57 protein-coding genes and 1 pseudogene (2 of these 58 running past the window's edge) are annotated in these 55,511 nt (G+C 71.4%); 29 read left to right on the forward strand and 29 right to left on the reverse strand.

Annotated elements, in window-relative coordinates; all coding sequences use genetic code 11:
* Nucleotides 1-706, reverse strand: partial view of a glutamate-cysteine ligase family protein gene (locus CLV43_RS03510; protein ID WP_106185453.1) — the start only. 791 nt of this gene lie to the left of the window's left edge; only the first 706 of its 1,497 coding nucleotides appear in the window; it begins with the start codon at nt 704-706; its stop codon lies beyond the left edge, outside the window.
* Nucleotides 707-911: 205 nt separating this feature from the next.
* Between CLV43_RS03510 and CLV43_RS03515 the strand changes: the two genes are divergently transcribed.
* Nucleotides 912-1,697 carry a TrmH family RNA methyltransferase gene (locus tag CLV43_RS03515; protein WP_106185454.1) on the forward strand — a complete coding sequence of 262 codons (786 nt, stop codon included), beginning with the start codon at nt 912-914 and terminating at the stop codon, nt 1,695-1,697.
* 59 nt (nt 1,698-1,756) lie between these two features.
* Nucleotides 1,757-2,389 (forward strand): DUF2537 domain-containing protein, encoded by a 633-nt coding sequence (locus CLV43_RS03520; protein ID WP_106185455.1) that lies wholly within the window; start codon nt 1,757-1,759, stop codon nt 2,387-2,389.
* 96 nt (nt 2,390-2,485) lie between these two features.
* Here the strand turns inward: CLV43_RS03520 and CLV43_RS03525 are convergent, their stop codons facing one another.
* From CLV43_RS03525 to CLV43_RS03535, 3 genes are all read right to left on the reverse strand, one after another.
* Nucleotides 2,486-2,743 (reverse strand): hypothetical protein, encoded by a 258-nt coding sequence (locus tag CLV43_RS03525; RefSeq protein WP_245886098.1) that lies wholly within the window; start codon nt 2,741-2,743, stop codon nt 2,486-2,488.
* Nucleotides 2,744-3,294: 551 nt separating this feature from the next.
* A complete protein-coding gene (locus CLV43_RS03530; RefSeq protein ID WP_106185457.1) occupies nt 3,295-5,139 on the reverse strand; it encodes an ABC transporter ATP-binding protein in 1,845 nt (614 codons plus the stop codon).
* The gene (locus CLV43_RS03535) at nt 5,136-6,905 is read right to left on the reverse strand and encodes an ABC transporter ATP-binding protein (RefSeq protein WP_245886099.1); all 1,770 of its coding nucleotides are present in this window, start codon (nt 6,903-6,905) and stop codon (nt 5,136-5,138) included. The genes CLV43_RS03530 and CLV43_RS03535 overlap by 4 nt, the downstream gene beginning before the upstream one ends.
* A 115-nt stretch (nt 6,906-7,020) precedes the next feature.
* Between CLV43_RS03535 and CLV43_RS03540 the strand changes: the two genes are divergently transcribed.
* Nucleotides 7,021-7,251, forward strand: coding sequence for a hypothetical protein (locus tag CLV43_RS03540; protein WP_146174628.1), 231 nt, complete (start codon nt 7,021-7,023; stop codon nt 7,249-7,251).
* Between the two features lie 442 nt (nt 7,252-7,693).
* Here CLV43_RS03540 and CLV43_RS03545 read toward each other — a convergent pair whose 3' ends face one another.
* From CLV43_RS03545 to CLV43_RS03565, 5 genes are all read right to left on the reverse strand, one after another.
* Nucleotides 7,694-8,137, reverse strand: a complete 444-nt coding sequence (locus CLV43_RS03545; RefSeq protein ID WP_146174629.1) for a hypothetical protein — start codon at nt 8,135-8,137, stop codon at nt 7,694-7,696.
* Nucleotides 8,130-8,507: a hypothetical protein gene (locus CLV43_RS03550; protein ID WP_106185460.1), complete on the reverse strand. Its 378-nt coding sequence runs from the start codon at nt 8,505-8,507 to the stop codon at nt 8,130-8,132. The genes CLV43_RS03545 and CLV43_RS03550 overlap by 8 nt, the downstream gene beginning before the upstream one ends.
* A 115-nt stretch (nt 8,508-8,622) precedes the next feature.
* On the reverse strand, nt 8,623-9,510 hold the full coding sequence (gene sepH / locus CLV43_RS03555; RefSeq protein ID WP_106185461.1) for a septation protein SepH: 888 nt from the start codon (nt 9,508-9,510) through the stop codon (nt 8,623-8,625).
* A gap of 96 nt (nt 9,511-9,606) precedes the next feature.
* On the reverse strand, nt 9,607-10,782 hold the full coding sequence (locus CLV43_RS03560; protein ID WP_106185462.1) for a sensor histidine kinase: 1,176 nt from the start codon (nt 10,780-10,782) through the stop codon (nt 9,607-9,609).
* On the reverse strand, nt 10,779-11,438 hold the full coding sequence (locus CLV43_RS03565; RefSeq protein WP_106185463.1) for a response regulator transcription factor: 660 nt from the start codon (nt 11,436-11,438) through the stop codon (nt 10,779-10,781). The genes CLV43_RS03560 and CLV43_RS03565 overlap by 4 nt, the downstream gene beginning before the upstream one ends.
* Nucleotides 11,439-11,583: 145 nt before the next feature.
* Between CLV43_RS03565 and CLV43_RS03570 the strand changes: the two genes are divergently transcribed.
* The 4 genes from CLV43_RS03570 to CLV43_RS03585 all read left to right on the forward strand — a co-directional run bounded on the left by CLV43_RS03570 (nt 11,584) and on the right by CLV43_RS03585 (nt 15,077).
* The gene (locus CLV43_RS03570; RefSeq protein WP_106185464.1) at nt 11,584-12,147 is read left to right on the forward strand and encodes a hypothetical protein; all 564 of its coding nucleotides are present in this window, start codon (nt 11,584-11,586) and stop codon (nt 12,145-12,147) included.
* Entirely contained in the window at nt 12,140-13,219 is a 1,080-nt protein-coding gene (locus CLV43_RS03575; RefSeq protein WP_106185465.1) for a peptidoglycan-binding domain-containing protein, read from the forward strand. Before CLV43_RS03570 ends, CLV43_RS03575 begins: the two co-directional genes overlap by 8 nt.
* Nucleotides 13,216-13,896 carry an ABC transporter ATP-binding protein gene (locus tag CLV43_RS03580; protein WP_106185466.1) on the forward strand — a complete coding sequence of 227 codons (681 nt, stop codon included), beginning with the start codon at nt 13,216-13,218 and terminating at the stop codon, nt 13,894-13,896. The genes CLV43_RS03575 and CLV43_RS03580 overlap by 4 nt, the downstream gene beginning before the upstream one ends.
* A 65-nt stretch (nt 13,897-13,961) precedes the next feature.
* Nucleotides 13,962-15,077, forward strand: a complete 1,116-nt coding sequence (locus tag CLV43_RS03585) for an ABC transporter permease (protein ID WP_245886177.1) — start codon at nt 13,962-13,964, stop codon at nt 15,075-15,077.
* A gap of 412 nt (nt 15,078-15,489) precedes the next feature.
* On the opposite strand, the gene serC is transcribed toward CLV43_RS03585, so the two are convergent.
* From serC to CLV43_RS03620, 7 genes are all read right to left on the reverse strand, one after another.
* Entirely contained in the window at nt 15,490-16,626 is a 1,137-nt protein-coding gene (gene serC, locus CLV43_RS03590; protein ID WP_106185467.1) for a phosphoserine transaminase, read from the reverse strand.
* Between the two features lie 114 nt (nt 16,627-16,740).
* Nucleotides 16,741-17,358, reverse strand: a complete 618-nt coding sequence (locus CLV43_RS03595) for a response regulator (protein ID WP_106185468.1) — start codon at nt 17,356-17,358, stop codon at nt 16,741-16,743.
* Nucleotides 17,355-18,467 (reverse strand): sensor histidine kinase, encoded by a 1,113-nt coding sequence (locus CLV43_RS03600; protein WP_106185469.1) that lies wholly within the window; start codon nt 18,465-18,467, stop codon nt 17,355-17,357. The genes CLV43_RS03595 and CLV43_RS03600 overlap by 4 nt, the downstream gene beginning before the upstream one ends.
* Nucleotides 18,464-19,252, reverse strand: a complete 789-nt coding sequence (locus CLV43_RS03605) for an ABC transporter permease (protein WP_106185470.1) — start codon at nt 19,250-19,252, stop codon at nt 18,464-18,466. Before CLV43_RS03605 ends, CLV43_RS03600 begins: the two co-directional genes overlap by 4 nt.
* A gap of 47 nt (nt 19,253-19,299) precedes the next feature.
* Nucleotides 19,300-20,133, reverse strand: a complete 834-nt coding sequence (locus tag CLV43_RS03610) for an ABC transporter ATP-binding protein (protein ID WP_106185471.1) — start codon at nt 20,131-20,133, stop codon at nt 19,300-19,302.
* A 94-nt stretch (nt 20,134-20,227) separates the two neighbouring features.
* Nucleotides 20,228-21,199, reverse strand: a complete 972-nt coding sequence (locus CLV43_RS03615; protein ID WP_106185472.1) for an LLM class F420-dependent oxidoreductase — start codon at nt 21,197-21,199, stop codon at nt 20,228-20,230.
* Nucleotides 21,196-21,825, reverse strand: a complete 630-nt coding sequence (locus tag CLV43_RS03620; RefSeq protein ID WP_106185473.1) for an NADPH-dependent F420 reductase — start codon at nt 21,823-21,825, stop codon at nt 21,196-21,198. Before CLV43_RS03620 ends, CLV43_RS03615 begins: the two co-directional genes overlap by 4 nt.
* A 373-nt stretch (nt 21,826-22,198) precedes the next feature.
* Here CLV43_RS03620 and CLV43_RS03625 point away from each other — a divergent pair, with 373 nt between their 5' ends.
* A complete protein-coding gene (locus CLV43_RS03625; RefSeq protein ID WP_106185474.1) occupies nt 22,199-22,957 on the forward strand; it encodes a hypothetical protein in 759 nt (252 codons plus the stop codon).
* Nucleotides 22,958-23,012: 55 nt separating this feature from the next.
* On the opposite strand, the gene CLV43_RS03630 is transcribed toward CLV43_RS03625, so the two are convergent.
* Nucleotides 23,013-24,125 carry a citrate synthase 2 gene (locus CLV43_RS03630; protein ID WP_211304242.1) on the reverse strand — a complete coding sequence of 371 codons (1,113 nt, stop codon included), beginning with the start codon at nt 24,123-24,125 and terminating at the stop codon, nt 23,013-23,015.
* Nucleotides 24,126-24,338: 213 nt separating this feature from the next.
* On the opposite strand from CLV43_RS03630, the gene CLV43_RS03635 reads away from it, so the two are divergent.
* The 8 genes from CLV43_RS03635 to CLV43_RS03670 all read left to right on the forward strand — a co-directional run bounded on the left by CLV43_RS03635 (nt 24,339) and on the right by CLV43_RS03670 (nt 30,991).
* Nucleotides 24,339-24,641, forward strand: coding sequence for an urease subunit gamma (locus tag CLV43_RS03635; RefSeq protein WP_106185476.1), 303 nt, complete (start codon nt 24,339-24,341; stop codon nt 24,639-24,641).
* Between the two features lie 10 nt (nt 24,642-24,651).
* Nucleotides 24,652-24,957, forward strand: coding sequence for an urease subunit beta (locus CLV43_RS03640; protein WP_106185477.1), 306 nt, complete (start codon nt 24,652-24,654; stop codon nt 24,955-24,957).
* A complete protein-coding gene (locus CLV43_RS03645; protein ID WP_106185478.1) occupies nt 24,954-26,657 on the forward strand; it encodes an urease subunit alpha in 1,704 nt (567 codons plus the stop codon). Before CLV43_RS03640 ends, CLV43_RS03645 begins: the two co-directional genes overlap by 4 nt.
* Nucleotides 26,657-27,337 (forward strand): urease accessory protein UreF, encoded by a 681-nt coding sequence (locus CLV43_RS03650; RefSeq protein WP_106185479.1) that lies wholly within the window; start codon nt 26,657-26,659, stop codon nt 27,335-27,337. The genes CLV43_RS03645 and CLV43_RS03650 overlap by 1 nt, the downstream gene beginning before the upstream one ends.
* The gene (gene ureG, locus CLV43_RS03655; protein ID WP_106185480.1) at nt 27,327-28,028 is read left to right on the forward strand and encodes an urease accessory protein UreG; all 702 of its coding nucleotides are present in this window, start codon (nt 27,327-27,329) and stop codon (nt 28,026-28,028) included. The genes CLV43_RS03650 and ureG overlap by 11 nt, the downstream gene beginning before the upstream one ends.
* 25 nt (nt 28,029-28,053) lie before the next feature.
* Complete coding sequence (locus CLV43_RS03660; protein ID WP_106185481.1) at nt 28,054-28,812, forward strand: urease accessory protein UreD; 759 nt, start codon at nt 28,054-28,056, stop codon at nt 28,810-28,812.
* 167 nt (nt 28,813-28,979) lie between these two features.
* On the forward strand, nt 28,980-29,633 hold the full coding sequence (pdxH, locus tag CLV43_RS03665; RefSeq protein WP_106185482.1) for a pyridoxamine 5'-phosphate oxidase: 654 nt from the start codon (nt 28,980-28,982) through the stop codon (nt 29,631-29,633).
* Between the two features lie 53 nt (nt 29,634-29,686).
* Complete coding sequence (locus CLV43_RS03670) at nt 29,687-30,991, forward strand: MFS transporter (RefSeq protein WP_106185483.1); 1,305 nt, start codon at nt 29,687-29,689, stop codon at nt 30,989-30,991.
* Here CLV43_RS03670 and CLV43_RS03675 read toward each other — a convergent pair.
* From CLV43_RS03675 to CLV43_RS03695, 5 genes are all read right to left on the reverse strand, one after another.
* Nucleotides 30,921-31,418 (reverse strand): hypothetical protein, encoded by a 498-nt coding sequence (locus tag CLV43_RS03675; protein ID WP_146174630.1) that lies wholly within the window; start codon nt 31,416-31,418, stop codon nt 30,921-30,923. The genes CLV43_RS03670 and CLV43_RS03675 overlap by 71 nt on opposite strands.
* 8 nt (nt 31,419-31,426) lie before the next feature.
* Nucleotides 31,427-32,191: a WXG100-like domain-containing protein gene (locus CLV43_RS03680; protein ID WP_106185485.1), complete on the reverse strand. Its 765-nt coding sequence runs from the start codon at nt 32,189-32,191 to the stop codon at nt 31,427-31,429.
* The gene (locus tag CLV43_RS03685; RefSeq protein WP_106185486.1) at nt 32,188-32,499 is read right to left on the reverse strand and encodes a hypothetical protein; all 312 of its coding nucleotides are present in this window, start codon (nt 32,497-32,499) and stop codon (nt 32,188-32,190) included. The genes CLV43_RS03680 and CLV43_RS03685 overlap by 4 nt, the downstream gene beginning before the upstream one ends.
* Nucleotides 32,496-33,122 carry a hypothetical protein gene (locus CLV43_RS03690; protein ID WP_106185487.1) on the reverse strand — a complete coding sequence of 209 codons (627 nt, stop codon included), beginning with the start codon at nt 33,120-33,122 and terminating at the stop codon, nt 32,496-32,498. Before CLV43_RS03690 ends, CLV43_RS03685 begins: the two co-directional genes overlap by 4 nt.
* Nucleotides 33,123-33,720: 598 nt before the next feature.
* Nucleotides 33,721-33,909 (reverse strand): hypothetical protein, encoded by a 189-nt coding sequence (locus tag CLV43_RS03695; protein ID WP_106185488.1) that lies wholly within the window; start codon nt 33,907-33,909, stop codon nt 33,721-33,723.
* A gap of 180 nt (nt 33,910-34,089) precedes the next feature.
* Between CLV43_RS03695 and CLV43_RS03700 the strand changes: the two genes are divergently transcribed.
* On the forward strand, nt 34,090-35,475 hold the full coding sequence (locus CLV43_RS03700) for an APC family permease (protein WP_106185489.1): 1,386 nt from the start codon (nt 34,090-34,092) through the stop codon (nt 35,473-35,475).
* A gap of 57 nt (nt 35,476-35,532) precedes the next feature.
* Here the strand turns inward: CLV43_RS03700 and CLV43_RS03705 are convergent, their stop codons facing one another.
* Complete coding sequence (locus CLV43_RS03705) at nt 35,533-35,982, reverse strand: GNAT family N-acetyltransferase (RefSeq protein WP_106185490.1); 450 nt, start codon at nt 35,980-35,982, stop codon at nt 35,533-35,535.
* A 33-nt stretch (nt 35,983-36,015) separates the two neighbouring features.
* On the opposite strand from CLV43_RS03705, the gene CLV43_RS03710 reads away from it, so the two are divergent.
* Together CLV43_RS03710 and CLV43_RS03715 are read left to right on the forward strand one after the other, a co-directional pair.
* The gene (locus CLV43_RS03710; protein WP_106185491.1) at nt 36,016-36,897 is read left to right on the forward strand and encodes an aldose 1-epimerase family protein; all 882 of its coding nucleotides are present in this window, start codon (nt 36,016-36,018) and stop codon (nt 36,895-36,897) included.
* Nucleotides 36,898-36,926: 29 nt separating this feature from the next.
* Nucleotides 36,927-38,138: an amidohydrolase gene (locus CLV43_RS03715; RefSeq protein ID WP_106185492.1), complete on the forward strand. Its 1,212-nt coding sequence runs from the start codon at nt 36,927-36,929 to the stop codon at nt 38,136-38,138.
* Here the strand turns inward: CLV43_RS03715 and CLV43_RS03720 are convergent.
* Nucleotides 38,135-39,268: an acyl-CoA dehydrogenase family protein gene (locus CLV43_RS03720; RefSeq protein WP_106185493.1), complete on the reverse strand. Its 1,134-nt coding sequence runs from the start codon at nt 39,266-39,268 to the stop codon at nt 38,135-38,137. The genes CLV43_RS03715 and CLV43_RS03720 overlap by 4 nt on opposite strands.
* An 82-nt stretch (nt 39,269-39,350) precedes the next feature.
* Between CLV43_RS03720 and CLV43_RS03725 the strand changes: the two genes are divergently transcribed.
* From CLV43_RS03725 to CLV43_RS03740, 4 genes are all read left to right on the forward strand, one after another.
* Nucleotides 39,351-39,947 (forward strand): TetR/AcrR family transcriptional regulator, encoded by a 597-nt coding sequence (locus tag CLV43_RS03725; RefSeq protein WP_106185494.1) that lies wholly within the window; start codon nt 39,351-39,353, stop codon nt 39,945-39,947.
* A complete protein-coding gene (locus CLV43_RS03730) occupies nt 39,944-40,906 on the forward strand; it encodes a carbohydrate kinase family protein (protein WP_106185495.1) in 963 nt (320 codons plus the stop codon). Before CLV43_RS03725 ends, CLV43_RS03730 begins: the two co-directional genes overlap by 4 nt.
* Before the next feature lie 557 nt (nt 40,907-41,463).
* Nucleotides 41,464-42,777: a citrate synthase gene (locus CLV43_RS03735; RefSeq protein ID WP_106185496.1), complete on the forward strand. Its 1,314-nt coding sequence runs from the start codon at nt 41,464-41,466 to the stop codon at nt 42,775-42,777.
* 194 nt (nt 42,778-42,971) lie between these two features.
* A complete protein-coding gene (locus CLV43_RS03740; protein WP_106185497.1) occupies nt 42,972-44,255 on the forward strand; it encodes a cryptochrome/photolyase family protein in 1,284 nt (427 codons plus the stop codon).
* Here the strand turns inward: CLV43_RS03740 and CLV43_RS03745 are convergent.
* The gene (locus CLV43_RS03745) at nt 44,252-45,439 is read right to left on the reverse strand and encodes an ABC transporter permease (RefSeq protein ID WP_106185498.1); all 1,188 of its coding nucleotides are present in this window, start codon (nt 45,437-45,439) and stop codon (nt 44,252-44,254) included. The two genes, CLV43_RS03740 and CLV43_RS03745, sit on opposite strands and share 4 nt — an antisense overlap.
* Entirely contained in the window at nt 45,436-46,347 is a 912-nt protein-coding gene (locus CLV43_RS03750) for an ABC transporter ATP-binding protein (protein WP_170155704.1), read from the reverse strand. Before CLV43_RS03750 ends, CLV43_RS03745 begins: the two co-directional genes overlap by 4 nt.
* 201 nt (nt 46,348-46,548) lie before the next feature.
* Here CLV43_RS03750 and CLV43_RS03755 point away from each other — a divergent pair, with 201 nt between their 5' ends.
* Genes CLV43_RS03755 through CLV43_RS49965 form a run of 3 tightly spaced genes read left to right on the forward strand, consistent with a single transcriptional unit; the run spans nt 46,549 to nt 49,003 of the window.
* A complete protein-coding gene (locus CLV43_RS03755; RefSeq protein ID WP_106185977.1) occupies nt 46,549-46,992 on the forward strand; it encodes a YbaB/EbfC family nucleoid-associated protein in 444 nt (147 codons plus the stop codon).
* A 17-nt stretch (nt 46,993-47,009) separates the two neighbouring features.
* Entirely contained in the window at nt 47,010-47,318 is a 309-nt protein-coding gene (locus CLV43_RS03760) for a type VII secretion target (protein WP_106185499.1), read from the forward strand.
* A complete protein-coding gene (locus tag CLV43_RS49965) occupies nt 47,315-49,003 on the forward strand; it encodes a WXG100 family type VII secretion target (RefSeq protein ID WP_106185500.1) in 1,689 nt (562 codons plus the stop codon). Before CLV43_RS03760 ends, CLV43_RS49965 begins: the two co-directional genes overlap by 4 nt.
* Before the next feature lie 48 nt (nt 49,004-49,051).
* Here CLV43_RS49965 and CLV43_RS03770 read toward each other — a convergent pair whose 3' ends face one another.
* Complete coding sequence (locus CLV43_RS03770; RefSeq protein WP_106185501.1) at nt 49,052-50,530, reverse strand: glycerol-3-phosphate dehydrogenase/oxidase; 1,479 nt, start codon at nt 50,528-50,530, stop codon at nt 49,052-49,054.
* Entirely contained in the window at nt 50,527-51,102 is a 576-nt protein-coding gene (locus CLV43_RS03775; RefSeq protein WP_106185502.1) for a TetR/AcrR family transcriptional regulator, read from the reverse strand. Before CLV43_RS03775 ends, CLV43_RS03770 begins: the two co-directional genes overlap by 4 nt.
* 16 nt (nt 51,103-51,118) lie before the next feature.
* Between CLV43_RS03775 and CLV43_RS03780 the strand changes: the two genes are divergently transcribed.
* The 3 genes and pseudogenes from CLV43_RS03780 to CLV43_RS03790 all read left to right on the forward strand — a co-directional run bounded on the left by CLV43_RS03780 (nt 51,119) and on the right by CLV43_RS03790 (nt 54,916).
* Complete coding sequence (locus CLV43_RS03780; RefSeq protein WP_106185503.1) at nt 51,119-52,744, forward strand: FAD-binding oxidoreductase; 1,626 nt, start codon at nt 51,119-51,121, stop codon at nt 52,742-52,744.
* Between the two features lie 9 nt (nt 52,745-52,753).
* A complete protein-coding gene (locus CLV43_RS03785) occupies nt 52,754-53,956 on the forward strand; it encodes an amidohydrolase (protein ID WP_106185504.1) in 1,203 nt (400 codons plus the stop codon).
* Nucleotides 53,957-54,034: 78 nt separating this feature from the next.
* Nucleotides 54,035-54,916, forward strand: a pseudogene (locus tag CLV43_RS03790) (IS5 family transposase).
* Between the two features lie 9 nt (nt 54,917-54,925).
* Here CLV43_RS03790 and CLV43_RS03795 read toward each other — a convergent pair.
* Nucleotides 54,926-55,511, reverse strand: the 3' portion of a protein-coding gene (locus CLV43_RS03795; RefSeq protein WP_106185505.1) for an NADP-dependent oxidoreductase. It continues 434 nt past the right edge of the window; 586 of the gene's 1,020 nt are visible here — the last part of the coding sequence; its start codon lies beyond the right edge, outside the window — the gene reads right to left on this strand; it ends in the stop codon at nt 54,926-54,928.

Consider the following 55,511-nt stretch of genomic DNA (forward strand, 5'->3'; position numbering starts at 1 on the left):
CCCTGCCCAGCAGGAACGGGGAGTTCGCGCCGATCGCCACCTGCACGCCCGCGATGCACTGGGCCGCGTTCCAGTGCGCGGCGAAGTCGGCGGGCGCCACCTGCAGGTGCAGCTGCACCGACGTGCAGGCGGCCTCCGGCAGGATCGACTCCTGGTAGCTCAGCAGCCGCTCGGGGCCGTGGCCCGACAGCGGGGAGCCCTCCATGTGCAGCACGGTCTCCTCGCCGCGCGCCGCGAAGATCCGGTCGTTCAGCACCTTGTACCGCGAGCTGTTCGACAGCCACCGCAGGTCGAAGTGCTCGTGCCGCAACGTCGGCAGCACCCCGATCATGACCAGGTTCGCGCCCGCGTCCTGCGCCTTGTCGTCGGCCGCGCTCAACGACTTGCGCAGATCCTGTTCCAGGCCAAGGGTCTCGTCCCCGGCCAGCTCGCGCGGCGGGACGTTGATCTCTAAGTTCTGCTGGCCGAGCTCGAGGGTGAACGAGGGGTCGTCGATCTTCTCCAGCACTTCGGAGTTCGCCATGGCCGGTCTCAAGGCGTCGTCGACGAGGGCCAGTTCGATCTCCAGGCCCATCTGCCTGCGGGGGAACGAGAAGCTGTCCTCCGCCAACATCGTCGCCAATGCCTCGAGGCACCGCTGGAGCTTCTCCCGGTACCGCTGGCGGTCCTCCCTGGTGTACGCGCGGCCGGTCACATCCCTGCCCATGCCGCCTCCCCTCGGTCGTGCTGCTCCGGCGGCGGAGCGGAGCGCCAACCGTGACACAGCGTTGCGGGGCCCGCCAGCGTCCAAATCGGTGCTCTCTGTCACTTGGCTGTAACAAGGAGCGAGGAACTGCTGGTTGGGGGCTTGCCCGTTGAGCCCTCTGGACTACGAGCGGTGCTCACATGGCGGGAGGTGCGAGACTTCCGGGGTGGCTGAGGTGATCGAGATCGCAGACTCGGACGACCCGCGCGTGGACGACTTCCGGGACCTGTCCACCGCCGATCGCCGACCGGACCGGCCGGGTGGCCGGGGGCTGGTGATCGCGGAGGGCGTGGTGGTGGTCGAACGGCTGCTCGCGTCGCCGTTCCCGGTGCGCGGGTTCCTCGGCGTGCGCAGGCGCGTCGAGGCGTTGGGAGACCTTCCTGCCCCCGCCTACGTGGCGTCGGCCGAGGTGATGGCGGAGGTCGTCGGATTCCACCTCAACCGCGGTGTGCTCGCCGCCGCCGACCGGGCCGTGCAGCCGTCGGCCGCCGACATCGCCGACGGCGCGAAGCGGCTCGCGGTGCTGGAAGGCGTGGGGGACCACGAGAACCTCGGGTCGATCTTCCGCAACGCCGCCGCGCTGGGCGTCGACGGCGTGCTCCTCGGGCCGGGGTGCAGCGACCCGCTGTACCGGCGCAGCGTCCGGGTGTCGATGGGGCACGTCCTGCGGGTGCCGTTCGCCTCCCTCGACTCGTGGCCGGGTGGGCTGGACATGCTGCGCGCCAAGGGTTTCCGGGTCGTCGCCCTCACCCCGCGGGCGGGTTCGGTCTGCTTGGCGGACGCCGGTCTGCGGGGTTCGCGGGTGGCCGTGCTGCTCGGTTCGGAGGGGCCGGGGCTGACCGAGGAGGCCATCTCGTCGGCCGACGTCGCCGTCCGCATCCCCATGGCGGACGGCGTCGACTCGCTCAACGTGGCGACCGCCGCGGCCGTGGTGTTCTACGCGATCGCCTGAAACACCATTCGGCACGCTACGTTCATCCCCGGAAACGGTGACCGTGGGAGGGAACGTTCGTGGAGTTGCGTGTCCAGGCCGGCCGCGCCGTGCTGGCGGGTGAGAGCGAGGCGGGCGAGCTGGAGGTGGATCCGCACACCCTTCCTCTCGGTGCGGGTCTCGCCGACGCGTTGCACGAGTGGGCCAAGGTCGCCGAGGCCGTGCTGCGCACCAACGCCCCCGCCGACGGCGCCGCGGGCGCCCTCGTGACCAGGCGCGGCCGCCAGCTCGCGGGCAGGCTGGCCGCCGACATGGGTGTCCAGGTCGCCTTCGCCGACCCCGTCACCGGCGAACGCCACCTCGTCGACGCCTCCCAGTCCGGCGTCCGCCCCCGCATCCCCATCAAGCCCACCCAACCCGACCTTGTCCCGGAACCGGACGAGCCCGCCGAACCCACCCCGTGGGGCACCGGCCTGACCGTCAGCGTGTTCAGCGGCTCCGTCGTCGCCTTCATGGTCGTCACGCTCTCCCTCGGCCTCGGCGAGACCAACCGCTGGCTGGCCCTCATCGCCAACGTCCTGGTCGTCGGCGGCATCGCCCCTTCCGTCTGGCTGGCCCGCAAGGTCCTCGTCTGGCGCTGGGTCGCCTACGGCGTCACCACCGGCGTCGTCCTCGCCTGGATCGCCCTCATCCTCACCCTGCTGGAACCCTGACCTCCTCCGACCAGTCGTCGTCCAGCCACCCTCCACCCAGCGCTCAACAGCACCGGAATCCCCCCCCCCGTGCGTGCAGCGGCAGCGGAGGAAGGCTTACTCGTCCGGGATCAACTCACCGACCGTGACGCGGAAGTGGAAGGTGGAAGCGCGACCTTCGACGATGACGAGGTAGGAGTTCTCATTGGTGCGCAAGACCTTCCTGGCCTTCTCGGACCAGGGGTAAGCCGGCGCGTAGTGCCGGGCCAACCGCATGGCCTCCGCCTGGGCCGCCGACAGATCGCCCGCAGGGTTGGCTTGGGACATCGTCCACTCACGACCATCCCCCATGCCACGGTTCTCCTCGATGGCCACCCACCAGTTCCCGTTCTCCATGGCCGTAGGACGCCCACCACCCAGAAGAGGTTCCGACACAAGCCGAGCCAAGCCACCCCACGCCTCCACGTTGGGCGAAGCCCGCCAGCGCGCATCCGGCGCGGAGCGCCTGGGGCCTCGTCGGCGTCAGCCGATGCCCTGTCGGGCGAAGCCCGATGCCTTGTCCAACGGCGCAGCCGAGGATGCCTTGTCGGGCGCAGCCCGATGCCTTGTCCAACGGCGCAGCCGAGGATGCCCATGTCGGGCGCAGCCCGATGCCTTGTCCGACGCGCAGCGAGGATGCCCTGTCGGGCGCAGCCCGATGCTGGCGAAGCCAGACCTACCCCTGCCCCCGATACACAGCGCCCTCCTGCCCTACCCCCGTTTGTCAAGACAGCTTTATCGTCTTGACAAACGGGGGTAGGGCATTGAGACAATCGCGCGCCGGGGGCCGGGCTTCGCGCGGTCGAGCACAACACCACCGAGAGCCGGGCTCCGCTCTTTCCCTCAACCCAAGATCAACCCAAGATCAACCCAAGATCAACCCAAGATCAAGCCAACGACTCCGTCCAAGCATTGTGCAAAGCCGCGAACCGCCCATCATCCCCGATCAAAGCCTCAGGCGTCCCGTCCTCCACAACCCTCCCCCCGTCGATCACCAGCACCCGGTCCGCGATCATCACCGTCGACAGCCGGTGCGCGATGATGAACGCCGTCCGATCCGCCAGCACCGTCTCCAGCGCCGCCTGCACAGCCCTTTCCGTGGGCACGTCCAGGCTGGATGTCGCCTCGTCCAGCACCAGCACCGCCGGGTCCGCCAGGAACGCGCGGGCGAACGCGATCATCTGCCGCTGCCCGGCCGACAACCGTCCTCCGCGCTTGCGGACGTCCGTGTCGTACCCCTGGGGCAACGCCGCGATGAACTCGTGCGCCCCCACCCCCGCGGCCGCGGCTTCCACCTCGGCACGGGAAGCGCCGGGCTTGGCCAGTGCGATGTTGTCCGCCACGGATCCCGCGAACAGGAAGTTCTCCTGCGTCACCATCACCACGGCCCGGCGCAGGTCCGCGTCGGAGACCTCGCGCAGGTCCACGTCGTCCAGCAGGACCGCCCCGCCGCTCGGGTCGTAGAACCGCGCCACCAGCTTCGCCAACGTCGTCTTCCCGGCCCCGGTGGCCCCCACCAGCGCGACCGTCTGCCCCGCGGGCACGTGCAGGTCGAACGAGGGCAGCACCAGGGAGGTCTCCGCCGAGTACCGGAACTCCACCCCGTCGAACCGGACGTCGCCCCGCGCGTGCGCCAACGGGGCGGGCCGCTCGGGCTCCGGCACCGAGGGCTTCTCCTCCAGCACGCCCGAGATCTTCTCCAACGCCGCCTGCGCCGCCGAGTACGCGTTCGTGAACATCGCGATCTCGTCGAACGGGTCGTAGAACCTGCGCAGGTACAGCGTGAACGCCGCCAGCGCGCCCACCTCCAGGTGCCCGGTGGCCACCCGCCAGGCTCCCAGCGCGATCACGACCGCCAGCGACACGTTGCCGATCAGCCGCACGAGGGCCGTGAACGCCGCCATCACCCGGAACGCGTCGGTGTTCGCGTCGCGGAACCGGCCGTTCAGCTCGCCGATGATCTTCTCGTTGCGGCCCTCCCGGCGGAACGCCTGGACCGCGCGGATGCCGTTCATCGTCTCGACGAACTGCACGATGATCTTCGCGATGGCCCCGCGGGTGCCCCGGTACGCGGTCGTGGAGCGCCGCCGGAACCACCGCACCAGCAGCATCAGCGGCACGAACCCGAACAGCACGACCAGCGCCAGCGGCACGTCGAGGTAGAGCAGCACGACGGAGATGCCGACGACCGACAGCAACGACGTCAGCAGCCCGTCGAGGCCTTCCTCCAGCAGGTCCTGCAACGCGTCCACGTCGCTGGTCAGCCGCGCGATCACCTTGCCGGAGGTGTACTTCTCGTGGAAGCCGATCGACAGCGTCTGCACGTGCCGGAACACCCGGACGCGCAGGTCGAGCAGCAGGTCCTGGCCGACCCGGCCGGTGAGCCGGACGAACGAGTACCGCATGACCGTCGCCAGCAGCCCGGTGGCCGCGTACCCGCCGACGCACCAGGCCAGCACCGCCGGGTCGCCGCCCACGGCCGCGGGAACACCGCGGTCGATGGCGGCGGCGATGATCAGCGGCCCGGCGAGGTTCGCCAGGTTCTCCAGCACGACGATAGCCAGCGCCAGCGCCGCCGGGAGGGCGTGCGGGCGCAGCAGCGACCCGAGCAGCTTGCGCGACCGGGTCTGCAGCTTCAGGCCCGTGCTGTAGTCGAGCTCCTCGATGTCCTCGGCGGCGACGCCGCGCCACTCCTCCTCGGAGTCGACAACCGCCGTGGTGTCCGTGCTCATCGCGCCGCCACCTCCTCTTCCTCCTCCATCGTGGACAGCAGCCTGCGGTACTCGGCGTTCTCCGCCAGCAGCTCCCGGTGTGTCCCGGTCGCCGCGATCCGGCCGTCGACGAGCATCGCGACCCGGTCCGCCAGCTGCACCGTGCTCGGCCGGTGCGCGACGACCAGCGCCGTCACGCCGTGCAGCACGCGCCGCAGCGCACCCTCCACCTCGGCCTCGGTGTGGACGTCCAACGCGGACAGCGGGTCGTCCAGCACCAGCACCGCGGGGTGGCCGACGACCGCGCGGGCCAGCGCGAGCCGCTGCCGCTGACCGCCGGACAGGGACATGCCCTGCTCGCCGATCCGCGTCTCCAGACCCCACGGCAGCGCCTCGACGAACTCCTCCGCCCTGGCCACCCGCAGCGCCTCGCGGACCCTGGAGTCGTCCACGTCCGCGCTGCCCAGCGCCACGTTCTCCCGCACGCTCGCGGAGAACAGCACCGGCTCCTCGAACGCGGCGCCGATGGTGCCCCGCAGCACGTCCAGGCGCAGGTCGCGCACGTCGACGCCGTCGATCGTCACCCGGCCCGACGTCACGTCGTACAGCCTGGGCACGAGCGCGGTCAGCGTCGTCTTGCCCGACCCGGTGGACCCGACCAGCGCGACCGTCTCGCCAGGCCGCAGATCGAGGTCGATGCCGCGCAGCACCTCGCGGTCCGCGCCCGGATAGGCGAACCGCACGTCCTCGAACCGCACGTGCCCGACCACCGGTGTGGTCAGCGGCACCGGCGACTCGGGGTCGGTGATCGTGACCGGCGCGTCGAGCACCTCGAAGATGCGCTCGGTCGCCGCCGACGTCTGGTTCGTCTCGGCCAGCAGCCAGCCGATCGAGTCGACCGGCCAGCGCAGGTAGGCGCTCACCGCGATGGCGGCCACCAGGGTGCCGATCGTCGTCGTGCCGTCGGCGATGCCGATCGTGCCGATCGCGAGCTGCCCCGCGATGCCCAGCTCGGGCAGCACGATCAGCACCGCCCAGAGCAGCGCGAAGATCCTGAACTTGGCCATCTCGGTGTTGCGCAGCTCACGGGCCTCGGCGGCGAACCGCCTGCTCAGCTCCGGACCGCGACCGAACGCCTTGAGCACCCGGATCCCGAGCACGGACTCCTCGACCCTGGTGGTCAGGTCACCCGCCTGGTCCTGCGCCCGCCTGGCCACGACCTTGAACCTCGACTCGAACAGGTACGACATCAGCACCAGCGGCAACGTGTAGCAGAGCGCCACGATCCCGAGCGCGGGCGCCAACCAGAACAACACCCCGATGCCGACCACGACGATCGAGGTGTTCACCACCAGGAAGATCACCGCGAACGCCACCCAGCGGCGCACCGTGCCGACGTCCGTGGACGCCCGCGACAACAGCTGGCCGGACTGGTAGCGGTCGTGGAACGACACCGGCAGCCGCTGCAGCTTCCGGTAGATGTCCGCGCGCAAGTGCGCCTCGACCGCGGCCGCGGGCCGGGCGATCAGCCTGCGCCGCGTGTAGAACAGAGCCGCCTCGGTGCACCCGAGCACACCGACGAGCAGCACGAGCCAAGGAAGCGCCGCCAGATCGCGGTGGGCGATCGGCCCGTCCACGATCCGTTGGGTGATGAGCGGAATGCCGAGGCCGCACAGCATGGCCCCGAAGGTGGCCGACATGCTGAGCAGCAGAGGTGTGCGGACAGGTTTGATGTACGGCCACAGCCTGCGCAAGGCGGCGGCCGTGGAAGTACTTTGGTCCTTCACGAGGTAGGTCCCCCTCCGATCCACCCCTGACAGTACGAAGGTGGACCGACACTCGGCATCCGGTTTTTCCCCGAACCGACTGTGCAAGCTCGACCAAGCTGGAGGTCAAGCGGTGATGACGAGGGTTGACGAGGTCCGGTACCTGAGGACCGAGGCGAGCATGGCGTTCCCGAAGGGGAGGCTGCTGGCGTTGCGGGGGGAGACGCTGCACGTGCTGGCGCCGGACGGGTGGGACCGGGTGGGGAGGACGGCGGCGGGGGCGCGGTCGATCAGTCGGGGGGAGGCTGAGGAGTGGTGTGCGGTGGAGGGGTGGGATGTGGGGTTGTTGGATGTGGTGCCGGGGTAGGGGGTGGGTGGTTTTCGCCGTGTGAGCTTGGCTTTCGGCCCTGTTGCTGTGTGGAGCTCGGCTCCTGGCCCTCTCACCCCTGAAGTCCAGCCCTGTCCTCCCACCGTGCGAAGCCCGGCCCCCGGCGCGCGATTGTCTCAATGCCCGATCTTCGTTGTCAAGACGATGAAGCTGTCTTGACAACGAAGATCGGGCAGGAGGGCGCTGTGGATCGGGGGCAGAGGGGAAGTCTGGCTTCGCCAGCATCAGGCTTCGCCTGACTCAAGCATCGGACTTCGTCCGACAAGGCATCCTCGGCTTCGCCGTTGGACGAGGCATCCGCGCTTCGCGTCGGACAGGGCATCCTTGCTGCGCTGCGGACAAGGCCACTGGCGCTCCGCGCCGGATGGGGGTGGCCGACTTCGTCGAATTTGGTGGGCGTTGGTGGGTGGTTTGGTAGCTGCTAAGAGGTTTTCTTCGCGCGGTACTTGACCATGGCGGGGGTGGAGATGAGGCCGGCCAGGCCGTAGCTGGCGGCTGCCAGTAGGGCTTGCACGGTCCACTTGCCTGCTAGCCAGGAGAGTTCGTCGGGGAGTTTGAGGACCTGTGCGACGCCCATGATGATGGGGCCCAGGAGGATGATGGGCCAGACCGGGCGGACTTTGAGGAGCCAGAGGATCGGGCCGGCGAGCATGACGCTGACCAGCAGGGCGATGGGGAGGCCGACGACCAGGAGCAGGAGGAACTGGCCGAGGTTGGTGCTGTCGATCATGGCGCGGAGCTTCTCGGACTGGAACGCGGCTACCCACGCTAGGAGTAGGGCGGCGCCGACTGCTGCGGACACCACGACTCGGAGCAGCACCTTGAGGGCGAGCCCGTTCGAGGTGGGACGAGGGGTGTCAGTCACGGGCTGCAGTCTTCTGGACGGAGTGGGTGCCTGTCACTGCTGCGCCGATGGCGAATCCGAGAGCGGCGGTAACGATCGTGCCCGCGGGGATGGCGACCCAGACGGTGAGGACCAGGAAGACCGCTGCCAGGAGCACGCCGATGACGGCGGCGGGGGCGGGGCGGGTGAGGTCGAGGGCGCGGAAGGCGAGCCAGGCGAGGAGGCCGCCGAGGACGACCGCCACGGGCATGGAGATGACGCCGACGCCGAGGCAGTCGAAGTCGTCCGTCGAGCAGACCGCGCCTGACGCGATGAGCTCCCGCGCGCCCCACCAGAGAGCGCCGAGCACCGCTCCGGTGCCCGCGCCTATCAAGATCCTTCGGCCGTCCATGACCGTCGGTTCCCCGTTGGTGGCGGTGGGTAAACCCCTTGGGTTCGGGAACGCGCAAACGACTGCGGCCCACCACGGGGATGCCGTGGTGGGCCGCAGCCGTCGGAAGAACTGCCTACCCCCTGTGGGACCGGACGCCCAGCAGGACGTCCTCCCACGAGGGCACGATGGGATGCGTCTTCTTCCCGCGCTTCGGCGGCTCCTTGCGTGCGGGAGCCTCCGCGGCGACGGCGGCCGGTTCGGCCACCGGTGCCTCCGGCTCAGCCGTGGGCTGTTCCGGGACCTGGGGTGCCGGGGCCGGGGGCTCCTCCTTGGCGAGGATCTCCGTCTCCGGCTCCACCTCGGGAGCGCGGGTCGTGGTCTGGGCTTCGAGGGCCTGGCGGGCCAGCTGCGTGACCGGGCGAACGGTGCGCAGCGTCCGGTTGGGGTTGGGGTCCATGAGGTCCACGGCCGCCTCGTCCAGCGCGGTCACGGTGCCACCGTGCGCTCCGGGGTGGAACGCCCAGTGCGCGATGTTGTCCGAACGGCCGGCGGTCCAGTGCATCTGCACGACCCACTTGCCGTCCTCACCGCGCCACGAGTCCCAGCCGACGTCGGTGTAGTCCTGGCCGCGCAGCCCGAAGGAGTGCGCCACGACCTCGCCGAGCGTCTGCACGTCCGGGCCGTCCTCGCGCACGGGGTGCGCGCGCTGGGCCAGGTCGGCGGTGCGGGAGCGCTCCAGCAGGACCGGGTAGGCGTACCGCTCGACGCGGTGGCTCGGCAGCCCGGAGGCGGCCGCGACCTGCTCGACCGACTCGCCCGCGCGGATGCGGGCCTGGATCTCCCGCGGCCGCATCTGGCTCTCGACCTCGATCTGGATCTGGCCGAGGCGGGTCAGGTCGCCGCGCGCGGCGGCGCGGAGGCGCTCATCGGCCGGAAGCAGAAAGCGCTCGCCGCCGGACGGGTCCTCGCAGATGACGGACTTGCCGTCCTCGTCGAGCCCGATGACTCGCAGCGCTCGCATCCTGGCCTCCCCTATTCAGCTCCACCTCGCCAAGCAAAGACGTTAAACCGGCGTGCCTCCTTGACGACGGAGACTCGCCGTGCCCATGTGTCTACTTCACCCGATCTTGCCGTACATCGGCCCAGGACGCACGTCCGTTACCGGAAGGTTTACCTGGAGGACCAGTCCGCCACCTTCGTGCGGCCGCGCGCTGACGGACCCGTGGTGGGCTGCGGCTATGGACCGGACGAGGGAGAGGCCCAGACCGGTGCCGGTGCTCGCGAGCCGTTCGGTGCGCAGCCTGCGGAACGGTTCGAAGAGCCCCGGCACGAGTTCGGCGGGGATCGGCTCGCCGGTGTTGACGACCTTGAGCGCGGGCTCGCCGCCCACGTCCACCCGCACCGAACCGCCCGGCCTGTTGTAGAGCACGGCGTTGCGGACCAGGTTCGTGACCAGGTGCGACAGCAGCACGGGGTCGCCGACGACGACCCTCGACCTGGACGACCTGGTGATCTTCACGTCGCGTTCGGCAGCCAGGTCCGAGCAGGACTCCACGGCGTCCTCGACGACCTCGTGCAGCCGCACCGGCACCCGGCTGCTCAGCCCCCGGTCGCTGCGGGCGAGCAGCAGCAGGCCGTCGATCAGCTTCTCGCTGCGCTCGTTCGTGTCGAGCAGGTGCTTGCCGAGCCTGGCCAGGTCGGGGCTCGCGTCCGGGGCGCCCATCGCGACCTCGATCAGCGTCCGCTGCACCGCCAGCGGCGTGCGCAGCTCGTGCGAGGCGTTCGCGACGAACCGCTTCTGGCTGTCGAACGCCCCCGCGAGCCGGTCCAGCATGCCGTCGAACGTGTCGGCGAGGTCCTTCAGCTCGTCGTCGGGGCCGTCGTGGTTGATCCGCCGGTTCATGTTGTCGGCCTCGAGCTGGTGCGCGGTCCTGGTGATCGAGTGCAGCGGTTCGAGCACCCGGCTCGCCATCAGCCAGCCCAGCCCGACCGCCAGGACGACCGTGATCACCAGCGCGATGATCGACTGGAGCAGCAGCGTCCCCAGCACCGAGTCGCGGTAGTCCTGCACGGTCGTCTCGATCGTCTGGGCCACCTCGGTCCGCCCGGACTGGACGGGGATCTCCTCGTAGGCGGGCAGGGCCTTCGCCGCCGCGATGGCGGTGCCCGCCTGCGGCAGCGTGGCCGCCACCAGGACGTAGTTGGTGACCAGCAGCGCGGTCCCCGCGAGCAGGAACAGGCCCCCGTACCAGGCGGTGAGCCGGGTCCGCACGGACAGCCGCAGCGCCGTCACGACGTGAACCGGTAGCCGGCGCCGGGCACCGTCTCGATCACCTGGGGCGCGCCGAGCTTGCGCCGCAGCGTCACCATCGCCACCCGGACCGCGTTGGTGAACGGGTCGGCGTGCTCGTCCCACGCCTTCTCCAGCAGCACCTCCGGGCTGACCACCGCCCCCTCGGCGCGCATCAGGACCTCCAGCACGGCGAACTCCTTGGGGGACAGCGCGACGAACCGGCCGTCGCGGGACACCTGGTGGCGCGGCAGGTCGAGCACGACGCCCGCGCGTTGCAGCACCGGCGGCAGCGCCGGGCGGGCCCGCCGGGCCAGCGCCTGCACGCGCGCGACCAGCTCGGCGAACGCGAACGGCTTGGTCAGGTAGTCGTCGGCGCCGACGCCGAGGCCCGCGACCCGGTCGTCCACCTCGGCGGCCGCGGTGAGCATGAGCACGCGCGCCTCGCCGCCCGCCGCCACCACGGCCGCGCACACCTCGTCGCCGTGCACGACCGGCAGGTCGCGGTCCAGCACCACCACGTCGTAGTCGTGCACGCCGACGCGCTCCAGCGCGGCCCCTCCGTCGTAGCAGACGTCGACGGCCATGGAGAGCCTGCGCAGCCCCTCGGCGATCGAGTCCGCGAGCAGACGTTCGTCCTCGACCACCAGCACGCGCATGCGACCCAGTGTCGCCGAAGGGGGCATAAGCGCCGGATAAGGCACTTCGCTTAACGCCCCGAGATCGCCGCCTCCGTAGAAATCCAACCGCGGCGGGGCCGAAGTCGGGGACGGTCCCGCCGACCACACCACTCTGGAGGAGCGCATGAAGGCGAAGTTGGCCGCTGGCCTGCTGGTACCGGTGCTGTTCGCGCTGGTCACCGGTTGCGGTGCGAAGGACGACGGCGGGGGCGGGGTGGCGTCGGTGAAGTCCGGCGCGCCCACGTCGAGCAGCAGCGACAAGCCGAAGGGGGCGAGCCTCGACCCGGCGGACATGGACAAGATGCGCGAGTTCGCGAAGTGCATGCGCGACAACGGCGTGAACATGCCCGACCCGCAGGAGGGCGGCGGTGTCATCGCGCTCGGCTCGGCGGACGCCGAGAGCGTCGACGCGGACAAGATGAAGAAGGCCGACGAGGCCTGCCGGAAGCTCCTGCCCAACGGCGGCGAGTTCAAGGAGCCGAGCCAGGAGGAGAAGGACAAGATGCGCGAGCAGGCCAAGTGCCTGCGCGAGCACGGCATCGACATGCCCGACCCCGACGCCGAGAGCAGCGGCAAGGGACAGGCGATCCCGCTGGACGACACGGCGAAGCTCCAGGAGGCCATGAAGGCCTGCGGCATGGGCGACGGCGGGATGGTCGCGCTTCCGGCGGTGCCCGCCAATGGCTGAGCAGGAGGAGGGGCTGACCGCGCCGCGGCGGCGCAGGAGGGGGCGCTGGCTGGTCGTCGCACTGGTCGTCGTGGCTGTGCTGGGGACCGGGTCGGTGGTCGTGCTGACCAGGGTCGCGGCGAACGCCTCCAACGCGACTCCGCCGCGGGCCGAGCCGCCGGACACCACCGCGGTCCGCAAGGGCGACCTCGCCGACCAGCAGACCGTCACCGGCTCGCTCGCCTACGGGACCGAGTGGTCCCTGCAGGGGCGCAAGCAGGGCACGGTCACCGGGCTGTCGGAGGCCGGGTCGGTCGTCGAGCGCGGCCAGAACGTGTACTCCGTGGACGCCAAGCAGGTCCCGCTGTTCTACGGCCACCTGCCGCTCTACCGCGACCTGCAGACCGACATGAGCAGCGGCCCGGACGTGAAGATCGTCGAGGAGAACCTGAAGGAGCTGGGTTTCGACGACTTCGGCGAGCCGGACGAGAAGTTCACGTTCTGGACGGCGACCGCGATCAAGAAGTGGCAGAAGGCGCTCGGCGTCGAGCAGACGGGTGTCCTGGCCGTCGGCGACGTCGTCGTGCAGGCGGGTCCGGTCCGGATCTCGTCGGTGAGCGCCCAGCTCGGCGCGCCCGGCGCCGGGGACCTGATGAAGGTCACCGGCACCCAGCGCGTGGTCACCGTGGACCTGGAGTCCTCGAAGCTGCGCCTGGCCAAGGTCGGCGAGAAGGTCGGGCTCACGATCACCGGCGGTGGCACCACCACCGGCACGATCGCGTCGCTCGGCAAGGCGGTCGAGGGGCAGGACGGCAAGGCCAAGACGCCCGTCACGATCACCCTGGACGACCAGGCCGCGGCGGGGACGCTGGACTCGGTGTCGGTGTCGGTCGTGTTCACCGCGGGCAAGAAGCAGGGCGTGCTGATCGTGCCGGTCGGCGCCCTGCTGGCGCTGGCCGAGGGCGGTTACGCCGTCGAGACCGCCGACGACCGCAAGCTCGTCCCCGTGACGACCGGGCTGTTCGCCAAGGGCGAGGTCGAGGTCAGCGGGGACGGCCTCACCGAGGGCCTGAAGGTGGTGACCACGTCGTGATGCCGGTCCTGGACATGCGCCGGGTCAGCCGCACCTACCCCGGTGGCGTCCAGGCGCTGCGCGAGGTGTCGCTGAGCGTCCGCGACGGCGAGATGCTGGCCATCGTCGGGCCGTCCGGGTCGGGCAAGTCCACGTTGCTGCAGCTGATGGGCACGCTGGACCGGCCGACCACCGGGCACGTCCTGGTGCGCGGCCACGACGTCGCCATGCTGCCGGACCGCAAGCTGTCGGCGTTGCGGTCGCGCTGGATCGGGTTCGTGTTCCAGCAGTTCTTCCTCACCGAGGGGCTGCCCGCCGTCGACAACGTGGCCTCGGGCCTGCTCTACGCCGGTGTGCCGCACCGCAAGCGGCGGCCGATGGCGATGGCCGCGCTGGAACGCGTCGGCCTGTCGCACCGGGCGTGGCACCTGCCCAGCGAGATGTCCGGCGGTGAGCGCCAGCGCGTCGCCATCGCCCGCGCCGTGGTCAACCGGCCCGCCATCCTGCTGGCCGACGAGCCGACCGGGAACCTGGACAGCCGCAACGGCGTCGGGGTGCTCGACCTGCTCGGCGAGCTCAACGCGGACGGCACGACGATCGTGATCATCACGCACGACCGGGAGATCGCCGCGCACGCCCCGCGCCGGATCGAGGTGCTGGACGGCCTGCTCCAGCTCGACACGGGGGTGATGGTGTGACGGTCACGCTGCCGCCACCCACCCGCCTCGGCCCCCGCGACGTCGGACGCCTCGGCGCGCATGGGATGCGCACCAAGCCGATGCGCGCCGTGCTGTCCGCGCTGGGCATCGCGATCGGCATCGCCGCCGTCGTCGCGGTGATCGGCATCCCGGCGTCGAGCGCGAAGGCGCTGAGCGACCAGCTCGCCACGCTGGGCACGAACCTGCTGCGCGCCGAACCCGGCCAGACCTTCGGCGGCCAGGACGCGAAACTGCCGAAGACGGCGGTCGGGATGGCCAAGCGGATCGGTCCGGTGACGTCCGCGAGCGGCATCGGCAAGACCGGGAAGTCGGTGCGGCGCAACGACCACGTCGACGAGAACGAGACCTCCGGCCTCGGCGTCTTCGCCGCGACACCGGACTTGCTGGACGTGCTCGGCGGGCACGTCCGCGACGGCCGCTTCGTCGACTCCTCACCGTTCCCGGCGGTCGTCCTCGGCTCGGTCGCCGCCACCCGCCTCGGCATCACCGGCACCGGCGGCCAGGTCTGGATCGACGGCCAGTGGTTCACCGTCGTCGGCATCCTGGACCCGATGCCGCTGGCCCCGGAGATCGAGCGCTCCGTGCTCGTCGGCTGGGAGACCGCCACCGAACGGCTCGCCTTCGACGGCCACCCCAGCACCGTCTACGTCCGCGCGAAGGACACCGCCGTCGAGGCTGTGCGAAACGTCCTCGGCCCCACCCTCAACCCCCAGCAACCCAACGAGGTCCGAGTCGCCCGCCCGTCCGACGCACTGGCCGCCAAACAACTCACCGAAACCGCCTACAGCGGCCTCTTCCTGGGTCTGGGCGGCGTCGCCCTGCTGGTCGGCGGCGTCGGCGTAGCCAACACCATGGTCATCTCCGTACTGGAACGCCGCCGCGAAATCGGCCTCCGCCGCGCCCTCGGCGCCACCCGCCGCCAGGTCCGCGGCCAATTCCTCGCCGAATCAGTCCTCCTCTCCGGCCTAGGCGGCCTGGTCGGCGTCCTGATCGGAGTAGCCGTCACCGCCGGCTACTCCGCCAGCCAGAACTGGCCCGCCGAAATCCCCCTACCGGCAGTACTCGGCGGCGTCGCGATCTCCATGCTGGTAGGCGCCATCGCAGGCGCCTACCCAGCCATGCGCGCAGCCAGACTGTCCCCCACAGAAGCACTGGCATAAAAAGAAAGCAGAACGAACAAAAAGAAGAAGGGCCCCAGCACACCCGCCGGGGCCCTTCCACATCCAACAAAAGACGAGCCCAACCCCCACCCCGTTGGGCGAAGCCCGCCAGCGCGCATCCGGCGCGGAGCGCCCGGGGCCTTGTCGGCGCCAGCCGATGCCTTGTCCGACGCGCAGCGAGGATGCTTTGTCCGACGGCGGAGCCGAGGATGCCTGGTCAGGCGCAGCCTGATGCTGGCGAAGCCAGACTTCCCCTCTGCCCCCGATCCACAGCGCCCTCCTGCCCGATCTTCGTTGTCAAGATGGCTTTATCGTCTTGACAACGAAGATCGGGCATTGAGACAATCGCGCGCCGGGGGCTGGGCTTCGCGCAGGGGTGAGAGGGCCGGGAGCCACCAGCACCCCGACAACCTCACCCCAACTGCGACACAACCCACTCGATCGCCTTCGTCAACGTGGTCACGTCATCCGGCTCGATAGCCGAGAACATAGCCACCCGCAGCTGGTTCTTCCCCAACTTCCGGTACGGCTCCACGTCCACGATCCCGTTGGCCCGCAACACCTTCGCGACCACCGCCGCGTCCACCTCGTCCGTGAAGTCGATCGTCCCGACCACGTTCGACCGGTGGTCCGGGTTCTCCACGTACGGCGTCGTGTACGCCGTCTTCTCGGCCCAGGTGTACAGCCGCCGCGCCGAGTCCGCGGTGCGCTCGGCCGCCCACGACAGGCCGCCGTTGCCGTTGATCCAGTCGATCTGGTTGGCCAGCAGGAAGAGCGTCGTCAGCGACGGCGTGTTGTAGGTCTGCTCCTTGGTGGAGTTGTCCAGTGCCGTCGGCAGCGACAGGAACTCCGGCACCCAGCGGCCGGTGGCGGCGATCTCGCCGATCCGCTCCAGCGCGGCGGGGCTCATCAGGGCGATCCACAGGCCGCCGTCGGAGGCGAAGTTCTTCTGGGGCGCGAAGTAGTAGACGTCCGTTTCGGACACGTCGACGGCGAGGCCGCCCGCGGCGGAGGTCGCGTCGATGGCGATCAGCGCGCCGTCGGAGCCCGCGGGGCGCGCGACCGGGGTGACGACTCCGGTCGAGGTCTCGTTCTGCGCCCAGCCGACGAGGTCCGAGCCCTCTTCGTAGAAGATCTCCGGCGCGGTGCCCGGCTCGGCCTTGGTGATGTGCGACGGGCCGATGAACGGGGCCTCGTCGGTGACCTTCGCGAACTTCGAGGAGAACTCGCCGTTCGTGAAGTGCTGCGCCTTCTCGCGGACCAGGCCGAACGCGGCCGCGTCCCAGAACGCCGTGGTGCCGCCGTTGCCGAGCACGACCTCGTAGCCCTCGGGCAGCGAGAACAGCTCGCGCAGCCCGGAGCGGACCTGGCCGACGAGCGACTTGACCGGCTTCTGGCGGTGGGACGTGCCGAGCAGCGCGGCGCCTTCGGTCACCAGGGCCTGGAGGGCCTCGGGGCGGACCTTGGACGGGCCGCAGCCGAACCGGCCGTCGGACGGCTTCAGGTCGGCGGGCACGATCAACGTGGTCGGATCGGCGGTCTGGGTCATGTCGACGCCTCCGGGGGCGGGTTCAGGGGACTGCCTGACCGGCGCCGTTGCCGGGAGCACAAGTGTTGCAGCCGGGTGGCCGGGACGTGACATCCGGGTGTCCGCGGTCACTCGTCAGAGAACACCCTGCTCCATCGCCGTGGTGACCGCCGCTGTGCGGTCGGACACACCGAGCTTGCCGAACACGCGCAGCAGGTGGGTTTTGACCGTGGCCTCGCCGATGAACAGCTCGCGGCCGATCTCCGCGTTGGACAGACCCCGTCCGACCAGCCGCAACACCTCGACCTCGCGCGCGGACAGCGCCGGTCGCGCCGGGGTGCGGACCCGGCCGACGAGCTTGCCGACCACGGAGGGTGCCAGCACGGTCTCGCCGCGTGCCGCGCCGCGGATCGCGGTGACCAGTTCGTCCCTCGTGGAGTCCTTCAGCAGGTACCCGGCGGCGCCCGCCTCGACCGCGCGCAGGATGTCGGTGTCCGTTTCGTACGTGGTCAGCACGACCACGCGACTCCGGGATCCCGAAGCGACGATCCGCGCGGTCGCCGACGCCCCGTCCAGTCCGGGCATCCGCAGGTCCATCAGCACCACGTCCGGCGGGTCGTTCGCGACGAACTCGACGGCCTCCGCGCCCGAGGACACCTCGCCGACCACGGTCAGGTCGTCCTCGGCCTCGAGCATCCCGCGCAGGCCCTGGCGGACGACCGGGTGGTCGTCGGCCAGCAGCACCCGGATCACCGCGGCACCCGCACGGTCAGCGTGGTGCCGTCCGACCCGGACACGTCCAGCGCGCCCCCGACCTGCTCGGCGCGCGCCCGCATCCCGCGCAGCCCGAACCCCTCCGCGCTGTCCCCGAGCCCCTGCCCGTCGTCGTGCACCGACAGCCGCACCACGTCCTCCTCGTACGCCAACTCGACCTCCACCGCGTTCGCGCGGGCGTGCTTGCGCACGTTGTGGAACGCCTCCTGCGCCGCCCGCAGCAGCACCACCTCGACCGACGTCGGCAGGGGCGCGGGCTCGCCGGTCGTGCGGTGCCGCACCTCGACGCCCGCCTCCTCGCCCAGCCGGTCGGCCTGCCTGCCGATCGCCTCGACCAGCGTCGACCCGCTCAGCGCCGTGGGCGCCAGCGCGGCCACCAGGGCGCGCGCCTCGACCAGGTTCTCCCGTGCCGTCCGCAGCGCCAGGTCCAGCAGCTTGGGAGCGCCCGCCGGGTTGCCCTGCGCGGCCTGCACGAGGGTGACGATGCTGGTGAACCCCTGAGCCAGCGTGTCGTGGATCTCGCCGGACAGCCGTTCCCGCTCGGCCGCGACCCCGGCCTCGTGCGACAGCCGTTCGTTGAGGGCCTGCGTGCGGCGCAGCTCCTCGACGAGCTGCGCCTGCTCGCGGGTCTTGTCCAGGATCGTGGTGATCGCCCAGGCGAACATCTGCGACAGCACGGCGATCAGCGCGACGATCGGCAGGTAGTCCTGCACCCAGTCGGCCTCGCCGAACGACCGGACCCACGGCACCAGCGAGAACACCACCGCGGGGACGAGCGCCATCCACAGCGGCAGCGCCATGTAGACCTGCACCATCAGCGCGAACAGCAGGTACGCCGAGGCGTTCGTCAGCCACACCGCCGTCGAGAACAGGACGAACATCACCGACAGGTAGGCGGCTCCCCGGCCGGGCCGGTGCTCGTGCCGCCAGGACGTCGCGTCCGGCCCGAACCAGTGCTGCCAGGCGGCGCACGCCACCCCCAGGCCGACCGCCCCGAGCCGGTGGGCGATCGGGGCGGTGTCGATCAGGATCATGACCGCGGCGACCACGTAGGCCATCGCGGCCATCCGCCGCCACGGGTTGATCACTTGTTGGTCCACCGGAAGGTCGCCAGGCACAGGGCCAAGCCGACCACGCACCACGCCCCGAGCACCAGTGCCGTGAGGCCGTGCTCCCACGCGCCCGCCATCTCCAGCGCCGTGGCGCCGTCCGGCAGGAACACCGAGCGCATGCCCTGGCAGATCCACTTGAGCGGGAAGAACGACGCCACGCCCACCATCGCCGCGGGCAGCGCGACGATCGGGTTGATGAACACGCCGGAGATGAACTGGAGCCCGATGTAGGGCAGGTTCATCACGGCGGGAGCGCTGCGCGAGGACTTCGCCAGGCCGCTGGCCGCGATGCCGAGCAGCGAGCACGACACGACGCCGAGCGCGAACACCCAGGCGAACGTCAGCCAGCGCGCCGGGTCAGTCGGCAGCTCCACGTCGAACAGCAGGACGCCCACCGCCAGCAGCAGCGCGACCTCGGCCAGGCTGGCCACCGCGACCAGCACCAGCTTGCCGAGGAAGTAGGCCGCCGCGGGCATCGGCGTGCCGCGCAGCCGCTTCAGCGTCCCGTCCTCCCGGTCGGTCGCGACGCCCACGCCGAGGGTGATGAACGAGGTCGAGAGGATGCCCGCGCCGACCATGCTGGCCGTGAACAGCTGGCTCATGGACACGCCGGCGTCGACCATGTCCCCGCTGAACACGCTGCCCAGCAGCACCAGGATGAACGCGGGCAGCGAGAACGTGAAGACGACGGCTTCCTTGCGGCGGAAGAACTCCCGCAGCTCCAGCCGTCCGCGGGCGGCTCCGATGGCGACGGTGCTCATGCTCGTGCTCCGATCCGGTCGTGGACGGCGGGTGGTGGTCGGGGTGCTCACGCGCGTTCCCCGATCAGGTCGAGGTAGACGTCCTCGAGGGTCGGCCTGGCCACGGTCAGCTCGGCCAGCTCCTCGTGCCGGGACAGCTCGACGATCAGGTTCTGCGGGTCGGCGGTCCGCCGGACCTGCGGCCCGTCCGCCCCGACCCACCGCACGGTCGCCTCGGCCGTGGCCCGGCCGCCCAGCGTCTTCGGCGATCCCTCCGCCACGATCCGGCCGCCCGCGATCACCGCCACCCGGTCGGCCAGCGCCTCGGCCTCGTCCAGGTAGTGCGTGGTCAGCAGGATCGTCGTGCCCTCGCCCGCCAGCAGCCGGATCAGGCTCCAGAACTGCCGCCGCGCCTCCGGGTCGAACCCGGTCGTGGGCTCGTCCAGGAACACCAGCTCCGGCCGCCCGATGATCCCCAGCGCCACGTCCAGCCGCCGCCGCTGCCCACCCGAGAGCCGTCCGGCCCGCGCCCCCGCCTTCCCGGTCAGCCCGACGAGCTCGATCACCTCGTCGGGGTCGCGCGGGTCCGGGTAGTAGCCCGCGAAGTGCCGCACGGCCTCCCGCACCGTCAGCTCCGCCGCGTCCGTCGCCGACTGCAGCACGATCCCGATCCGCCCACGCCACGCCGCGGACGCCCTGCCGGGGTCCCCGCCCAGCACCTCCACCTCGCCCGCGTCCCGCTTCCGGTGCCCTTCGAGGATCTCCACGGTCGTGCTCTTGCCCGCCCCGTTGGGTCCCAGCAACGCGAACACCTCGCCCACCGCGATGTCGAGGTCCACCCCGTCCACCGCGGCCACTCCGCCGTAGGCCTTCCGCAGGCCCCGAACCCGTATCGCGCTCATGGCGAGAAGTCTGCCGATCGCGCCGCTGACCAGGGACGACCCGACGATGGACTCCCGGTGTCCACCGATCGGTGGACACCGGGAGCCCGCGGGCTCAGGCGCGCCCGGCCACCGCGCGCCCGGCGATGTCGCGCAGCCTGCCCGCGATGTCCAGCTGGGTCCGCAGGTCCTCCGCGCCCGGTACGTAGTTGAGGTCGAAGAAGACCTCGTCCACGCCCGCCGCGGCGAGCCGGTGGACGTCCGTGGCGATCTGGTCCCAGCTGCCGTTGACCAGCAGGCGGCCCTCCTCCGGCAGGTCCGACCCGTCCGCGGTGGGCTCGACGTTGGCGCGCACGACCGTGGGCAGCGGGCCGCGGCCGTGCGCCTCGGCCGCCGCCCGGACCGCGCCGATCATCCCGACCAGGCTGTCGACGTCGACCGCGGCGGCGGTGAAGCCGTCGGCGAGGCGCCCGACCCGGTCCAGCGCCTTCGGGCCGAAACCGCCCATCAGGACCGGCAGCGGGTCCTGCACGGGCTTGGGGCCGATGAACGACGCCGGGATCGTGTGGTGCGCGCCGGAGAACTCGACGGGGTCCGGACCCCAGACCGCCCGCAGCGCCCGGACCACCTCCTCGGCAGCCTCGCCGCGCCCGCGGAACGGCGTCCCGGCGGCCTCGTACTCGTCGACCGACCAGCCGAGCCCGACACCGGCCGTGACCCGCCCGTTCGACAGCTGGTCCAAGGTCGCGAGCCGTCGTCCCAGCAGCACCGGGTTGTAGAGGGGCAGGATGAGGACGCTGACTCCGAGCCGGATCCGCTCGGTGATGGCGGCCACGTAGGTCATGACGGTCAGGTGCTCGAACACCCGCTTGTAGGACGGGCTCAGCACGCCGTCGGGCCTGCCGGGATAGGGCGTCCTCGGGGCGACGGGGTAGAGCGTCCGGTCGAGGGTCCACAGGGAGTGCCAGCCGTCCCGCTCGGCGCGCAGCGCGAACTCCCGGATGTTCCCGGTGGTGGCCTGCTCGCCAACGTGCGGAAGGGCGAGCCCGTACTTCGTGGTCGCTCCCGCTCCTTCGGCGGCGCTCATCCGAGGACGCCGAGGGAGAAGGCGAAGTGGCCCAGGCCGTGCCTGCCGAGGCCCATCATCACGAGTGCGGTGTCCTCCAGGCGGCCCGCCATCGCCAGCGGTCCGGTGTCCAGCGGGCGCAGCCCGAGGCTCTCGACGAACGCCGACACGCTCGCCTTCGACGGCCCGTCGTCGCCCGCGATGAGCACGTCGAGCGGACGGCCCTCGGCGGGGTGGGCGGCCAGGACGGTGCCGAAGACGGTGTTGAACGCCTTCACGACGTGCGCGTCCGCGGGTGCCGCCTTCGCGATCTCCTCCGCGGCGGAGGTGCGGTCGTGGGTGAGGAGCCCGGCGAGGTCGGGGGCGAACGGGTTGGCGACGTCGACGAGGACCTTGCCGCTCAACGCGTCCCCGTACCGGGTGACGAGCGGCACGCCCGCGGCGTAGGGCACGGCGAGGACGACGACGTCACCCGCTGGCCGGGCGCCGAACGTCCCCGCCGTGGCGCCGTCGCCGAGCGCACGGGCGAGCTCGACGGCACGCGCGGCGTCGCGGCCGACGACCTCGACGGTGTTGCCGCCCGCCAGCGCGAGGGCCCCCAGGGCGCGGGCCATGGTCCCCACTCCGATGATGCTGATGGTGCTCATGCTGTGGTGCGCCTGCCTTCCGGGATCGGGACGGAGCGCTCGTCGGCGGTGGGTCGTGGCCTGCGCGTCCCGTCCTCCCGGTCAACGGCCGGGCGGAAACGGCTCTTCCCGTCGTGAAGTCGATAGCTGTACGGGCAGCCATCGATCTCGCTCATACCGGCGCCGGGCATCCCGGTGCCCGCCCACCGACCGGTTCGGGGGTGTCCGTGACTCGCTGTCAGAGGCAGGCCGGGACGGTCCGCGGCGGTGTCCACGTTCGGAGCACCGCCGGGTCTTCCGCGTCCCTCCGTGTCCGCGAGCGGCCGGAAATTAGCCCACCTGTGCATCGGCTCGTGCGGGACGATGGACGTTTCAACAGGTCAGGGGGCTGGCCGTGCACTACGTCCTCTTCGTCGTCAGCGCGCTGACGGGAATCGCGGGGTGTGCCCTGCTCAGGTGGAGCGCGTCGCGCAGACCGCCCGCCGCCCCCGTCGTCGCCCCGGAGCCCACCGCCGAACCGACCCCACCCCCACCCGCCGAGCGCTCCCTGTTCTCCAGACCGCTGCGCATCACCATCCTGGTCGAGCGCCCCGGCCACGAGCCCGAGGCGGGCGGGGTCGGCACGCTCACGCTGCCGACCGAGCCGCTGCTCGCGGTCGGCGACGACAAGCCGTCGAAGACGACCGACTACCTGGTCGAGGCGATCGAGGTGGAGGTCAACGACTTCTTCGACGGCTTCACCGCGGTCGCCCAGCGCGCGACCGGCGACGCCAGCGACTGCGACGTCGTCGTGCGCGGCGACGGCAGCCACGCCAGCAACAGCTCCCGCCGCGTGGTCACCAGGGCCACCATGCCCATCGCCGTCCTCATGGACCACGCCCCCGCCCTGGTCGACGAGTGCGCCCGCGCTCTGGCCGACCCGAGTCGCCGCCGCGGGTTCGAGGAGCAGGTCGCGGCGGCCGTGGCGGAGGGCGGCGTGCTCCGCTGGCTGGAACAGCACGAGCAGGCGCTGTCGGACCACGACGACGACCCGCAGGCCACCACCCCGAAGCCGCCGTGGGCCCCGGAACGCCCCAAGGGCCTGCCCGACCAGCGCAAGTGGCCGTTCGTGTTCGAACAGCAGAAGGTCGACGAACAAGCCCACCCGACCTGACCCCGGACACGACGGGGGCCCGGCACGGATGCCGGGCCCCCGTCGGGTCATCGGGTCACGCGATCGACGACCAGCCCTCCACGTCCTCCGGCCCGCGCGGCGCTGGACCGATGTACTTCGCGGACGGCCGGACGAGGCGGCCGGTGCGCTTCTGCTCCAGGATGTGGGCGGCCCACCCGGCCGTGCGGGCGCAGGTGAACATGGCGGGCATCATGTGCGGCGGCACCTGGGCGAAGTCGAGGATGACCGCCGCCCAGAACTCGACGTTGGTCTCGATGGCGCGGTCCTTGCGACGTTCGCGCAGCTCCGCCAGCGCGGCCTGCTCCAGCGCCGCGGCGGCCTCGTAGCGCTCGGCCCCGAGCGCCAGGCACGTCCGGCGCAGCACGCGGGCGCGCGGGTCCTCGGCGCGGTAGACGCGGTGGCCGAAGCCCATGAGGCGGTCGCCGCGGTCGAGGATGGCGGAGACCACCCCCTTGGGGTCACCGGTCCGCTCGACCTCGTCGATCATCGGCAGCACGCGGGCCGGGGCGCCGCCGTGCAGCGGGCCGGACATCGCGCCGATGGCACCGGACATGGCGGCCGCGACGTCGGCGCCGGTGGAGGCGATGACGCGGGCGGTGAACGTGGAGGCGTTGAGGCCGTGCTCGGCGGCGGAGACCCAGTAGGCGTCCAGCGCGCGGACGTGCGCGGGGTCGGGGTCGCCGCGCCAGCGGGTCAGGAAGCGCTCGGTGACGGTCTTGCACTCGTCGATGCGCGACTGCGGCACGGCGGGCCTGCCGATGCCGCGGGCGGACTGGGCCGCGTAGGACAGGGCCATGACGGAGGCGCGGGCGAGCTGTTCGCGGGCTACCTCCTCGCTGATGTCCAGCAGCGGCTGGTAGCCCCAGATGGGGGCGACCATGGCCAGCGCGGCCTGCACGTCGACCCGCACGTCACCGGTGTGCACCGGGATGGGGAACGACTCCGCCGGGGGCAGGCCGGGGCCGAAGCGGCCGTCGACCAGCAACGCCCAGACGTTGCCGAAGCTGACCTTGCCGACCAGGTCCTCGATGTCGACCCCGCGGTAGCGCAGAGCGCCGCCGTCGCGGTCCGGTTCGGCGATCTCGGTCCGGAAGGCGACGACGCCCTCCAGGCCAGGACGGAACCCGTCCTCGGCTTCCTGCACCACTTCGTGCACGCCTCCGTTCCTCCCCGTCCGCGCCCGACGTACGCGCGCGGTCCGGCAACACTGCTCCCCAGGTCACCGCCCTGGCAATCGCCCTGAGCGGTGTCGTGGGTCACGATCCAGACACCGATTCAGAACCGCCGTCGCCCGTTCGGGTTGGTTAACGCCCTGTTTCGCGCGAGCACCTCCGGCGGGTCAGGTGATAGACCATGTGCCATGCACCTCACGCCCCACGAGCGGGACAAGCTCCTCGTCCACGTGGCGGCCGACGTGGCCCGTCGGCGGCTCGAACGCGGTGTGCTGCTGAACTACCCGGAGTCGGTCGCGCTGATCACCGCGTTCGTCCTGGAGGGCGCCCGCGACGGCCGGACGGTCAGCGAGCTGATGACCAGCGGCCGCACCGTGCTCACCCGCGCCCAGGTGCAGACCGGCATCCCGGAGATGATCGAGTCCGTCCAGGTCGAGGCGACCTTCCCGGACGGCACCAAGCTCGTGACCGTGCACGACCCGATCAGCTGAGGGAGCCGCGTTGCGTCCAGGCGAGATCATCCCCGGCGACGGGCCGGTGGAGCTGAACCCCGGCAGGCCGCGCACGACGCTGGTCGTGGTGAACCGGGCCGACCGGCCGGTGCAGGTCGGGTCGCACTACCACTTCGCGGCGGTGAACCCCGGCCTCGAGTTCGACCGCGAGGCCGCGTGGGGGCTCCGCCTCGACGTCCCCGCGGGCACGGCCGTCCGCTTCGAACCGGGCGTCGAGCGCGAGGTCGTGCTCGTGCCCATCACCGGCCGCCGCGTCGTGCCGGGTCTGCGACCGGAGTGGGCGGGAGAACTGTGACGGGCATCGACCGCACGCGCTACGCCGAGCTGTTCGGGCCGACGACCGGCGACCGGATCCGGTTGGCGGACACCGACCTGCTGATCGAGGTGACCGAGGACCGCAGCCGCGGCGCCGGGGCGGGCGATGAGGTGCTGTTCGGCGGCGGCAAGGTGATCCGCGAGTCGATGGGCCAAGGCGTGGCGACCCGCGCCGAGGGCGCGCCGGACCTCGTGATCACCGGTGCCGTGGTGCTGGACCACTGGGGTGTCGTCAAGGCGGACGTCGGCGTGCGCGACGGCCGGATCGTCGGCATCGGCAAGGCGGGCAACCCGGACGTCATGGACGGGGTCGACCCGGCGCTGGTGATCGGCCCGTCGACCGAGGTGATCTCCGGCAACGGCAAGATCCTCACCGCGGGCGGCATCGACTGCCACGTGCACTTCATCTGCCCGCAGATCGTGGACGAGGCGCTGGCGTCCGGACTGACCACCCTGGTCGGTGGCGGCACGGGACCCGCGGAGGGCACCAAGGCCACCACGGTCACGCCCGGCGCGTGGAACCTGGGCCGGATGCTGACCGCGATGGACGGCATGCCGGTCAACGTCCTGCTGCTGGGCAAGGGGAACACGACCAGCGAGGAGGGGCTGCGCGAGCAGCTCGTCGGCGGCGCGGGCGGGTTCAAGCTGCACGAGGACTGGGGCACGACGCCCGCCGTGATCGACACCAGCCTGCGGATCGCCGACGAGTCCGGCGTCCAGGTCGCGATCCACACGGACACGTTGAACGAGGCCGGTTTCGTGGAGTCCACTTTGGACGCCATCGGCGGCCGGTCGATCAACGCCTACCACTCCGAGGGCGCGGGCGGCGGGCACGCGCCGGACATCATCCAGGTGGTGTCCGAGCCGAACGTCCTGCCCTCGTCGACGAACCCGACGAGGCCGCACACCGTCAACACCCTCGACGAGCACCTCGACATGCTGATGGTGTGCCACCACCTCAACCCGTCGGTGGCCGAGGACCTGGCGTTCGCCGAGAGCCGCATCCGGCCGACCACCATCGCGGCCGAGGACGTCCTGCACGACATGGGCGCCATCTCGATGATCAGCTCGGACTCCCAGGCCATGGGGCGGGTCGGCGAGGTGATCATCCGGACGTGGCAGACCGCGCACGTGATGCACGGCCGCCGCGGCGAGCTGGAGACGAACCTGCGCGCCCGCCGGTACGTCGCGAAGTACACGATCAACCCGGCCATCGCGCACGGCATCGACCGGGAGGTCGGGTCGGTGGAGGTCGGCAAGCTCGCGGACCTCGTGCTGTGGGAGCCGAAGTTCTTCGGCGTGCGGCCGTCGGTGGTGCTCAAGGGCGGCTTCATCGCGTGGGCCGCGATGGGCGACGCGAACGCGTCCATCCCGACGCCGCAACCGGTCCTGGCGCGACCCATGTTCGGCGCGTACCCGAGCGCGGCGGCGTCCAACAGCTTCCACTTCGTGTCGCAGGAGGCCGTCGACTCCGACCTGGCGGGGCGGCTGAACCTGATGCGCAGGATGCTGCCGGTGTCGAACACCCGCCGCGTCGGCAAGGCCGACATGCTGCTCAACGACGCCATGCCGCACGTCCGCGTCGACCCGGACAGCTTCGCCGTGCGCATCGACGGCGACCTGGTGGAGCCGGACCCGGTGAGCGAGCTCCCCATGGCCCAGCGCTACTTCCTGTTCTGATGGACGTCTCGGGGCTGCTGCTGGCCGACTCGCGGTTCCCCGGCGGTGGGCACGTGCACTCGGGCGGCCTGGAGGAGGCCGTCGCGCGCAAGCTCGTCACGGGCGAGGCCGACCTGGCCGCGTTCCTGGTCGGCAGGCTGCACACAGCGGGCGAGCTGGCCGCCGTGTTCGCCGCGGCCGCGACCTCGGCCGTGCACAGGGGAAAGGCGCACTGGCGGGAGCTCGACGCCGAGCTGGACGCCCGCACGCCCTCGCCCGCGCAGCGGAAGTCGTCGCGGGCGCAGGGGAGGGGCACCGCGCGGGCGGGGCTGCGCGCGTGGCCGTCGCCCGTGCTCGACCGGTTGCTGGAGGACACACCCCGACCGCACCACCCGATCGTCCTCGGAGCGCTCACCGCGCTCGCGGGCGGCGAGCCCCAGGACTCCGCCCTGTCCGTCTGCTACCTCGCGGTCAGCGGCCCGGCCGGCGCGGCGGTCCGACTGCTCGGCCTGGACCCCTTCGGCGTCAACGCCGTCATCGCCCGGCTGGCCGACGCGATGCGCGAGGTCGCCGCCACGGCGGCGAAGTCCGCCGACCTCGACCCGTCCGACCTACCGGCGCCCGGCGCGCCCGGCCTCGACCTGCTGGCCGAGGCGCACGACCGCCACCACCAGGAAGAGGTGCGTCTCTTTGTCAGCTGACCACGAACACCCGGTCAACTTCGACCCCACCGACGCGGGCCACGACCCGCACCACCACCACGCGCCGCTGGGGCGCGCGGTGCGGATCGGCATCGGCGGGCCGGTGGGCAGCGGCAAGACCGCGCTCACCGCCGCGCTGTGCCGGGCGCTGGGCGACACCGTGAACCTCGCGGTGGTGACGAACGACATCTACACCACCGAGGACGCGGACTTCCTGCGCAAGGCGGGGGTCCTGGCCGTCGACCGCATCGAGGCCGTGCAGACGGGCTGCTGCCCGCACACCGCGATCCGCGACGACATCACGGCGAACCTGGACGCGGTGGAGCTGCTGGAGGAGCGGATCCCGAACCTGGAGCTCGTGATCATCGAGAGCGGCGGCGACAACCTGACCGCCGTGTTCAGCCGCGGCCTGGTCGACCGGCAGATCTTCGTGGTCGACGTCGCGGGCGGCGACAAGGTGCCGCGCAAGGGCGGGCCCGGCGTCACGACGGCGGACCTGCTGGTGATCAACAAGATCGACCTGGCCCCGCTGGTCGGCGCCGACCTGGCGGTGATGGCGGGCGACGCCCACCGGATGCGCGGCGACCTGCCGGTGATCAGCCAGTCGCTGGTCACCACGCCGAACGCGCCGGACGTCGCGAGCTGGGTGGTCGAGCAGCTGCACGACTGCACGGTGGCGGCGGTCGGGTGACCGGCACCGTCCACAGAGGACCGGCGTGAAGGCTCGGGCGCGGCTGGTCGTCGAGCGGGACGCGGACGGGCGCAACGTCGTGCGCGACCTGCGGTCCATGGCACCGATCACGCTGGTGCCGCACCGGAGCCGCGTCCGGTCGGCCGCCGCGCCCGCGCTCGTGCACCTGGTCAGCTCCGTCACGGCACCGCTCGGCGGCGACGACCTGGAACTGGCGGTGGAGGTCGGGGCGGGCGCGCACCTGGTGCTGCGCGGGGTCGCGGCCACGCTCGCGCTGCCCGGCCACCTCCCCGGCGGGAGCCGTGCGCGGGTGCGGATCGCGGCGGGCGAGGGCGCGAGCGTGCAGTACGTGCCGGAGCCGACGGTCGTCACGGGGCGTGCACGGCACGAGGCCGAGCTCGCCGTGGAGCTGGCCGCCGGAGCGCGGCTGCGGACCCGCGAGGTGCTGGTGCTGGGACGCGCGGATGAACGGCCGGGGTCGCTCGTCAGCACCGTCCGGGTGCGCCGCGAAGGGGGTCCGCTGCTCCACCAGTCGCTGCGGATCGGAGTGCCCGAACTGGACGCGAGCACGGCGCACCTGGCCGGTCGCCGGGTGCTCGGCACCGAGGTCCTGAGCTGGGGCGAGGACCCGGTTTCGGCGGTGTCGCACGATTGGTGGTCACTCGTCCCGCTGGCCCGCGGCGGCAGCCTCGTGACGGCGCTCGCGGGGGACGCCGTGACGGCACAGGGGTGGCTCGACGCGGCACTGGATGTTCACCCCGGGTGGCGTTCTCGTGTCGACTGATCATCTGACTCGATCACGTTCTCGATTCCGAAGAGATGATCACACGGACAGTGACGATCCGGGTGGGGCGGATCACCACCCAGGCGGTTCCGCACGGGCCGCGAAACCCGTACGGTCGCCACCCACGGGGTGCCACGAGTGCCTGTTCTCCCAGGGAGGTTTCGCCGATGTCGGAGACGAACATCGCACTGCCGTCCATGCGCGTGTCCTACGAACAGGGTTCGCTCACGGAGGACGATCTCGCCGCCACGTGGCACGAGCAGTTGCAGCTGTGGCTCGACCAGGCGACCAACGCCGGTCTGCCGGAGCCCAACGCGATGGTGCTGGCCACGGCGGACACGGAGGGGCGCCCGTCGTCCCGGACCGTGCTCGCCAAGGGCCTCGACGAGCGCGGGCTGGTCTTCTTCACCAACTACACCTCCTCCAAGAGCCACGACCTGATGGCCACCCGCTACGCCTCGGCGACGTTCCCGTGGTTCGCCATGCAGCGCCAGGCGCACGTGCGCGGCACCGTCGAGAAGGTCGGTCCCGTCGAGACGGCGAAGTACTGGGAGAGCCGTCCGCGCGGGTCGCAGATGGGCGCCTGGGCCTCCCCGCAGTCCCGCGTCGTGACGGGTCGCTCCACTTTGGAGAGCGCCCTGCACAAGATCGAGCGGCAGTTCGCCGACTCCGAGCGGGTCCCGGTCCCGCCGCACTGGGGCGGCTGGCGCATCCGGCCCGAAGAGGTCGAGTTCTGGCAGGGCCGCCGCGACCGCATGCACGACCGGCTCCGCTTCCGCCTCGGCCGCGACGGATGGGACCTGCAGCGCGTAGCCCCGTGACCTCGGCAACTCGGTCCGCTCACAAGTCGTTAGTTGCCCTAAGCTAAGGACTTGTGAGCGGACTGCTGCGCAAGGTCGCCATCGACACCAGACCTCTGAGGATCGCCGCGTACCGGCGGCTGTGGCTCTCGACGATCGTCACGGCGGTCGGCAGCCAGCTCACCGCGGTGGCCGTCCCCAAGCAGGTCTACGACCTCACCGGCTCGTCCGGCTGGGTCGGCATCGCGGCCGCCGTCGCACTGGTCCCGCTGCTCGTGTTCGGCCTCTACGGCGGCGCGGTCGCCGACGCGGTGGACCGCCGCAAGCTCCTGATCGTCACCAACGCGGGCATCGCGGCCACGTCGGTCCTGCTCTGGCTCCAGGCCGCGTTCCACGTCGAGTCCGTGTGGCTGATCATCGTCCTGCTCGGTCTCCAGCAGGTGTTCTTCGCGCTCAACGCCCCCGCCCGCAGCGCCGTCATCGGCAGGCTCGTCCCCGGTGAGCTGATGGCCTCCGCGGCGGCGTTGGGCAGCACCGTGATGACGTTCGGCGCCGTGCTCGGGCCGATGCTCGCGGGCGCGCTGATGCCCGTGATCGGACTGTCCACCCTGTACCTGGTGGACGCGGTCGCGTTGACTGTCACGATCTACGCGGTCTGGAAGCTGCCGTCGATGCCGCCGTTGAGCGGCCAGTCCCGCCGCGCCGGGTTCCGCGACGTGCTGGAGGGCTTCCGCTACCTCGGTCTGCAGAAGCTGCTGCTCGCGTCGTTCCTGCTGGACATCATCGCCATGGTGTTCGGGATGCCGCGCGCGCTGTTCCCGGAGATGGCCGAGAACACCTTCGGCGACCCGCCCGGTGGTGGGCTCGCGCTCGGCTGGCTGTTCGCCGCGGTGCCGCTCGGGGCGATGGTGTGCGGGCTGATGTCGGGCTGGCTGACCAGGATGGACCGGCACGGCGCGGGCGTGGCGATCTCTGTGGTGGTGTGGGGTGTTGCCATCGCGGGGTTCGGGCTGTCGCACTCGCTGTGGCTGGCCGTGCTGTTCCTGGCGCTGGCCGGGGCGGCGGACATGGTCAGCATGGTGTTCCGCAGCGCGATCATGCAGAACGCCGCCACCGACGAGATGCGCGGTCGCATGCAGGGCGTGTTCATCGTCGTGGTCGCGGGTGGGCCGCGCCTGGCCGACCTGCTGCACGGCACCACCGGCGCCGTCGCGGGTACCGGTGCCGCCGTGACGGGTGGTGGTGTCCTGGTCGTGGTGTTCACGGTCATCGCGGTGCTCGCGCTGCCCGCCGTGTGGCACTACCGCTTCAGCCCCACCGCGGAGGTGGCGGAGGAGGTTGGGCCGGCCCGTAGTGGAACGGCGCCCGAAACAGGTTGACGCACACGATGGCGGTCGCCAGCGCCAGCACCGACGGGCTGACGATCACCAGTGCCTTCCCGGCCAGCGCCCACCCCCTGCTCCTCGACGTGCCGAGGAACGCCAGGCCCAGGAAGCTGAGCGGCATCGTCATCAGCCACATCCCGCACGGCAGCCGCCGCATCGACCGCGCGCCCAGCAGGTCCAGGTGGTCGCCGGGCACGGTCGACCGGGAGCCCGCGAGGCTGAACGCGGCCAGGGAGAAGGCGAACGTCGAGACCCCGCCGAAGATCCAGGAGAGGGCCGCGCGGCCGTCGTGGACGGCGAACACCACGAGCAGGGTGCCGATCGCGAGGCAGGCGAGCACCATCGGGATGCCGACGCCGAGGCACCGGGCGCGGATGTGGTCCGCCCGCTGCCGTGGGATCGCGATGAACTGAGGCGCCACCAGCGGGATCACGGGCCGGGCCGCCAGTCGGAGCCGTCACCGTCCCCGACGCTCGCGTCGGCCATGTCGGCGGTCAGCGGTTCCGCCCAGGTCCTGCCGAGGTCGTGGATCCGCTGCTGGAGCTGCGTCTGCTCGGACTTCACGGTGTTCACGTGGGCCCGCATGGCGGGGATCGCGGCGCCCAGCAGGGCCAGCGAGACGCCGATCGCCGTGGCCACGGCGGCGGTCGCGGGTGCCGCGCCCACGACCGTCATCGCACCCGCCAGCGCCGCCACCGCGGCGACCGCGAACCCGGCGAGCGCGAAGGCCATCGCCATCTTGAACGCCTCGACGGCGTTCGCGAGGGTGTTCAGCGACGAGCGCATCTGGTTCGCGATGTCGCTGACGGCGTTGAGCCCGGCCACCTGGGGCGGCACCGACAGCTGGTAGGCGCGGGCGGCGCGACCGGTCCACTCGACCGGCGACCGGAAGCGCTCGGGTGCGATGTCGTCGGCGATGCGCTTGGTGGCGTCGCCGACCCGCGCGACCCAGTCCAGTCCGACCTCGCGCAGCCGGTCCTCGTCGCCGCACTCGTCGTGGAGCTTCCCGCACAGGCCCAGCAGCTCGTCCACGCCCAGCGCGACCGCTTGCAGGGACCGGGTGACGGGGGCGACGAGGTGCTCCAGCGGTTCCGGGACGCAGGACAGGACGGTGTCGACCTGCTGGACGAACTCCCTGGCGGTGGCCCCGGCTTCGCGCGACTGGCGGTGGATCTCGTCGTCGAGGGCGCTCATCGGCCGATCTTCTTCATGGCGTGCATGCCGAGGTCGTCCTCGCGCTGGTAGGTGTCGGCCGCGGCGACGAGGCTCGCGGCCAAGTCGCGGAACCGGTTCGCGGCCTGGTCGAGCATGGTCTCGACGGCGGCGCGGGCCTGGCCGTAGGTGAGGTCGAGGCCCAGCTCGTCGGCCGTCCTGGACATCTGGGTGCCGCTGAGGACCAGGTCGGCGACCGCGGCGCGCGGCTCGTCGACCGCGTCCGCGGCCCTGACCCACTTGGCGGCGTCCGAGCGGAGTGCGTCCAGGGCGACGGAGATACCGGTCACGAGGTCAGCCCCACCCGGCGGAGGAGGGCGTCGGGGTGGTGCAGGAGCGACGTCAGCTCGGCGATGGCACCGGACTCCGGGCGGTCGACGGCGGTGCGCCTGCGGAGGGTGCGCAGGGCGTCGAGCAGCTCCGACTCCACTTCGGAGGCACGGGCAGTGTTGAGCCACGCGGGGTCGATCGTCACCTGGACGACCTGACCGGCCCGGCCCACCGCGGTGACGTGGCCGCCCGCGCTGCGAACGGTGGGCGTCGCCGCCTCCGTCGTCCGCTTGGTGAACTCGGCGAGGTCGGCGGAGACGGCGGCGAGGAGGCGGAGGGCGTCCTCGGGGGTGATGGGGGTCTCGGTGGTGCCGGGAACGGGAGCGGCGGTGGGGGAGGGGTGCTCGGCCTGCCAGGCGAGCGCCTGGACGACGGCCTCGTTGGTGGCCCTCGCGGCGGCGGTGGCGAGGGTCCTGGGAGCGCGCCACGGGTCGGTGAGGTGGACGCTGAGGACCTCGGCGTCGGGGGTCACGGTCACCGTGACGGGGGCGTGGCGGCCCACCAGCGCCTCGGTGGTGCGTTGAGGAGCCGGCGCTTCGGACTCCCAGTCGTCGGCTTCCTCGAAGCCCCACCTGTCGGACATGCATCCCCGATTTCCGTTGAGTTCGGGAGGGGAATGTAGCGGGAGGGGAAGGGGGAATCGGGGGGTTGGGGAATTGCGGTGGGGGCAAGTACCCGATTGGGTTGGGGGTGTCACTCGTTGGGGGGTGGGGGTTAAGGGCAACATGCCTGCACCCCGCTCGCCGAGTGTTCTATGCCCGCTCAAGCTTGTCAAGACGATGAAGCTATCTTGACAAGCTTGAGCGGGCATAGAGATGGCTTCGGATCGGGGTGCAGGGGTAAGTCTGGCTACGCCAGCATCGGGCTTCGCCCGACAGGGCATCGGCTGCGCCGACAAGGCATCCTCGCTGCGCGTCGGACAGGGCATCAGGCTGCGCCTGACAGGGCATCCGAGCTTCGCGGCGGACGGGGCATCCGGGCTTCGCCGGACAATGCATCCGGGCTTCGCCGGACAGGGCATCGGCTTCGCCGACGGGGCATCCTCGCTGCGCGTTGGACAGGGCATCCGAGCTTCGCCGGACAGGGCTTCGGCTTCGCCGACGGGGCATGCGGGCTTTGCGGCGGACAGGGTGTCCGGGCTTCGCTGGGCGGGGTGGGGCTTGGGGCCTTGGTTGGCTTGGTCATGGGGTGGTGCGGAGTCTTACTGACAGCCAGGCGCTGTTGTGGTCGGACTGTGCGCTGAGGAGGAGTTTGCCGGAGTGCTTGTGGCGTACGGGGATGGCGCAGGGGTCGCCGGACAGGAGGGCGCCGGCCAGGACGCCCGCTGATTCGTGGTCGAGCTCCAGGATGAGGTCCTGTGGCGAAGTCATCCTTCGACCGTAGGGCAAGACCGCTGGTCAAAGAGGTCGTGCAGGTCGTTCGACCGGGTGGGATCCGTTTCTCGCCGGTGCTTCGGTGGTGCGTAAAAAGGACTAATCAACCTTAAGGCTTGCCCAATCCGTGGCTTGGCGGCTACCTGGGGTTGATGTGATGGGGCACACTTCCTGTGCATGGCGGACGCGACGAGCGCACCGGCGCAACCGGAACTGAACAGGGCCATCGGGCCGAAGTTGTTGCTCTTCTTCGTGATCGGGGACATCCTCGGCACCGGTATCTACGCACTCACGGGGAACGTGGCGGGGAAGATCGGCGGGGCGTTGTGGCTGCCGTTCCTGCTGGCGTTCGTGGTGGCGTTCCTGACGGCGTTCAGCTACCTGGAGCTGGTGGGCAAGTACCCGAGGGCGGCCGGGGCGGCGCTGTACACGAACCGGGCGTTCAAGATCCAGTTCTTGACGTTCATGGTGGCGTTCGCGGTGATGAGCTCGGGCATCACGTCGGCGGCGTCGGCGGCGCTGGCGTTCGGGAAGACGTACCTGCAGGCGGTGTTGCGGGAGTTCTTCTCGGACTCGATCGCGGTGCCCGCGACGCTCGTGGCGATCCTGTTCATCGTCGGGCTGGCGGTGGTGAACTTCCGGGGCGTGTCGGAGTCGGTCAAGGCGAACGTGGTGCTGACCTGCATCGAGCTGTCCGGGCTGCTGATCATCATCGCGATCGGCGTCTGGGCGGTCCTGCAGGGCGACGGTGACGCGAGCAGGCTGACGCAGGTCGACCCGGCGCCGGGGCAGAGCGCGATGCTGGCGATCACGTCGGCGACGGCGCTGGCGTTCTTCGCGATGGTGGGCTTCGAGGACTCGGTGAACATGGCCGAGGAGTGCCGGGAGCCGGTGCGGATCTTCCCGAGGGCGATGCTGCTCGGCATGGGGGTCGCGGCGGTGATCTACGTGCTGGTGGCGGTCACGTCGTCGCTGCTGATCCCGGCCGACGAGCTGGCGAAGTCCGGCAGCGGGGCGCTGCTGAAGGTGGTGACGGTCGGGGCGCCGGGGTTCCCGCTCTGGCTGTTCTCGTTGATCGGGCTGTTCGCGGTCATCAACTCGGCGCTGATCAACATGCTGATGGCGAGCCGCCTGCTGTACGGCATGTCGAACGAGAAGATCATCCCGCAGTTCTTCGGCACCGTGCACCCCGGCCGCCGGACGCCGTGGATCTCGATCGTGTTCACCAGCGGCATCGCGGTGGTGCTGGTGTCCTTCGTGGACATCGCGGCGCTCGGCGGCACGACGTCGTTGCTGCTGCTGATCGTGTTCGCCGTCGTCAACGTGGCCGTTCTGGTGCTGCGCAAGGAGAAGGCCGACCACAAGCACTTCAGGGCGCCGACGTTCGTGCCGGTGCTGGGCGCGGTGACGTGCGCGTTCCTGGCGAGCCCGCTGTCCGGGCGGCCGTGGGCCGACTACCGGATCGCGCTTTACCTGCTGGGCGCGGGTGTGGTGCTGTGGCTCATCAACTACTTCGCGCACGGCAAGGTGGCGGAGTTCGACCCGGAGAAGCTGGCGAAGTAGCCCTCGCGCCCGCGAGGTCGCCCACCGGCCGAGCAGCCTGGTCGACCGGAACGCGGACTAGAGCTTCACGGCCAGCTGCGCGGACCGGAGCTCGAAGCCGGTCGACCGGTACACGGCGAGCGCCGCCGAGTTGTCGCCGAACACGTTGAGGCCCAGCTCGGTGGCGCCGTGGGCGCGCGCGTCCTGCTGGGCGAGCAGCATCGCGGCCTTGCCGAGCCCGCGTCCGCGCGCCTCCGGCACGACCTCCACGTAGTGCACCCACTCGACTCCCGCCCCGCCGCGCGCGCTCGGGCCGATCCACAGCGCCCCGACGCGCTCGGTGCCCTCGACCACGGCGTAGTACCGGTCGCCGTCCCTCGGCAGCGCCGCGAACGCGTCCTCTGCGACCCTCCTGGCCACCTCCTCGGACTCCCCGGAGGAGATCCGGGCGGCGAGGAAGACGTCGAACTGGCCCGCCATGAGCTCGGCGGACTCGTCGTCGGTCATGACGCGCAGCGAGATGGTCATCTGCCCACCCTATTTCTTCACTAGGCTCGTCCCATGCTGGAGATCTCCTACGGCGCGACGCGAGCCGTGATCGCGCGTACCGGTGCCGGGCTTCGATCCTTCGAGGTCGACGGGGTGCCGTACGTCGAGACCTACGACGACGAACCGCCGATGGGCACCGGGTCGGTGCTCGTCCCGTGGCCGAACCGGACCGCGGGCGGCACCTGGGTGCTGGACGGCGAGAAGCAGGTCCTGGAGGTCACGGAGCCCGCTCGCGGGAACGCGATCCACGGGCTGGTGCGGCACGTGGACTGGGACGTCGTCGAGCACACCGGGTCGCTGGTGTCGCTGCGGACGACCATCGCCGCGCAGCCGGGGTGGCCGGTGCCGCTGCACGTGACGATCTCCTACGCCGTCGACGAGAACGGGCTGACCGTCGCGCACGGGGTGAGCAACGTCGGGGAGCGGTCGGTGCCGTTCGGCGTCGGCACGCACCCCTACCCGCGGGCCGGGCTCTCCGAGAACGACGACTGCACCCTCAGGCTGGCCGCGGCCACCGTGCTGCCGGTCGACGCGGACAAGATGATCCCGACCGGTCCGCCGGAGGACGTCGAGGGCACGGAGTACGACTTCCGCGAGCCCCGTCCGCTCAAGGGCGTCAAGCTGGACACCGCGTTCGGCGGCTGCGAACCGGGCCCCGACGGGCTGGTGCACCACGAGGTGCGCGGCCCCGAGCAGGCCGTGGAGCTGTGGGCGGACGCCGTGTTCAAGTGGGTCCAGGTCTACACGCCGGACGCCTTCCCCGGTCGCGGTCGCGCGGTCGCGGTCGAGCCGATGACGTGCCCGCCGGACGCCCTGAACTCCGGCGTCGACCTGATCGTGCTCGCCCCCGGCGAGTCGTGGGCGGGCCGCTGGGGAGTTCGCCCGTTGGCGTAGACCGCCCTTGACCGTTAGCGTCGCTAAGTATGAACGTCGCTATCACGGGTGGATATGTCGTGCCGGTCGATGGGGATCCCATCGAGGGCGGAACGGTGCTGGTCCAGGACGGCAGGATCGTCGCCGTCGGGACCGACGTGGGGATCCCCGAGGGGGTCGAGGTCGTCGACGCGGCCGGGTCTTGGGTCCTGCCCGGCTTCGTCGAGGCCCACGGGCACATGGGTGTGCACGAGGAGGGCGAGGGCTGGGCCGGGCAGGACACCAACGAGATGACCGACCCCAACGGCGCCCGGATGCGCGCGTTGGACGCGATCAACCCGGCCGACACCGGTTTCCGGGACGCCCTGTCCGGCGGTGTCACCACCGCTGTCGTCAAGCCCGGTTCCGGCAACCCCATCGGCGGCCGGACGGTCGCCGTGAAGATGTGGGGCCGCACCGTCGACGAGATGGTGATCCGCGAGCCGGTCAGCGTGAAGAGCGCCCTCGGCGAGAACCCCAAGCGCGTCTACGGCGACCAGAAGAAGATCCCGTCCACCCGCCAGGGCGTCGCCGCCGTCATCCGCGACGCCTTCACCAAGGCCCAGGACTACAAGGCCCGCCGCGAACACGCCTCCTCCGAGGGCAAGCCGTTCGACCGCGACAACACCCTAGAGACCCTCGTCCGCGTGCTCGACCGCGAGATCCCGTGGAGCCAGCACTGCCACCGCGCCGACGACATCGCCACCGCCCTGCGGCTGGCCGAGGAGTTCGGCTACCGCCTCGTCGTCCACCACGGCACCGAGGGCCACAAGATCGCGGACCTGCTGGCCGAGCGCGGCGTCCCGGTCGTCATCGGGCCGCTGTTCACCACCCGCTCCAAGGTCGAGCTGCGCGAGCGGTCGCTGCGCAACCCCGGCATCCTGGAGCGCGCGGGCGTGGAGCTGGCGATCACCACCGACCACCCGGTGATCCCGATCCACTTCCTGGTGCACCAGGTGACCCTGGCCGTGAAGGAGGGGCTGGAGCGGTCGACCGCGCTGCGCACGATCACCACGAACCCGGCGAGGATCTCGGGCCTGGACGACCGGGTCGGCTCCCTCAAGCCCGGCCTCGACGGCGACGTGGTGATCTGGTCCGGCGACCCGCTCGACGTCCTCAGCCGCGCGCTGCGGGTGTTCGTGCAGGGCCGCGAGGTCTACACGTACAACCACGCCACCGGCGTCGGTGACGTGGTCGACCCGTTCTACCAGGACGTGCGCTAGAGCTTGCGGAGCGCGCGACCGATCACCAGGCGCTGGATCTGGTTCGTGCCCTCGAAGATCTGCAGCACCTTCGCTTCCCGCATGTACCGCTCCACCGGGAAGTCGCGGGTGTAGCCGGCTCCGCCCAGCACCTGCACGGCGTCGGTCGTCACCTTCATCGCCATGTCCGTGGCGACGAGCTTGGCGATCGACGCCTGCCGCTGGAACGGCACCCCGCGGTCGCGCCTGCGCGCCGCCTCCAGGTAGGTGGCCCGCGCCGACTCGACGCCCGCGGCCATGTCGGCGAGCAGGAACTCCAGCCCCTGGAACTCGATGATCGGCTTCCCGAACTGGGTCCGCTGCTTCGCGTAGGCCACGGCTTCGTCCAACGCCGCCTGCGCCAGCCCCACCGCGCACGCCGCGATGCCGAGCCGCCCCGAGTTCAGCGCGTCCAGCGCGATCTTCAGCCCGTCGCCCTCGGCCCCGATCAGCCGGTCCGCGGGCACCCGCGCGTCCTCGAACACCAGCTGCGCGGTGACCGATCCGGTCAGCCCCATCTTGCGCTCCGGCGCGGCGGCCGTGATCCCGGAACCGCTGGGCGCCAGGAAGCAGCTGATGTCCTTTTCGGACGTCCGCGCCATCAGGGTGTAGAAGTCGGCCACCCCGGCGTGGGTGATCCACGCCTTGGTCCCGTTGACCACGTACGAGTCGCCGTCGAGCACCGCGCGGGTCGACAGCGCGCCCGCGTCGGACCCGGCGTGCGTCTCGGACAGCGCGTACCCGCCGAGCAGGTCGCCCTCCAGCAGTTCCGGCAGCCACCGCTCGCGCTGCTCGGGCGTGCCGAACGTGGCCAGCGGGTACGCCGACATCACGTGCACGGACGTGCCGACCGCGACGGACATCCACGCCGACGCGATCTCCTCCAGCGCCTGGAGGTACACCTCGTAGGGCTGCTCGCCGCCGCCGAACTCCTCGGGGTAGGGCAGCGCCAGCAGGCCGGACTTGCCGAGCAGCCGGAAGACGTCGCGCGGGAACCGCTCGTGCTCCTCGGCCTCCGCGGCGCGCGGCTTCAGCTCGTCCCTGGCGATCTCGCGGACGAGCGCGATCAGGTCCTCGGCCTCGGTGGTGGGCAGCAGGCGTTCGGCGGGCATCGACGACCTCCGGTCAGTACTGGTGCCAGTACTCTAGGACGTACTCCAGTACTGCGGCCAGCCATGTGGGACAGTTCGCACCATGACCTCCATGGTCCGCAGACCGCTCACGGGGCGGCAGACCGAGCTGCTCACGCGCCTTGAGGCGCTCGTGCTGGCGGAGGGGTTCGCGCACCTCACGCTCGATGACCTCGCCGCCCGGCTGCACTGCTCGAAGTCCACGCTCTACACGCTCGCGGCGAGCAAGGAGCAGCTGGCCGTCCGGGTCGTCGGCCGGTACTTCAAGGGCGCGGCCGAGCGCATCGAGGAGCGCGTGGCGGCCGTGGACGACGTGCGCGGCCGGGTCGGCACCTACCTCGCCGGAGCCGCCGACGAGCTGCGCCGCGCCTCCGCCCAGTTCATCGCCGACGTGTCCGCGTTCGCCCCGACCCGCTCCACCTACGAGCGCAACGCCCGCGCGGCGGCGGAGCGGATCCGGACGTTCATCCAGGACGGAGTCCGCGAGGGCGTGTTCCGGGACGTCCATGCGACGCTGTTCGCCGAGATGGCGGGGCTGCTGATCGAGGGCATCCAGACGGGCGTGCTGACCAAGCGGGCGGGCGTCACGGACTCGGAGGCGTTCACGGCCCTCGCCGAGCTACTGCTCGACGGGTTGCGGAAAGAACGGAGACGCGCGTGATCGTGGTTGCAGGTGAGGCGCTGGTCGACCTCGTCCCCTCGCCCTCGGCGGCAGCCGGGCGGCTGGCCGACCTGATGCCCCGCCTCGGGGGAGGCCCGTACAACGTGGCCATCGCCGCGGGCAGGCTCGACGCCCCCACGGCGTTCCTCTCGCGGGTGTCGACCGACCTCTACGGCGAGGCGATGATCGACCGGCTGCACGACTCGAACGTCGCCACGGACCTCGTGCAGCGCGGCCCCGAGCCGACCACGCTGGCGGTCGTCGGCATCGGCCCGGACGGGTCGGCGCGGTACTCGTTCTACGTCGAGGGCACCGCCGACCGGCTGGTGACCGACCCCGGCCCGCTGGCCGACGACGTGACCGCGGTGTCGTTCGGCACGCTCTCCCTGGTGCTGGAACCGGGTGCGAGCGCCTACGAGGAGGTGCTGCGCCGGGAGGCCGCGCGCGGCGCGCTCACCGTGCTGGACCCGAACATCCGCGCCGTCCTGATCCCGGACCCCGCGGCCTACCGGGAGCGGTTCGCGGCGTGGCTGCCCCACGTCGGGCTGCTCAAGGTGTCCGTCGAGGACGCCCGCTGGCTCGCGGACCTGCCGGAGGACGCCTCCGAGGACGCCGTGCTGGAGGTCGCCCGCACGTGGCGGGAGGCCGGTCCCGCGGCGATCGTGCTCACCAGGGGCGGCGACGGGCTGGCCGTGCTGACCGGTGCGGGCGAGGTGCTGCGGGTGCCGCCGCGCGAGGTGTCCGTCGTGGACACGATCGGGGCTGGCGACACGGTGCAGGGCGCGCTGATCGCGTGGCTGCACCAGCACGACGCCCTGACGACCGCGGCCGTGGCGGAGCTGGCGCCGGAGCGGTGGGTGGAGGCGCTGACCTACGCGGGCACCGCCGCCGCGTTCACGTGCACCAGGGCGGGGGCCGAGCCGCCGTACACCCAGGAGCTGAAGGACTTCATGGAGTAGGTGCGAGTCGTGCTCGCTCGACGGGGGAGCCTGAGCGCCCTGGCTGTGTGTGGCCAGGGCGCCTTCGGTTCCTCGCGACCCCCACGGGTGAGCGGGTGGCCCGAGTCCTGAACCTATCGCTCACCGATGTGGTTTGTCGTCGCCGAACGGTGTGACGTGTCATCACTCACAGTGGGCGCCATCTGCGGCGAGTGATCGGGCGACCACGAGAATGGCCTAGCTCTCACCCCTGATGAGGTGGCGAAAGGTGTCGGACGGTCTACCGTGGAGCGCAACGCTCTCGCGGGTCACCGCCCATCGGTCGTCCGCGGAACGTGCACGCTGGCCACCGTGCAGAGGACGCCCTAGCTGCGTGTGATGCCGGTCCCACCTCACGGAATCGGTTCACACCAATGCTGCGAGGCGGTCAGGCCGCCGACTAGCGTGGGAGAACTGACAGGACCCCAACGGGGTGGTGCTGCGGTTGCGGAGACCCAGATCCGCGTGCCGTCGGGCGAGACCTTTCATGAAAGGTCGAGCCGATGCTGCCACCCCGCCTAGCGTGAGAGGGACTCTGCATGCCCGACGCGACGACTGCGCCGAACGACACCCGTACCGTCGCGCTGCGCCATGAGGGCGGAGAGCTCGAGATGAATCTGGTGCAGGCCACCGAAGGTGCGCCTGGCATCGAACTCGGGAAACTGCTGTCGAAAACCGGTCTGGTAACACTGGACAGCGGATTCGTGAACACAGCCTCCTGCTCCTCTGAGATCACCTACATCGACGGTGACGCGGGAATCCTGCGTTATCGCGGTTACCCGATCGAGCAGCTCGCCGAGAAGTCGAACTTCAACGAGGTCAGCTACCTGCTGATCTACGGGGAGCTTCCGACGCAGGCGCAACTGGACGACTTCACGTCCAAGATCAGCAGGCACACCCTGCTGCACGAGGACCTCAAGAGGTTCTTCGACGGCTTCCCGCGCGACGCCCACCCCATGCCGGTGCTGTCCTCCGCGGTCTCCGCGCTGTCCACCTTCTACCAGGACAGCCTGAGCCCGTTCGACGCGACGCAGGTGGAGATCTCCACGATCCGCCTCCTCGCGAAGGTGCCGACCATAGCGGCGTACGCGTACAAGAAGTCCGTGGGCCAGCCGTTCCTCTACCCGGACAACTCGCTGGGTCTGGTGGAGAACTTCCTCCGCATGACCTTCGGGTTCCCCGCTGAGCCGTACGACGTCGACCCCGACCTGGTGAAGGCGCTCGACCTGCTCTTCATCCTGCACGCCGACCACGAGCAGAACTGCTCCACGTCGACCGTGCGCCTGGTCGGCTCCTCCGAGGCGAACCTGTTCGCCTCCATCTCGGCGGGCATCAACGCCCTGTTCGGCCCGCTGCACGGCGGCGCGAACAGCGCGGTGCTGGAGATGCTCGAGAAGATCCGCAACGACGGGGGTGACGTCACCGCCTTCGTGAACAAGGTCAAGAACAAGGAGGAGGGCGTTCGCCTGATGGGCTTCGGCCACCGGGTCTACAAGAACTACGACCCGCGTGCCGCGATCATCAAGAAGACGGCGGACGAGATCCTCGCCAAGCTCGGCGGCGACGACGAACTGCTGGAGATCGCCAAGAAGCTCGAAGAGGTCGCGCTCGCGGACGACTACTTCGTCTCCCGCAAGCTCTACCCGAACGTCGACTTCTACACCGGCCTCATCTACCGGGCGATGGGCTTCCCCACGAAGTTCTTCACGGTGCTCTTCGCCCTCGGTCGCCTCCCCGGCTGGATCGCGCACTGGCGCGAGATGATCCAGGACCCGGCCACCAAGATCGGCCGCCCGCGGCAGATCTACGTCGGCCCCGCGGAGCGCGACTTCCTCACGATGGACAAGAGGTAGTTCGAACGCGCACAAGGCCCGTACCTCCTGGAGGTGCGGGCCTTTGTCGTGGGTGAGGGCGGTTGTGGAAGGGCTTTGTCGCGCACTGGGCCGGTTGGTGAAGGTGTCGGGGTGCGGGGCGGTGTTGTCGGGTCCGGGTAATCCACTCGGGTAACCGTCGTGCGGGAGCGCCGCCGCCGACTTAGCGTTGTCCGGTGGCTTCCCCGACCGTCATCTGGTTCCGCCGTGACCTGCGCACCGCCGACCACCCGGCCCTGCTCAGCGCCGCGGAGCGCTCGTCGTCCGCGCTCGGCCTGTTCGTGCTGGACGACCGGCTGCTGGCCTCGGCGGGCCCGGCCCGCACCGACTTCCTGCACCGCTGCCTCCGGCGGCTGGACGAGGAGCTGGGTGGCCGCCTGCACGTGGTGCACGGCAATCCGGTCGACGTGCTGCCGAAGGTCGTCGCCGACCTGAAGGCCGACAGCGTCCACATTTCTGCGGACTACGGCCCGTACGGGCGCAAGCGCGACGCCGAGGTCGAGAAAGCCTTGGGGGACACCGAACTGGTCCGTTCGGGCTCGCCGTACGCGGTGGCGCCCGGCCGGGTCCGCAAGGGTGACGGCGACCCGTTCAAGGTGTTCACGCCGTTCCGCCGGGCCTGGGAGGAACACGGCTGGCGCAAGCCCGCCGACACCGACGCGTCCACTGTGGACTGGGTGAAGCGCAAGGGTGGCGGGAAAATCCCGACGGGCGACCCGGCTCCGGACCCGTTGCCGCTGTGGGAGAAGTTCCGCGACGAACGCCTGCCCGACTACAAGACCGCCCGCGACCGCCCCGACCTGGACGCGACGAGCCGACTCTCCCCGTACCTGAAGTGGGGTCTGCTGCACCCGCGCACCCTGCTGGCCGAGCTCGACGACAGCGAGGGCGCGGCCACGTTCCGCTCCGAGCTGGCCTGGCGCGAGTTCTACGCCGACGTCCTGTGGCACCGCCCGGAGACCGCGACGAAGAACTACGACGCCAAGTTCGACCGCATGGAGCACGACGAGGACGACGACGGCCGGTTCGCCGCCTGGCAGGAAGGCAGGACCGGCTACCCGATCGTGGACGCGGGGATGCGCCAGCTCCTCGAAGAGGGCTGGATACACAACCGCGTGCGGATGATCGTCGCCAGCTTCCTGGTCAAGGACCTGCACCTGCCGTGGTGGTGGGGTGCCAAGCACTTCATGGAGCACCTGGTCGACGGCGACCTGGCCTCCAACCAGCACGGCTGGCAGTGGGTCGCGGGCTCCGGCACGGACGCGGCACCGTACTTCCGCGTCTTCAACCCGATCACCCAGGGCGAGAAGTTCGACCCGTCCGGCGACTACGTCCGCCGGTACGTGCCCGAGCTCCGCGACGTGGAGGGCAAGGCCGTGCACCAGCCGCACGACCCGATCGTCGACCACGCCCACGAACGCCAGGTCGCCCTCGCCCGCTACGGCGCCATCAAGTCCTAGCGCAGGGCGTCGCGCAGCTTCACCCGCGACCCGGTGCGCAGGACCGCGTTCGAGTAGATCTTGCCGCCCAGCCAGGTGATCGCCGCGACGAACCCGATGGCCAGCACGATCGACAGCAGCACCTGCCACAGCGGCGCCACCCCGATCGCCATCCGGCCCGGCATCAGGATCGGCGCGAACGGCGGCAGCATCGACAGCACCGTCACCGTCGTCCCCGACGGGTCCTGGATCAGCAGGTTGATCCCGACCACGAACGCGATGATGATCACGGTGCTGATCGGCGTGAGCACCGACTGGAGCTCTTCCTGCCGCGAGACGAGCGACGCGGCCGCGGCGAACACCGTGGCGTAGAGGAAGAACCCGATCAGGTACCAGAGCACGCCGGTCGCCAGCGCGCCGCCCGCGAGGCCGGGGATGTCGATCGTGCCGGTCGTCGTCGACAGCACGAGCCCTATCCCGCCGATCAGCACCAGCTGCACCAGGCCGACGGCGCCGAGCCCCATCACCTTGCCCAGCAGCAGCTGCCACGGGCGCAGCGTGGCGAGCAGGATCTCCACCACCCGGCTGGACTTCTCCTCCACGACGCCCTGCGCGACCATCGTCCCGTAGACCAGCAGCGAGTAGTACAGCAGCGCGGCGATCACCAGCCCGATGGCCAGCCGCTGGCCCTGCTGGGAGCTCTCCGGCTCCAGCGCCACCACGGTCACCCTGGCGGCGGCCATGTTCTTCGCCACCACGGCCGGGTCCAGGCCCGCCTCGGCGAGCTGGGCGTTGAGCACCTGCTGCTTCACGATCGCGTCCAGCGCGTTCTGCAGCTCGCTGTTCAGGTTGTCCTTCACCACGACCCGCAGCGCGTCCGGGGCGCCGGTGATCAGCACGTCGAGGTCGCCCGACCGGACGTCCTCCTCGGCCTTGGCCGGGTCGGTGACGTCGACGGTCGAGACCTCGCGGCCGAACGCCTTCGCGGTCTCCTTCAGCGGCTCGGCGAGCACGGTCGCCTGGCCGTTGAGCCCCACCGTGCTGCGCCCGGCCTGGTCGAACAGCACGGCCTGGAGCAGCACGTACCCGGCGAGGACCGCGACGATCACGATCGTGCCGATGACGAACGAGCGGGTGCGGACCTTGCCGAGGAACTCCCGCCTGGCGACCAGCAGCACGGCCCTGCTCGGGCTCAGTCGCCTCATGCCACACCTTCCTCGGTCACGACGTTGCGGAACAGCTCGGTCAGCGACGGCCGCTGCCTGCTGAACTCCCGGACCGGCCCGGTGGCCAGCGCGGCGCCCAGCACGGCCTGGTCGTCGGCCTCCGGCGTCAGCTCCAGCGTGGTCCGCGGCCCCTGGACCTCGACCACCCGCACGCCCGGCACCCCGTCGGCCCAGCCCTCGGCCGCGTCCGGCACCTCCACGACGAGCCGGGTCTCCCCGCCCGCGCGCAGCTCGTCCACGGTCCCGCAGGCCACCATCGCTCCACTGCGGACGATGCCGATGCGGTCGCAGAGCCGTTCGACCAGGTCGAGCTGGTGGCTGGAGAACACGACCGGCACCCCGGCCGACGCCTTCTCGCGCAGCACCTGGCTCATCACGTCCACCGCGACCGGGTCGAGGCCGGAGAAGGGCTCGTCGAGCACCAGCACGTCCGGCTCGTGCACCAGCGCCGCGGCCAGCTGCACGCGCTGCTGGTTGCCGAGGCTGAGCTTCTGCACCTCGTCGTTGCGCCGGTCGCGCACGCCGAGCCGCGCGATCCAGTTCTCCGCCGACCGGTGCGCGTCGTTCGTGCTCAGGCCGTGCAGCTCGGCGAGGTACACGAGCTGCTCCAGCACCTTCATCTTCGGGTAGAGCCCGCGCTCCTCGGGCATGTAGCCGATCCGGCGGCGGGTCTCGAACGTGATCGGCTCGCCGTTCCAGCGCACCTCGCCCGAGTCCGCGGCGAGCACGCCGAGCGCGATCCGCATCGCGGTCGTCTTGCCCGCCCCGTTGCTCCCGACGAACCCGAACAGCTCTCCCGCCCGAACCTCGAAGGTCATGTCCCGCAGGGCCACGACCTCGCCGTAGCGCTTGGAGATCCGGTCGATCTCCAGCACCCCCTGAGCCACGGTGCTCTCCTCCTGGTTGGTCACGCCTGTGCGATCCGCCGGACGGGTGGCATCGAGTGCGGCCGAACGGCTGTATCCCACCACATGTTCCCTGATCCAGAGGATTCCGATGACACGATACGGTCCGCGGAACCGAATCGGGTCGCCCGCGGTCCAACACGTGTCGTGGGCGGTTGGCCCCGTTGCCGTCGAGGGGTGATCATGGAGCCTGACCAGTGGCTCGCGCAGTACGGTCAGAAGATCGAGCAGGCCAAGCAGAACGCCGCGCAGGCGGAGACCCAGCTCGGGGGAGCGGGTGGCAGCGCCACCTCGCCGGACGGGCTGATCACGGTCACGGTGAACGCCGCGGGAGCGCTGGAGAACCTCGTCCTGCGCCCCGGTGTGCGCGACATGGACCCGGAGCGGATCGCGAGCGCGGTGCTCGCGGCGTCCGGCCAGGCGCAGCGCGCGGCGGCGGGCCGGGTCGTCGAGATCATGACCGAGTTCATCGGTGACAGCCCGGCCCTGGACTTCGTGAAGGCCCAGATGCCGCGCGGCTATTCGGGTGACGGGACCGATGTGGCGGAACCGGAACCGGAGCCGCAGCGTCGGGACACCAGGCCGGATGACGACTACTTCACCAATCCGCCGGAAGTCATGGGCTGAGCAGAGGGGCGCTGAGGATGTACGACTCCTTCCACGTGAGTCCGGCCGACGTGAGGGCGCACGCCGCCACGGTCGACCAGTTGAGCCAGCGGATGATCGCGGCGACGAAGACCGCGGACCCGTCGTTGTCCACCGAGGCGTTCGGGATCTTCGGCAGCTTCCTGGCCGAGTTCATCCTCAAGGCCGCGGGCAACTCCCAGGACATCCTGGGCAAGGCCACCACGACCGTCAACGACATGGCGATCGGGCTCAAGGAGGTCGCCGACCTCTACGAGGCCATCGACCGCGACAATGCACTCGGGTTCCTCGGGAAGGCCACCTCATGACCGCACCCGCATCGACGTCGTCGACCGCGCAGGGCCGCGACCCGTCGAACCTGTTCAACGACGTCAAGGGCACCGTCGCCGCGGTCGAGAGCGGCGACTGGGTCACCGCCGGGCTGGGCATCGCCAACTCGGCGATGGACATCGTCGGCCTGGCCGGCAACCCGCTGAGCGGGTTCCTGTCGGCGGGGTTCAGCTGGGCGATCCAGCACGTGGACTTCCTGCGGGAGCCGTTCGACGCGCTGCTCGGCGACCCGCAGGCGATCTCGAGGATGGCCGAGAACTGGAAGTCCGCCGGGACGCAGGTGGCCTCCGTCGCGGCGGACTACCGGCAGAAGTCGGTGGAGCAGACCAGGACGTGGCAGGGCAGGACCGCGGACGCCTACCGGACCGCGAGCGCCAACCAGTCGACCGGGCTGGAGACGCTGGCGAAGGCCGCGGCCGGGATCTCCGGCGCCGTCCAGGGTGCCGGGCAGCTCGTGGCCGCCGTCCGCAAGATGATCATGGACTTGATCTCCGACGCCGTGGCGAAGATGGTCATGAAGATCATCCAGTGGCTGGCGGCGTCGTTCTGCACCTTCGGCGCGGCGATCGGTGCCGCCATCGCCGACATCGTGACCATGGCGTGCAACTACGCCAAGAAGCTGTCGGACTTCCTGAGCAAGCTGGCCTCGTCGCTGACCAAGCTGATGAACCTGGTCAAGCAGGTCACCCAGATCGCCCAGGTCGCCAAGCAGGTCGTCGAGGCCATCACCGCCATGAGCCACAAGGGCGCGGCGGGTGGCGCGGGCGCGGGGGGCCCGTCCAGCACGCGGCCGTCCGCGGGCGGGCTCGGGCTGACCGGTGACCAGCTCGACCAGATGAACCGGAACTCGAACCAGCAGTACACCAACCCCGGCTCCACGACCGGCGGGACCACCGGCACGAGCGGTGCGTCCGGCGGTGGCGCGGGCAGCGGTGGCGGCGGCACGGTGTCCACGCCGCCGTCGGTCGGCGGTGGCGCGGCCGGTGGCGGGCACTGGGAGCCGGGCCGGTGGGTGCCGGACGCGCCCGCGGCCGGGACCGGCGGCTCGGTGTCGGCTCCGCCGTCGGTCGGCGGCGGCAGCGGTGGTGGCGTCGGCACGAGCGGTGGCGGGGTCTACCGGCCCGCGCCGTCGGTCCCCGGCATCGACCCCGTGCGCCCGGTGTACTCCCCGGCCGCTTCCCTTGGCACGTCGGGGGATCTGCACACCACGTCCACCCACGTGCCCAGCTCCGGCTCGTTCCCCGGTCTCTCCGGGAGCCTCACCGGCGGCGGCTCGGGCGGCGGTGGCGGGAGCTTCTCCGGTGCCGGCTTCTCCGGCGGTGGCGCGGGCTTCTCCGGTGGAGGTGGCGGTGCCTCCGGTGGTGGCACCGCGACGACCGGCGCGAGCGGTGGCGGTGGCGCCGGGCCGACGCAGCACGGTGGTGCCACCGGGATCCTGCCGTCCAGCGCGCCGGGGCACCCGACCCTCGCCGGTGGTGGCGGTGGCGGTGCGCCCGGTGGCGGCGGCGGTGGTGCGGGCGGTGGCGGCGGCATGATGGGTGGCGCGCCGATGGGCGGCGGCGGGCAGGGCGGCGGTGGCAAGGACCACCAGCGCAAGGTCCGCCTGGAGGGCGACGAGCTGATGGAGCCGCCGAAGGCCGCCAAGCCGGTCATCGGGGAGTAGTCGGGCCTGCCCCGGCCCGCGGTCCGCACCGCGGGTCGGGGTGGGCGCTCACGCCCGAGTGGCGAGCAGTTCGGCCACGACGGGCTCCGCGGCCGCGCGGTCCGCGGGCACCAGGCCGATCCTCGTCCGGCGGTCCAGCACGTCGTCGGCGTCCAGCGCGCCCTCGTGCCGCACGGCCCAGAGGACCTCGGCCGCGGTGATGTCGCCGGAGACCCGTTCCGGCCGGTCCAGCGCGGCCACGGCCGCCGCCTCGGTGCCGTACTTGGCAAGCAGGCGCGCAGGCGCCGCCGCTGCCGTCCCCGCGCCCACGAGCGGCAGGTTCCGCGTCCGGCACGGGCCCGCGGTGAGGCCGTGCAGCGCGACGGCCGCGTCGACCGCGTCGGCGGCCATGCGCCGGTAGGTCGTGAGCTTGCCGCCCACAACGGTCAGCACCTTCTCGGACGAGGTCAGCACGGCGTGCTTGCGGGACAGGTCGGCCCCCTGGACGCCGGTGCCCGCCAGCAGCGGTCGCAGGCCCGCGAACGCGCCCAGCACGTCCGAGGGGACCAGTTCCCTTTCCAGCACGGAGGAAGCGACGGAGAGCAGGAAGTCCACATCGGACTCCGGCACCTCCGGGACGTCGGGTACCGGGCCGTCCACCAGCTCGTCGGTCAGGCCGACGTAGACGCGGCCGTCCTGCTGCGGGAGCACCAGCGCGTAGCGGTTGCGCTCGCCGGGGACGGGCATCGTCAGCGACGTGCCGTGCACGCCCAGGGCGCCGCCGTCCAGGACGAGGTGCGAGCCGCGCGACGGGCGCAGGCGCACCGAGTCGACCAGCTGCCCCGACCAGACGCCCGCGGCGTTCACGACCGACCGGGCGTGCACCTCGAAGTGGTTGCCGGACAAGGTGTCCACGGCCTGGGCGCCCTGCCCGGTGAGCGTCGTGACCTCCGCCCTGGTGATCACGCGGGCACCCAGGCCCGCCGCGGTCCTGGCCAGCGCCAGCACGAGCCGGGCGTCGTCGACCAGCTGGCCGTCGAAGCCGAGCAGACCACCGCGCAGACCCGCGCGGCGCAGGCCGGGGGCCAGTGCCAGCGCCTCGGCCGCGGGCACCCGGCGCGGTGGCGGCAGCAGCGAGCCAGGGGTGCGGGCCGCGCGGCGCAGCAGGTCGCCCGCGCGGAAGCCCGCCATGATCCTGGTGCCGCGGTCGCCGAACAGCGGGACCAGCTGGGGCAGCGCCCGGACGAGGTGCGGGGCGGTGCGGGTCATCAGGATCCCGCGTTCCACGGCGCTCTCGTGGGCCAGGCCGAGCTCGCCCTGCGCGAGGTAGCGCAGACCGCCGTGGACCAGCTTGCTCGACCACCGCGAGGTGCCGAACGCGAGGTCGTGGGCCTCCAGCAGGCACACGGACAGGCCGCGCGCCGCCGCGTCGAGGGCCACGCCCGCGCCGGTCACGCCGCCGCCGACGACGAGGAGGTCGACCACCTCGCCCGAGGCCACCTCGGCGAGCTCCGCGGTGCGCCGGGCGGCGTTCAGCGACGTGCTCACGTGAGCGCCGCGTCGAGGAAGCGCGCCAGCTCGTCCAGCAGGTCCTCGAAGTCGAGGCCGGTGGTGGCGGGGCGGATGGACAGGACCATGGTCTGCGTGGTCAGCAGGACCAGTCGGGCCTGGGTCTTCGGGTCGCCCGGCCGCACCGAGCCGTCCTCGTGGCCCGCCGCCAGCGCGTCCACGAGGAACCGCTCGACCAGCACCTGCGTGCTGCCGAGCCGGTCGACCAGGTACGGGAGCATCAGCTCCGCGTCGAGGTCGAGCACGCGGCGCATGAGCGGGTTCCCGGCGAGCAGGCGGATCGACTCGACGGCGTGGTGCACGAGCCGGGCGCGCGCGGTGCCGGTGGTCGGACCGCCGGCCTCCACGCCGTGCAGCAGCGCGCTGAACTCCCTGGTCATGAGGGTGGTGACCAGGCTGCGCACGTCGGGGTAGCGGCGGTAGAGGGTCATCCGGCTGACCCCGGCCCGCTTGGCCACGTCGGTCAGGGTCGTGCGCCGGACGCCGACCTCCAGGACGCAGTCGCGGGTGGCGTCGAGCAGGGCGTCATCAGTGTGACGTTGGGACGTCATGTGTAACACTGTACCCATGGTGGAGCGCATCGACCAAGACCTGCGCGGCGGCTGGAGCCCTTCCAGGGCGGAGCTGCCGCCCCACGCGCTGCGGTGGCTCGGGGAGCGGATCGGGCTGCGGCCCGGCCGCACCCCCGCTGTGCCCGACACCGCGCTGGAGGTCGGCGCGTCCGCGTTGACCGACGCAGCCCGTGACGCGCTCGCGGAAGTGGTGGGGCAGGGGTGCGTCCGGGTCGACCGGGCCTCCCGGCTCGGCCACGCGGGCGGACTGTCCTATGTGGACCTGGTGCGGTACCGGGCGGGTGGTGAGCTGGTGGTGCCCGACGGTGTCGTGCTGCCCGCCACGCCGGAGCAGGTGGTGGCGGTGCTGGAGGTGTGCGTCGAGCACGACCTGGCCGTGGTGCCGTTCGGCGGCGGCACGTCCGTGGTGGGCGGCGTCTCCGCGCTGCGCGGGGACAAGGCCGCCGTCGTGGCGCTGGACCTCGGCGGGCTCGACCGGCTGGTGTCGGTGGACCCCGTGTCGCGGGTCGCGGTGCTCCAGGCCGGGGTGACGGCGCCGGAGGCGGAACGCCTGCTGGCGCCGCACGGGCTGACCGTCGGGCACGTGCCGCAGTCGTTCGAGCGCGCCACGATCGGCGGCTTCGCGGCCACCAGGTCGGCCGGGCAGGCCTCCTCCGGGTACGGCCGCTTCGAGGACCTGGTCGAGGGTGTCCGGCTGGCCACGCCGAGGGGCGAGTGGCGGCTGGGCGCGGCGCCCGCGTCGGCGGCGGGCCCGGACCTGCGCGAGCTGGTGGTGGGCAGCGAGGGCGCGTTCGGCGTGATCACCGAGGTGTCGCTGCGGGTGCGGCCGAAACCCGTGCTGGAGCGGTACGAGGGGTTCTTCGTCGACGGCTGGGAGGCCGGTTCGGCGATCGTGCGGGCGTTGGCGCAGCAGCGGGTGCTGGCCGACGTGACGCGACTGTCCGATGAGGACGAGACCGACGTCTCCCTCGCCCTGTCGGGTGGAGCGAAGTCCACCGCGCTGCGGGCGTACCTGAAGGCGCGCGGCGTGCGACGGCCGTGCATGCTGGTCCTGGGCTGGCACGCGGGGTCCAAGCGGGAGCTGAAGGCCCGGCGGGCGGCGACGCTGGCGCTGGTGCGCGGCGCGGTCCGGCTGGGCACGCCGCTGGGCGAGACGTGGCGGCACGGCCGGTTCAACGGGCCGCGGCAGCGCGACGTGCTGCTGGACGTCGGCGTGTGCGTGGAGACGCTGGAGACGGCCACCCACTGGTCGCGGCTGACCGGGCTGCGCGACGCGGTGCGCGAGGCCGTGCGGGACGCGCTGGGGCGGACGGTCGTCATGTGCCACATCTCGCACGCCTACGAGACCGGCGCGTCGCTGTACTTCACCGTGCTGGCCGCCCGCGACGCCGACGACCCGGTCGGCCAGTGGCAGGTCGCCAAGGCGGCCGCCAGCGAGGCCATCACCGGGGTCGGCACCATCAGCCACCACCACGCGGTGGGCGTCGACCACGCGCCGTACCTGGAGGCGGAGATCGGCGCGCTCGGGGTGGACGTGCTGGCGGCCGTCAAGCGCGCGCTGGACCCGACCGGGGTGCTCAACCCCGGCAAGCTCATCGCGTCCGAGCCGTTCCGGGGTTAGCCTCTGGCGATGACCGGTGACCTGCTGATCCGCTCAGTGCGCCCGTGGCCCAGCGGCCTCGGGACGGCGGAGGTGGACGTGCTCTGCCTGGCGGGTCGTGTGGCGTCCGCCGGTCCCGACCTGGAGGCGCCGCGGGGCGTCGCGGAGGTCGACGGCAAGGGCGGCGTGCTGCTGCCGTCGTTCACCGACGCCCACGCCCACCTCGACTCCACCCGGCTCGGGCTCCCCTTCCGCCCGCACACCGCGGGCGTCGGGCTGGCCGAGCTGATCGACAACGACCGGCGCAACTGGCGTTCGGCCGAGCAGGACGTCGCCGCCAGGGCCACCTACACCCTGGGCCGGACGATCGCGGCGGGCGCGACGTTCGTCCGCAGCCACGCCCAGGTGGACGTGGACTCGGGGCTGGAGCGGCTGGAGGGCGTGCTGGCGGCGAAGGAGGCGCACGCGGGGCGGGCGTCGGTGCAGGTGGTGGCGTTCCCGCAGTGCGGGATCCTGCGGGACAAGGGGACCGCGGAGCTGCTGGAGGCCGCGCTGCTGGCCGGAGCCGACCTGGTCGGCGGCCTCGACCCGGCGGGCTACGACCGGGACCCGGTGAAGCACCTCGACATCGTGTTCGGACTGGCCGACAAGCACCAGCGCGGGGTGGACGTCCACCTGCACGACGCGGGGTCGCTGGGCGCGTTCCAGGTCGAGCTGATCTGCGAACGGGTGGCGGCGCTGGACATGCGCGGGGACGTGACGATCAGCCACTGCTTCGCACTGTCCACAGTGGAGGAGGACCGGCGGCGGCAGCTGGTGGACATGCTGGCGGAGAACGACGTCGCGGTGACCACGGTCGCGCCGGGCGTCCGCGAGCCGCTGCCGTTGCGGCAGCTGCGGTGGGAGGGCGTCCGGCTCGGGCTCGGCCAGGACGGGATGCGCGACTACTGGTCGCCCTACGGCACCGCCGACATGCTCGACCGGACGTGGCAGCTGGCCTACCGCAACGGTTTCCGGGACGACTCGCTGGTCGAGATGTGCGTGGACATCGCCACCCGCGGCGGCGCCTCGGTCCTCGGCGAGACCGGCCACGGCGTCACCGAGGGCGCGCAGGCGGACCTGGTGGTGGTGCCCGGCGACTCGGTGACGGCGGCGGTGATGGACCGCGCGCCCCGCACCCTGGTCGTCCACCAGGGCGTCCTGGTGGCTGCGGACGGCGAGCTGCTGCCCTGACCTCGGGTGCGGTGCGGCCCGGCGGTGCTAGGGAGTGTCCTCAAAGCAGGTATTTGTGATCTGTTTTGATCTTGTGTCGTGGTGCGTAGGCATGAGTTGACTGATGAGCAGTGGCACACGATCGAGCCGTTGTTGCTTCCGTCGGGTGTGAAGGGGCGGCCGAGGGTGGATGACCGGCGGGTTCTCAACGGGATGCTGTTCAAGGCGAAGACCGGTGTGTCCTGGCGTGACCTGCCGGAGCGGTACGGGCCGTGGAAAACGGTCTACACCAGGTTCTGGCGCTGGTCGCGGGACGGCACCCTCACGATGCTCGTGTCCAAGGTCCGGGTCGTGGCCGAGGCGGTCGACGAGTTGGATCGTGAGGTCTCGGTGGATTCCAGCATCGTGCGTGCTCATCTGCACGCCGCGGGTGCCCGTCGCACGACCGTGTCCCACACAGGGGGCGGGCCGGTCGTGCGGCGGGTGCAGCAAGCCAGGTGATCATGCCGTCGGCCGCTCTCGCGGCGGCCCGAGCACCAAGATCCACCTGGCCTGCGACGGCCACGGCCGACCACTGTCGATCGTGCTGACAGGCGGCAACGTCAACGACTGCACCATGTTCGAGCAGGTCATGGCCGGAAGCCGATTCCCTCACCCCGGTCCCGGACGGCCCGCCATCCGACCCGCGCGGGTGATCGCGGACAAGGGCTATTCCATCCGAGCCATCCGCGCCTACCTGTGACATCGTCGGATTCCGGCCACGATTCCCGAACGCCGTGACCAGCAGGCCAACCGCCTACGACGTGGTCGGGCCGGTGGTCGACCCCCGGTTTCGACCGCGTCGTCCATAAGCGCCGCAACGTGGTGGAACGCTGCTTCAACCGGCTCAAGCAGTTCCGCGCTGTCGCCACGCGTTACGACAAGACCGCTCTGTCTTACCGGGCGGTGATCGACCTGGCGACCCTCATCCTCTGGCTTTGAGGACAGACCCTAGGCCAGCTTGACCAGCATCTTGCCGGTGTTCTCGCCGCGCAGCATGCCCAGGAACGCGGACGGGGCCTTGGCCACGCCGCCCTCGACCACCGTCTCGTCGTACTTCAGCCTGCCGTCGGCGATCCAGCCGCCGACCTCCTTCACGAACTGCTCGCGCAGGTCGGCGTGGTCGTTGGCGAGCATCCCGCGCAGGGTCAGCCGCTTGCCCACGGCCTGCACGAGGTTGTCGGGGCCGGTGCGGGCGCCGGTGTCGTTGTACTGGGAGATCGCCCCGCACAGCACCACGCGGCCGAACACGCGGAGCAGGGTGATGGCGGCCTCCAGGTGCTCGCCGCCGACGTTGTCGAAGTAGAGGTCGATGCCCTCGGGCGCCAGCTCCGCGAGGTGCTTGACGACCGGACCCGCGTCCTTGTAGTTGAACGCCGCGTCGAAGCCGAGGTCCTCCACGAGGTGGCGCACCTTCTCCGCCGACCCGGCGCTGCCGATCACCTTCGAGGCCCCGCGCAGCTTCGCCACCTGGCCGACGATCGCGCCGACGGCGCCCGCCGCGCCGGAGACGAAGACGACGTCGCCCTCCTTGAAC

It is taken from the genome of Umezawaea tangerina, from assembly GCF_003002815.1.
Taxonomy (GTDB): Bacteria; Actinomycetota; Actinomycetes; order Mycobacteriales; family Pseudonocardiaceae; genus Umezawaea; species Umezawaea tangerina.

Excerpts from the sequence above, each read along its gene's own strand:
- CLV43_RS03570 (WP_106185464.1), top strand. The coding sequence starts at position 11,584 with ATGAAGGCGAAGTTGGCCGCTGGCCTGCTGGTACCGGTGCTGTTCGCG.
- CLV43_RS03585 (WP_245886177.1), top strand. The coding sequence starts at position 13,962 with ATGCGCACCAAGCCGATGCGCGCCGTGCTGTCCGCGCTGGGCATCGCG.
- CLV43_RS03745 (WP_106185498.1), bottom strand. The coding sequence starts at position 45,439 with ATGAGGCGACTGAGCCCGAGCAGGGCCGTGCTGCTGGTCGCCAGGCGG.
- CLV43_RS03575 (WP_106185465.1), top strand. The coding sequence starts at position 12,140 with ATGGCTGAGCAGGAGGAGGGGCTGACCGCGCCGCGGCGGCGCAGGAGG.
- CLV43_RS03700 (WP_106185489.1), top strand. The coding sequence starts at position 34,090 with ATGGCGGACGCGACGAGCGCACCGGCGCAACCGGAACTGAACAGGGCC.
- CLV43_RS03710 (WP_106185491.1), top strand. The coding sequence starts at position 36,016 with ATGCTGGAGATCTCCTACGGCGCGACGCGAGCCGTGATCGCGCGTACC.
- CLV43_RS03635 (WP_106185476.1), top strand. The coding sequence starts at position 24,339 with ATGCACCTCACGCCCCACGAGCGGGACAAGCTCCTCGTCCACGTGGCG.
- CLV43_RS03735 (WP_106185496.1), top strand. The coding sequence starts at position 41,464 with ATGCCCGACGCGACGACTGCGCCGAACGACACCCGTACCGTCGCGCTG.
- CLV43_RS03650 (WP_106185479.1), top strand. The coding sequence starts at position 26,657 with ATGGACGTCTCGGGGCTGCTGCTGGCCGACTCGCGGTTCCCCGGCGGT.
- CLV43_RS03785 (WP_106185504.1), top strand. The coding sequence starts at position 52,754 with ATGACCGGTGACCTGCTGATCCGCTCAGTGCGCCCGTGGCCCAGCGGC.
- sepH (WP_106185461.1), bottom strand. The coding sequence starts at position 9,510 with ATGCGAGCGCTGCGAGTCATCGGGCTCGACGAGGACGGCAAGTCCGTC.
- CLV43_RS03720 (WP_106185493.1), bottom strand. The coding sequence starts at position 39,268 with ATGCCCGCCGAACGCCTGCTGCCCACCACCGAGGCCGAGGACCTGATC.
- CLV43_RS03530 (WP_106185457.1), bottom strand. The coding sequence starts at position 5,139 with ATGAGCACGGACACCACGGCGGTTGTCGACTCCGAGGAGGAGTGGCGC.
- CLV43_RS03760 (WP_106185499.1), top strand. The coding sequence starts at position 47,010 with ATGTACGACTCCTTCCACGTGAGTCCGGCCGACGTGAGGGCGCACGCC.
- pdxH (WP_106185482.1), top strand. The coding sequence starts at position 28,980 with ATGTCGGAGACGAACATCGCACTGCCGTCCATGCGCGTGTCCTACGAA.
- CLV43_RS03690 (WP_106185487.1), bottom strand. The coding sequence starts at position 33,122 with ATGTCCGACAGGTGGGGCTTCGAGGAAGCCGACGACTGGGAGTCCGAA.
- CLV43_RS03715 (WP_106185492.1), top strand. The coding sequence starts at position 36,927 with ATGAACGTCGCTATCACGGGTGGATATGTCGTGCCGGTCGATGGGGAT.
- CLV43_RS03615 (WP_106185472.1), bottom strand. The coding sequence starts at position 21,199 with ATGAGCGCCGCCGAAGGAGCGGGAGCGACCACGAAGTACGGGCTCGCC.
- CLV43_RS03540 (WP_146174628.1), top strand. The coding sequence starts at position 7,021 with ATGACGAGGGTTGACGAGGTCCGGTACCTGAGGACCGAGGCGAGCATG.
- CLV43_RS03755 (WP_106185977.1), top strand. The coding sequence starts at position 46,549 with ATGGAGCCTGACCAGTGGCTCGCGCAGTACGGTCAGAAGATCGAGCAG.
- CLV43_RS03550 (WP_106185460.1), bottom strand. The coding sequence starts at position 8,507 with ATGGACGGCCGAAGGATCTTGATAGGCGCGGGCACCGGAGCGGTGCTC.
- serC (WP_106185467.1), bottom strand. The coding sequence starts at position 16,626 with ATGACCCAGACCGCCGATCCGACCACGTTGATCGTGCCCGCCGACCTG.
- CLV43_RS03610 (WP_106185471.1), bottom strand. The coding sequence starts at position 20,133 with ATGAGCGCGATACGGGTTCGGGGCCTGCGGAAGGCCTACGGCGGAGTG.
- CLV43_RS03775 (WP_106185502.1), bottom strand. The coding sequence starts at position 51,102 with ATGACGTCCCAACGTCACACTGATGACGCCCTGCTCGACGCCACCCGC.
- CLV43_RS03605 (WP_106185470.1), bottom strand. The coding sequence starts at position 19,252 with ATGAGCACCGTCGCCATCGGAGCCGCCCGCGGACGGCTGGAGCTGCGG.
- CLV43_RS03565 (WP_106185463.1), bottom strand. The coding sequence starts at position 11,438 with ATGCGCGTGCTGGTGGTCGAGGACGAACGTCTGCTCGCGGACTCGATC.
- CLV43_RS03705 (WP_106185490.1), bottom strand. The coding sequence starts at position 35,982 with ATGACCATCTCGCTGCGCGTCATGACCGACGACGAGTCCGCCGAGCTC.
- CLV43_RS03620 (WP_106185473.1), bottom strand. The coding sequence starts at position 21,825 with ATGAGCACCATCAGCATCATCGGAGTGGGGACCATGGCCCGCGCCCTG.
- CLV43_RS03695 (WP_106185488.1), bottom strand. The coding sequence starts at position 33,909 with ATGACTTCGCCACAGGACCTCATCCTGGAGCTCGACCACGAATCAGCG.
- CLV43_RS49965 (WP_106185500.1), top strand. The coding sequence starts at position 47,315 with ATGACCGCACCCGCATCGACGTCGTCGACCGCGCAGGGCCGCGACCCG.
- CLV43_RS03780 (WP_106185503.1), top strand. The coding sequence starts at position 51,119 with ATGGTGGAGCGCATCGACCAAGACCTGCGCGGCGGCTGGAGCCCTTCC.
- CLV43_RS03680 (WP_106185485.1), bottom strand. The coding sequence starts at position 32,191 with ATGAGCGCCCTCGACGACGAGATCCACCGCCAGTCGCGCGAAGCCGGG.
- CLV43_RS03725 (WP_106185494.1), top strand. The coding sequence starts at position 39,351 with ATGACCTCCATGGTCCGCAGACCGCTCACGGGGCGGCAGACCGAGCTG.